This is a genomic window from Martinezella rhizogenes, from assembly GCF_027460065.1.
Classification (GTDB): Bacteria; Pseudomonadota; Alphaproteobacteria; order Rhizobiales; family Rhizobiaceae; genus Agrobacterium; species Agrobacterium rhizogenes_C.
In genome coordinates this window covers 1-51,349 of sequence record NZ_JAPYZZ010000030.1, presented here as the reverse complement: position 1 = coordinate 51,349, position 51,349 = coordinate 1, and the positions used below count along the sequence as shown (strand labels likewise).

General features: G+C 57.2%; 49 protein-coding genes and 5 pseudogenes. 24 read left to right on the top strand and 30 right to left on the bottom strand.

Going from position 1 to position 51,349, the window contains the following annotated elements:
* Both O8B93_RS26715 and O8B93_RS26710 read right to left on the bottom strand, forming a co-directional pair.
* Nucleotides 1-1,052 (bottom strand): TRAP transporter large permease (locus O8B93_RS26715; protein WP_269712919.1); only part of this gene is annotated, 1,052 nt, incomplete at its 3' end.
* 17 nt (nt 1,053-1,069) lie between these two features.
* On the bottom strand, nt 1,070-1,618 hold the full coding sequence (locus tag O8B93_RS26710) for a TRAP transporter small permease subunit (RefSeq protein ID WP_269712918.1): 549 nt from the start codon (nt 1,616-1,618) through the stop codon (nt 1,070-1,072).
* Between the two features lie 645 nt (nt 1,619-2,263).
* Here O8B93_RS26710 and O8B93_RS26705 point away from each other — a divergent pair.
* From O8B93_RS26705 to O8B93_RS26685, 4 genes are all read left to right on the top strand, one after another.
* Nucleotides 2,264-3,952 carry an SEL1-like repeat protein gene (locus O8B93_RS26705; RefSeq protein WP_269712917.1) on the top strand — a complete coding sequence of 563 codons (1,689 nt, stop codon included), beginning with the start codon at nt 2,264-2,266 and terminating at the stop codon, nt 3,950-3,952.
* Nucleotides 3,953-4,115: 163 nt separating this feature from the next.
* Entirely contained in the window at nt 4,116-4,577 is a 462-nt protein-coding gene (locus O8B93_RS26700; RefSeq protein WP_269712924.1) for a hypothetical protein, read from the top strand.
* A gap of 423 nt (nt 4,578-5,000) precedes the next feature.
* Nucleotides 5,001-5,480 (top strand): hypothetical protein, encoded by a 480-nt coding sequence (locus O8B93_RS26690; RefSeq protein WP_269712916.1) that lies wholly within the window; start codon nt 5,001-5,003, stop codon nt 5,478-5,480.
* A 266-nt stretch (nt 5,481-5,746) separates the two neighbouring features.
* A complete protein-coding gene (locus O8B93_RS26685) occupies nt 5,747-5,881 on the top strand; it encodes a hypothetical protein (RefSeq protein ID WP_269712923.1) in 135 nt (44 codons plus the stop codon).
* 23 nt (nt 5,882-5,904) lie between these two features.
* On the opposite strand, the pseudogene O8B93_RS26680 reads toward O8B93_RS26685, so the two are convergent.
* Nucleotides 5,905-6,117: pseudogene (locus O8B93_RS26680) on the bottom strand (SH3 domain-containing protein); the annotation flags it as partial.
* On the opposite strand from O8B93_RS26680, the gene O8B93_RS26675 reads away from it, so the two are divergent.
* The 3 genes from O8B93_RS26675 (at nt 6,050) to O8B93_RS26665 (ending at nt 8,001) form a co-directional block, all read left to right on the top strand.
* Entirely contained in the window at nt 6,050-6,295 is a 246-nt protein-coding gene (locus O8B93_RS26675; protein WP_269712922.1) for a hypothetical protein, read from the top strand. The pseudogene O8B93_RS26680 and the gene O8B93_RS26675 overlap by 68 nt on opposite strands.
* Nucleotides 6,296-6,560: 265 nt before the next feature.
* Nucleotides 6,561-7,448, top strand: coding sequence for an EamA family transporter (locus O8B93_RS26670; RefSeq protein WP_473774535.1), 888 nt, complete (start codon nt 6,561-6,563; stop codon nt 7,446-7,448).
* A 202-nt stretch (nt 7,449-7,650) separates the two neighbouring features.
* The gene (locus O8B93_RS26665) at nt 7,651-8,001 is read left to right on the top strand and encodes a cupin domain-containing protein (RefSeq protein ID WP_269712914.1); all 351 of its coding nucleotides are present in this window, start codon (nt 7,651-7,653) and stop codon (nt 7,999-8,001) included.
* Nucleotides 8,002-8,337: 336 nt separating this feature from the next.
* Here the strand turns inward: O8B93_RS26665 and O8B93_RS26660 are convergent, their stop codons facing one another.
* From O8B93_RS26660 to O8B93_RS26650, 3 genes are all read right to left on the bottom strand, one after another.
* Nucleotides 8,338-10,074, bottom strand: coding sequence for a COG3904 family protein (locus tag O8B93_RS26660; RefSeq protein WP_269712913.1), 1,737 nt, complete (start codon nt 10,072-10,074; stop codon nt 8,338-8,340).
* A gap of 40 nt (nt 10,075-10,114) precedes the next feature.
* The gene (locus O8B93_RS26655; protein ID WP_269712912.1) at nt 10,115-10,315 is read right to left on the bottom strand and encodes a hypothetical protein; all 201 of its coding nucleotides are present in this window, start codon (nt 10,313-10,315) and stop codon (nt 10,115-10,117) included.
* Between the two features lie 253 nt (nt 10,316-10,568).
* Nucleotides 10,569-11,561, bottom strand: a complete 993-nt coding sequence (locus tag O8B93_RS26650) for an SMI1/KNR4 family protein (RefSeq protein ID WP_269712911.1) — start codon at nt 11,559-11,561, stop codon at nt 10,569-10,571.
* A 373-nt stretch (nt 11,562-11,934) separates the two neighbouring features.
* On the opposite strand from O8B93_RS26650, the gene O8B93_RS26645 reads away from it, so the two are divergent.
* Nucleotides 11,935-12,465, top strand: coding sequence for a hypothetical protein (locus tag O8B93_RS26645; protein ID WP_269712910.1), 531 nt, complete (start codon nt 11,935-11,937; stop codon nt 12,463-12,465).
* Nucleotides 12,466-12,948: 483 nt separating this feature from the next.
* Here the strand turns inward: O8B93_RS26645 and O8B93_RS26640 are convergent, their stop codons facing one another.
* Complete coding sequence (locus O8B93_RS26640; protein WP_269712909.1) at nt 12,949-13,182, bottom strand: hypothetical protein; 234 nt, start codon at nt 13,180-13,182, stop codon at nt 12,949-12,951.
* 883 nt (nt 13,183-14,065) lie between these two features.
* Here O8B93_RS26640 and O8B93_RS26635 point away from each other — a divergent pair.
* Entirely contained in the window at nt 14,066-15,088 is a 1,023-nt protein-coding gene (locus O8B93_RS26635) for an NAD-dependent epimerase/dehydratase family protein (RefSeq protein WP_269712908.1), read from the top strand.
* Between the two features lie 172 nt (nt 15,089-15,260).
* Nucleotides 15,261-15,857 (top strand): transglutaminase domain-containing protein, encoded by a 597-nt coding sequence (locus tag O8B93_RS26630; protein ID WP_269712907.1) that lies wholly within the window; start codon nt 15,261-15,263, stop codon nt 15,855-15,857.
* Nucleotides 15,858-15,889: 32 nt separating this feature from the next.
* On the opposite strand, the pseudogene O8B93_RS26625 reads toward O8B93_RS26630, so the two are convergent.
* From O8B93_RS26625 to O8B93_RS26615, 3 pseudogenes are all read right to left on the bottom strand, one after another.
* Nucleotides 15,890-16,306 (bottom strand): annotated as a pseudogene (locus O8B93_RS26625) (integrase core domain-containing protein); the annotation flags it as partial.
* 1 nt (nt 16,307) lies between these two features.
* Nucleotides 16,308-17,341 (bottom strand): annotated as a pseudogene (locus O8B93_RS26620) (IS3 family transposase); the annotation flags it as partial.
* A 76-nt stretch (nt 17,342-17,417) separates the two neighbouring features.
* Nucleotides 17,418-17,591, bottom strand: a pseudogene (locus O8B93_RS26615) (transposase); the annotation flags it as partial.
* A 22-nt stretch (nt 17,592-17,613) separates the two neighbouring features.
* Here O8B93_RS26615 and O8B93_RS26610 point away from each other — a divergent pair.
* The 3 genes from O8B93_RS26610 (at nt 17,614) to O8B93_RS26600 (ending at nt 19,234) form a co-directional block, all read left to right on the top strand.
* Complete coding sequence (locus O8B93_RS26610; RefSeq protein WP_269712906.1) at nt 17,614-18,339, top strand: hypothetical protein; 726 nt, start codon at nt 17,614-17,616, stop codon at nt 18,337-18,339.
* Nucleotides 18,336-18,701, top strand: a complete 366-nt coding sequence (locus tag O8B93_RS26605; RefSeq protein WP_269712905.1) for an immunity 8 family protein — start codon at nt 18,336-18,338, stop codon at nt 18,699-18,701. Before O8B93_RS26610 ends, O8B93_RS26605 begins: the two co-directional genes overlap by 4 nt.
* 185 nt (nt 18,702-18,886) lie before the next feature.
* On the top strand, nt 18,887-19,234 hold the full coding sequence (locus tag O8B93_RS26600; protein ID WP_269712904.1) for a DUF7674 family protein: 348 nt from the start codon (nt 18,887-18,889) through the stop codon (nt 19,232-19,234).
* Nucleotides 19,235-19,494: 260 nt separating this feature from the next.
* Here the strand turns inward: O8B93_RS26600 and O8B93_RS26595 are convergent, their stop codons facing one another.
* From O8B93_RS26595 to O8B93_RS26580, 4 genes are all read right to left on the bottom strand, one after another.
* Nucleotides 19,495-20,244, bottom strand: coding sequence for a GntR family transcriptional regulator (locus O8B93_RS26595; RefSeq protein WP_269712903.1), 750 nt, complete (start codon nt 20,242-20,244; stop codon nt 19,495-19,497).
* A gap of 156 nt (nt 20,245-20,400) precedes the next feature.
* Nucleotides 20,401-21,531, bottom strand: a complete 1,131-nt coding sequence (locus tag O8B93_RS26590) for a sugar phosphate isomerase/epimerase family protein (RefSeq protein WP_269712902.1) — start codon at nt 21,529-21,531, stop codon at nt 20,401-20,403.
* 77 nt (nt 21,532-21,608) lie between these two features.
* Nucleotides 21,609-22,481 carry an amino acid ABC transporter permease gene (locus O8B93_RS26585; RefSeq protein WP_269712901.1) on the bottom strand — a complete coding sequence of 291 codons (873 nt, stop codon included), beginning with the start codon at nt 22,479-22,481 and terminating at the stop codon, nt 21,609-21,611.
* Between the two features lie 2 nt (nt 22,482-22,483).
* On the bottom strand, nt 22,484-23,416 hold the full coding sequence (locus tag O8B93_RS26580) for an ABC transporter substrate-binding protein (RefSeq protein ID WP_269712900.1): 933 nt from the start codon (nt 23,414-23,416) through the stop codon (nt 22,484-22,486).
* A 528-nt stretch (nt 23,417-23,944) separates the two neighbouring features.
* Here O8B93_RS26580 and O8B93_RS26575 point away from each other — a divergent pair.
* The 6 genes from O8B93_RS26575 to O8B93_RS26550 are packed head-to-tail and all read left to right on the top strand — an operon-like array spanning nt 23,945 to nt 30,007.
* Entirely contained in the window at nt 23,945-25,162 is a 1,218-nt protein-coding gene (locus O8B93_RS26575) for an ABC transporter ATP-binding protein (protein ID WP_269712899.1), read from the top strand.
* A gap of 23 nt (nt 25,163-25,185) precedes the next feature.
* Nucleotides 25,186-26,226, top strand: coding sequence for an extracellular solute-binding protein (locus O8B93_RS26570; RefSeq protein WP_269712898.1), 1,041 nt, complete (start codon nt 25,186-25,188; stop codon nt 26,224-26,226).
* Nucleotides 26,227-26,235: 9 nt separating this feature from the next.
* Nucleotides 26,236-27,063 carry an ABC transporter permease gene (locus O8B93_RS26565; RefSeq protein ID WP_269712897.1) on the top strand — a complete coding sequence of 276 codons (828 nt, stop codon included), beginning with the start codon at nt 26,236-26,238 and terminating at the stop codon, nt 27,061-27,063.
* Nucleotides 27,056-27,877 (top strand): ABC transporter permease, encoded by an 822-nt coding sequence (locus tag O8B93_RS26560; RefSeq protein WP_269712896.1) that lies wholly within the window; start codon nt 27,056-27,058, stop codon nt 27,875-27,877. The genes O8B93_RS26565 and O8B93_RS26560 overlap by 8 nt, the downstream gene beginning before the upstream one ends.
* A gap of 32 nt (nt 27,878-27,909) precedes the next feature.
* Nucleotides 27,910-29,334: a M24 family metallopeptidase gene (locus tag O8B93_RS26555; RefSeq protein ID WP_269712895.1), complete on the top strand. Its 1,425-nt coding sequence runs from the start codon at nt 27,910-27,912 to the stop codon at nt 29,332-29,334.
* A 1-nt stretch (nt 29,335) separates the two neighbouring features.
* Nucleotides 29,336-30,007 (top strand): flavin reductase family protein, encoded by a 672-nt coding sequence (locus O8B93_RS26550; RefSeq protein ID WP_269712894.1) that lies wholly within the window; start codon nt 29,336-29,338, stop codon nt 30,005-30,007.
* A gap of 218 nt (nt 30,008-30,225) precedes the next feature.
* Here the strand turns inward: O8B93_RS26550 and O8B93_RS26545 are convergent, their stop codons facing one another.
* From O8B93_RS26545 to O8B93_RS26485, 13 genes are all read right to left on the bottom strand, one after another.
* Nucleotides 30,226-31,407: an acyl-CoA dehydrogenase family protein gene (locus O8B93_RS26545; RefSeq protein ID WP_269712893.1), complete on the bottom strand. Its 1,182-nt coding sequence runs from the start codon at nt 31,405-31,407 to the stop codon at nt 30,226-30,228.
* A gap of 114 nt (nt 31,408-31,521) precedes the next feature.
* Nucleotides 31,522-32,625 (bottom strand): LLM class flavin-dependent oxidoreductase, encoded by a 1,104-nt coding sequence (locus O8B93_RS26540; RefSeq protein WP_269712892.1) that lies wholly within the window; start codon nt 32,623-32,625, stop codon nt 31,522-31,524.
* 108 nt (nt 32,626-32,733) lie between these two features.
* On the bottom strand, nt 32,734-33,867 hold the full coding sequence (locus O8B93_RS26535) for an LLM class flavin-dependent oxidoreductase (RefSeq protein WP_269712891.1): 1,134 nt from the start codon (nt 33,865-33,867) through the stop codon (nt 32,734-32,736).
* A complete protein-coding gene (locus O8B93_RS26530; RefSeq protein WP_269712890.1) occupies nt 33,864-35,582 on the bottom strand; it encodes an ABC transporter ATP-binding protein in 1,719 nt (572 codons plus the stop codon). The genes O8B93_RS26535 and O8B93_RS26530 overlap by 4 nt, the downstream gene beginning before the upstream one ends.
* On the bottom strand, nt 35,561-36,406 hold the full coding sequence (locus tag O8B93_RS26525; RefSeq protein WP_269712889.1) for an ABC transporter permease: 846 nt from the start codon (nt 36,404-36,406) through the stop codon (nt 35,561-35,563). The genes O8B93_RS26530 and O8B93_RS26525 overlap by 22 nt, the downstream gene beginning before the upstream one ends.
* The gene (locus O8B93_RS26520) at nt 36,403-37,413 is read right to left on the bottom strand and encodes an ABC transporter permease (protein ID WP_269712888.1); all 1,011 of its coding nucleotides are present in this window, start codon (nt 37,411-37,413) and stop codon (nt 36,403-36,405) included. The genes O8B93_RS26525 and O8B93_RS26520 overlap by 4 nt, the downstream gene beginning before the upstream one ends.
* 38 nt (nt 37,414-37,451) lie before the next feature.
* Nucleotides 37,452-39,107: an ABC transporter substrate-binding protein gene (locus O8B93_RS26515; RefSeq protein WP_269712887.1), complete on the bottom strand. Its 1,656-nt coding sequence runs from the start codon at nt 39,105-39,107 to the stop codon at nt 37,452-37,454.
* Nucleotides 39,108-39,442: 335 nt separating this feature from the next.
* Complete coding sequence (locus tag O8B93_RS26510) at nt 39,443-41,848, bottom strand: molybdopterin guanine dinucleotide-containing S/N-oxide reductase (protein WP_269712886.1); 2,406 nt, start codon at nt 41,846-41,848, stop codon at nt 39,443-39,445.
* A gap of 37 nt (nt 41,849-41,885) precedes the next feature.
* Nucleotides 41,886-43,262, bottom strand: coding sequence for an FAD-binding oxidoreductase (locus O8B93_RS26505; RefSeq protein ID WP_269712885.1), 1,377 nt, complete (start codon nt 43,260-43,262; stop codon nt 41,886-41,888).
* A 111-nt stretch (nt 43,263-43,373) separates the two neighbouring features.
* On the bottom strand, nt 43,374-43,976 hold the full coding sequence (locus O8B93_RS26500) for a 2-hydroxychromene-2-carboxylate isomerase (RefSeq protein WP_269712884.1): 603 nt from the start codon (nt 43,974-43,976) through the stop codon (nt 43,374-43,376).
* 12 nt (nt 43,977-43,988) lie between these two features.
* A complete protein-coding gene (locus O8B93_RS26495) occupies nt 43,989-44,558 on the bottom strand; it encodes a TetR/AcrR family transcriptional regulator (protein ID WP_269712883.1) in 570 nt (189 codons plus the stop codon).
* 51 nt (nt 44,559-44,609) lie between these two features.
* Nucleotides 44,610-45,638, bottom strand: a complete 1,029-nt coding sequence (locus O8B93_RS26490; protein ID WP_269712882.1) for a ketopantoate reductase family protein — start codon at nt 45,636-45,638, stop codon at nt 44,610-44,612.
* 411 nt (nt 45,639-46,049) lie between these two features.
* The gene (locus tag O8B93_RS26485; RefSeq protein WP_269712881.1) at nt 46,050-46,655 is read right to left on the bottom strand and encodes a J domain-containing protein; all 606 of its coding nucleotides are present in this window, start codon (nt 46,653-46,655) and stop codon (nt 46,050-46,052) included.
* A 337-nt stretch (nt 46,656-46,992) separates the two neighbouring features.
* Between O8B93_RS26485 and O8B93_RS26480 the strand changes: the two genes are divergently transcribed.
* Nucleotides 46,993-48,372 carry an enoyl ACP reductase FabMG family protein gene (locus O8B93_RS26480; protein ID WP_269712880.1) on the top strand — a complete coding sequence of 460 codons (1,380 nt, stop codon included), beginning with the start codon at nt 46,993-46,995 and terminating at the stop codon, nt 48,370-48,372.
* A 74-nt stretch (nt 48,373-48,446) separates the two neighbouring features.
* Here the strand turns inward: O8B93_RS26480 and O8B93_RS26475 are convergent.
* A pseudogene (locus tag O8B93_RS26475) lies at nt 48,447-48,608 on the bottom strand (TetR/AcrR family transcriptional regulator); the annotation flags it as partial.
* Between the two features lie 99 nt (nt 48,609-48,707).
* Between O8B93_RS26475 and O8B93_RS26470 the strand changes: the two are divergent.
* Together O8B93_RS26470 and O8B93_RS26465 are read left to right on the top strand one after the other, a co-directional pair.
* On the top strand, nt 48,708-49,049 hold the full coding sequence (locus O8B93_RS26470; RefSeq protein WP_269712879.1) for an ArsR/SmtB family transcription factor: 342 nt from the start codon (nt 48,708-48,710) through the stop codon (nt 49,047-49,049).
* The gene (locus tag O8B93_RS26465) at nt 49,046-49,969 is read left to right on the top strand and encodes an SRPBCC family protein (protein WP_269712878.1); all 924 of its coding nucleotides are present in this window, start codon (nt 49,046-49,048) and stop codon (nt 49,967-49,969) included. The genes O8B93_RS26470 and O8B93_RS26465 overlap by 4 nt, the downstream gene beginning before the upstream one ends.
* Nucleotides 49,970-50,033: 64 nt before the next feature.
* Here O8B93_RS26465 and O8B93_RS26460 read toward each other — a convergent pair whose 3' ends face one another.
* Nucleotides 50,034-50,396, bottom strand: a complete 363-nt coding sequence (locus O8B93_RS26460) for a hypothetical protein (protein ID WP_269712877.1) — start codon at nt 50,394-50,396, stop codon at nt 50,034-50,036.
* A gap of 193 nt (nt 50,397-50,589) precedes the next feature.
* Here O8B93_RS26460 and O8B93_RS26455 point away from each other — a divergent pair, with 193 nt between their 5' ends.
* Nucleotides 50,590-50,841 (top strand): ribbon-helix-helix domain-containing protein, encoded by a 252-nt coding sequence (locus O8B93_RS26455; RefSeq protein ID WP_269712876.1) that lies wholly within the window; start codon nt 50,590-50,592, stop codon nt 50,839-50,841.
* 2 nt (nt 50,842-50,843) lie between these two features.
* A complete protein-coding gene (locus O8B93_RS26450; protein WP_269712875.1) occupies nt 50,844-51,104 on the top strand; it encodes a type II toxin-antitoxin system RelE/ParE family toxin in 261 nt (86 codons plus the stop codon).
* 21 nt (nt 51,105-51,125) lie between these two features.
* Here the strand turns inward: O8B93_RS26450 and O8B93_RS26445 are convergent.
* Nucleotides 51,126-51,349, bottom strand: a 224-nt coding sequence (locus tag O8B93_RS26445; protein ID WP_269712586.1) for a transposase domain-containing protein, incomplete at its 5' end; no start/stop codon positions are given.

The following is a 51,349-nucleotide window of genomic DNA, read 5'->3' as shown; positions in this document are numbered from 1 at the left end:
AAATAATCGAGGAAGAAGGCCAGGAAGAACACCAGCAGGTTGGCGACGATCAGGAAGCCGATCTCGCCGCCCGGAACCGATGTCATCAGATGCTCGACCCAGACATGGCCATTCACGCCATAGAAGGTCAATGAGAAGACGCGCGCGCCGAGCAGGATGAGCAGTACGAAGGACGACAACTTCGCCGTGGCGTAAAGCGACTGCTGGACGAGGCCGAAATTGAGTTTGCGGTTGGCAAGCGCAAGGGCGAGAGCGCCCACCGCACCCATGGCGCCGCCTTCCGTGGGCGTGGCGATACCAAGGAAGATCGTGCCGAGTACGAGGAATATCAATACCAGCGGCGGCACGAGCGAGGTGATGACCTTCAACAGCAATTTGCTGCCGCGCAGGGTCCGGGCCTCCAATGGCAGGGCAGGCACCTTTGCCGGGCTGATGATCGAGGTCACGATGATGTAGAGCGTATAGGCGCCGACAAGCATGAGACCCGGAACGAGGGCGCCCTTGTACATGTCGCCCACCGAGCGGCCTAGCTGGTCCGCCAGCACGATCAAGACGAGGCTTGGCGGTATGATCTGCGCCAGCGTGCCGGAAGCCGCGATCGTGCCAGCGGCGATTTTGCGGTCGTAACCATACCGCAGCATGATCGGCAGCGAGATGAGACCCATCGAAATGACCGAGGCGGCAACAACGCCCGTGGTGGCCGCCAGAATCGCGCCGACGAAAATCACCGCGAAGGCAATGCCGCCGCGGACCGGTCCAAACAGCTGGCCGATCGTATCGAGGAGGTCTTCCGCCATGCCGCTCTTTTCAAGGATCAGTCCCATGAAGGTGAAGAACGGTATGGCCAGGAGTGTTTCGTTCGACATCTGGCCGAATATGCGATCGGGGATGGCCTGGAACAGGGTCGCCGGCAAGAGGCCGAGTTCGATCCCGATGAAACCGAAGAAAAAGCCGACGAAGGCGAGAGCAAAGGCCACCGGATAGCCCAGCAGCAGCACGATGATGAGCGCCGCGAACATGATCGGGGCGAGATTTTCCGCAAGGAATGCCATTGTTGTTTTTCCTTCGATCAGAGCATCGCCGCTTCGGCATCCGCCGCTGCAACCGGATCAGGAATATCGCCGCGCAGGATGGCGACGCGCTTGATGAGTTCCGAAAGGCCCTGCAGGGCGAGCAGGCTGAAGCCGATCGGTATCAGCGCCCAGACCGGCCACTGGATGAGGCCGCCCGTATTGTTCGAAACTTCACCGGAGGCAAATTTCTGCAGGAACACCGGCCAGGAGAGGTAGACCGTGATGAGGCAGAAAGGCATGAGAAAAAAGATCGTCCCCAGAATGTCGATCCACAATTGCCCTTTGCGCGGCAGGCCTCCGTAAATCAGATCGACCTTCACATGCTCATTGTTAAGGAGTGTATAAGCGGCGGCGATCAGAAACACGGCGGAGAACAAATACCACTGGGATTCAAGCCAGGCGTTTGAGCTCATGGAAAACGCCTTGCGCATGGCGGCATTGATGGCGCTGATGAAAATGGCCGCAAGAAGCAGCCAGGAAATAGCTTTGCCAATGGCTGAATTGGCGGCATCAATGGCGCGCGAAACGGCCAACAGAAACTTCATGATATCCTCCCCGGAAGCGGCCGCGTACTCCTCAATACACATGCTGCGCTATATGTTCGGGCACGATATCAATGGTGGCTTCGCGCTCAAGGGCCGCGGGAGACGGATTTCTCCAGGCATACCGGGAACTGGGTATGCGGGGTAACTTCAGGGGGGATGGCGCGGAATAACGAAATGAAAGAGCGTTTGGGCATGTCATACTCCGTCGTGCTAGCCACCAACCCGGAGGGCAAGCGGTAAAATTCCAGCCAGCTGATCCACTTTGGAGGGTCCAGATCAAACTCTCTAAGCTGGAGCCAGCCTCCTTTTGATTTCCCTCTATGATTCTGCTTGCCTAGCGTTGGTTCACCTTGACGCGCCGTTGCTTCGGCTTGTTGGGAATCTCACGCGTCGCATACTTCACTTTAATGCGGTCCGCTTTTTTGAGTGACAACATATCCAGCAATGCATCTAAGTTCTTAGACGGAACGTCGATGTGTCAATCGGCTCGGAATGTTGACTATGGATGGTTGATCGCGACAATTGCAATTTTTGAATGATCCGGCTGGTTCGGGGCGTGAAAAAACATCGGTTCAACTGGAATAACACAATCTGTGCTAATCATACGACTTCGCCCACAGCCGGAATTGATCCCAAATGCCATCCATGCTGAGAAAGTATCTGACGACGCTTGCAGACCGCTATTTCGAGAAGCGCACGGCCGGTCCGGTCCCGGAGAAACGCTGGCACAGCCTCTATGATGTTCCGCTCGACGATCTGAAACAGCGGGTAATATCCGGCGACGCCGATGCCGCCTTCGTATTGGGTGACATTTATGATCAGGGCTATTGCAATGTCACCCTCGACAGGGTGCAGGCAGTCGAATGGTACAAAAAGGCGGCTGCCCTGGGGCATGGCGACGCGATGAACAATATCGCCAGCATGTACCAGCACGGCGACGGCCCTTTCCCGGCCGATCTCCTCAAGGCACGTGACTATTACGAGCAGGGCGTCAAAGCCGGCTGCGGCACGGCCATGGGCAATCTCGGCCATTTTTACACCGACGGCAGAGCCGGGCTGAAGCAAGATCATCGCCACGCCGTCAAGCTCTTCAGCCAGGGAGCCCACCTCGGCGACAGTGATTCCATGGTCAGCCTCGGCCATCGCTACAGTACCGGCACCGGCATCCGCAAGAGCCCGATCCGGGCGCTTTACTGGTATCGCCGCGCTTTTCAGGCAGGCAATCCCCGTGGTGCCAACAATCTTGGTGTTGCCTATTATTATGGAACGATCGTGAAGGAAGATGCCGAAAAAGGTATTCAGTTGCTCGCCGCCGCGCTTGATGGCGGTTTCGACCGCGCAGCCTACACACTCGGTGTGGCCCACGAGAATGGCAAGGGCACAGAATGTGACCTTGAAGAAGCGCTCTATCTGTTCCGCTGTGCACGGGCCGATGGTGATGAGGATGCGGACGAAGCAATCAAACGGGTGCTCACAAAGATGGGTGAGGAGTTTTCTGCGGCCGACGATCCCGAGCAACGGCTCGAAGACCTGCGGATCATGATCCGCGATCCAGAGAAGCGCTTCAGCGTCGAGGCACTGCTTCTGGAACTCGCCCGTGTCTGCGAGGAACTGGTCGAGGATAAGGACAATCCCGCCGCTGACCAACCCCATGCGCTGGGCAGATCGAGCCTGATCCGCGGCTTCGTGCTGTGGAAGCAGGGTAACCCCGCCTATATCGAGCAGGTTGAAACGGCACTTGCGATCGACGGCAAACACCCCTTTCTGACGCCACCCGAATGCGCCTCTCTCATGACCGCAAGGGCCGTTGCATTTGCGCGTGATCGTAAGTGGCAGGAGGCGGTCGATCTGCATCGTGGCGCGCTGACGATCGTTGAGGCCGACCCGGAAGCGGAGGAGAATGTCGTGCTCGCCGCGATGACCGATCTTGCTTTCTGCCTGCATGAAGCTGCCGAATTCGAAGAGGCACGCAAGTTCAATGCGGAAGCTCTCGAACGAGCCGAGATCGCCTTCGGTGAGGACGATCCGGCTCTGTTGCGTATAATCGGCAATCTCGCCCAAAACGAGTTCGCGCTCGAACATCCAGACCGGTCGGTGGAACTTATGCGCCGACGGCTGGCAATCGCCGAACAGCATGAAATTCTCGACGTGATCGGCGCGACGCTACGCGATCTGGCGATTGCCAGCTTTTCGGCGGGTGACCATGCCGGCGCGGAGGATTTGTTTCGTCGGCAAGTCGCTTTTGCAGAGCGCAACGGCGATGGTGGCGATATCGCCCGTGCTCGCGCAGACCTGGATGGCCTGTTTGAACGATTGGGTAAAATGCCCGGATAGTTCTGAGAAGGGATGTCTCGCTTGAAGGCAGAGCACATCGCCGCCAGCGGGGCATACTTCCCACATTTTCGGCGTTTGCAAACGCTCGTGGGAAGACATGCAACACTGTTGACAGTAGCCTATGGCGCGTGAGCTATTGTCGTCACGACAGAAGGTTTCATAGTTGTCATCAGTTCTCTTCCAGCCTTATCGGGTCGCCCTCCTTTCTCGCTCGCTTTCTAACGTCTGGCGGGGTTATGGTTCTGCTATCTTTCTTGAATTCGGCCCTCTTTCTCCAACCTCGAAGTCGGATGGCTCGCCGGGACAATCGCAAGGGGAATACACCCTGATGATTGAATGGAGTTGGCGTATTGAAGGCCCCCGATCCATTCTCTGCGGAAGCTGGAGCGATGAACAAGAGTGGATTGACGTCTTCGATTCTTTGATAGGTCGCAAGGTAACCGATGTAGCGCTTTATGGGCGTCTGTCAGAGGTTACGCTCGCCTTAGAAGGTGAGCGTTTCATAACGTCCTTCATGACAGCCGAAGGGCAGCCGGCATGGACAATCTTTCAGCGTTCCGGAAATGGCCGAAGTCCTACGTCCATCTCTGTTATTGATGGGCATGTTGAAGAGAGTGCTGAATAATTTAGACCTCCCAACAGACGTCCGAAGGCCCGCGTTCCGACAATCCTTTTGCGAGCCGCGATTGATCGCGCGTGGCTTGGTAGTGCCATCGCGTCGTGGTCGCCCGAGTTGATGGCAGTTGCATTCGTATCGTTGGGGGTGAGAACCCGCACAAAGCCGACAGCGTTGAGATCGAGGCCGTCAACAAAGGCTTCAATAAAGCGGACCGGATTGTCTGTCGCCACATAATCGTCGGCCGCTTCCGGCAGAAGCAGTAGTGGAGAGCATCTGCTCCCGGAAATTGAACGATGGCAAAGCCTGCCATTAACGACTACCTTACCGGATATGCAGGACATCTTCTGTACGACCTGTATGACACTTGAGGCGTCGCAAATGCCCGCAATCCATGCGACGCAAAACTCGAATTTCACGAGGTAAGACGGATTGTCACTGGTCGAAGCCAACCAACAGGTCCTGCGTGAACGAATTCGGCAGGCTGACTATGTCGGGCAGCGGGATTGGGCAAACTGTCGGCCGCTTGTCTCCCCCCGCGAGTATTTTGCCCATGGCGTTACGAACAATGCCATCGGGAACTCTCGCGTCTTGCAGTTCGGCGTTTTGAATTTCGTCACCCTTCTCACTGAGATCGGTCAGCGTGACGACGTCTCAAACCTGGTTGTCGAGATGGACGACGATTTCAGCGAAGGCTGGCCGACGCGGGATTATATTTTCGTCGCAACCTCAAGGGATGCAGAAACGGTCAGCAAATGGTTCGCGGGTATTCCGCCGGATACAATGCTCGAGTGTCAAGGCGGGTTTGTCAGGGCCCGCGCGATCCGTATCGCGGATATCGCAGCGGCACCAAATCACCGGATATGGGTGCTGAATTGGAAGTTGAATCTGGATGATCAGTGTGTGGATTAAGTAGCGCAGAGTTTTCAGGCGGTCCGCTAATCGGAGTGGCCCGACAGATGTATTAGACACAAAGTACTCCACATTCTAGTTAAGGACATCTGCGGCTCACTCAGCGATACGCCTCGATCATCGATTTCGTGACGTCTTGCGCGAAACAGATCGGTGCGTATCCGCCAGGCTTTGAATACGCACTTCGGTTGCCACACCTTCGGCCACTGCGATCTGTGCTGTAAGGGCAGGCGCATGTGCCGGGATAGCTGGTCACGGATTCAGCAATGATCCGCTGGACGATGATGGTCGGCGATATTGTTGGCGCGGATTTGATCGTTGGTTCCGACGGTTTTGCGATCTGCTCTCGCTTGGGTTCGTCATCCCGCAAGAACCTGCTTGCAACCCATCCCTCTTTTTGAGTCAGAATGTCTTTGATCCGGGACCATTGTCCTTCCGTTTGTAAGAGGTCGATTTTCTTCCCCCTATCCAGCCTATCAATGATTTGAGCCTTCGGCCCTGGAGCGGCACGCAGTGCGACACCGTTTCCACTGACAAACTTGGTTCGCCTTGTCTGCGTAGAATGTGGCTTGGTTGTTTCGCTCGGCGGGGTAACGGTGTTGTTTGCCGGAGAAATGGTGGATTGCCCGCTGGTCACCGTTGATGGCTTTGGTTTCGAGGCGTGGGTCACTCCTGAGGAACTCGGCGATGGTGCGGTTACGCCATATCCCGAAGGTGTTTCTCCAAGTTTCGAAATGCCGAACAGAATAAGTCCACAGAGTAACCAGTATCGTTTTTTCATGAAGAAGCCCCCACGGCATATTGCCGAGGGCTAAAATGCTCTTCAAGTGGTGTCGGCCATTTTTCTCAACTTAACCGTTAAGCTGCGTAAGCATGTGGCGCTGCCGCGGATTGTCTTCTCCACCTTGCGTGAACAGGCGGTAGGACGAGAGCTGATAGTGGGGATCACTCGACGGCCAGAATATACTACATTGGCATTGTCGAGAGAACGGTGGCGTCTTGGTCAGCCACGCAGAGCTGCGTGACATAAGCCAATTTTTCCATATAAAGCCCCCACATAGATCGCGGGGGCTATCAACAGTGAATTCCATATCAGCGACGAACTTCGGCCGGGCAACGATCATTCTGGCTGTGCTTCTCCAGGCTGTCGGCAAGGTGATGTTCGGTACATGGCTTGTGGCGTTCCCGTCGCCGCTTTTTGTTCTGATAAGTTTTGCCCTGACGGCGGCGTTTTTCCTGCTGTTGTCGCGCCAGGGGGCCGGCGAAAAAGCCTGGGGACCACTCCTGTTGCTGAATGCCAGCACAGCGCTCACGTTCCTGAGCTTTTTCTATGCCCTGAAACTGATCGAGCCAGCTATCGTCGGAGCCGTCGAAATCGGCATCGGCCCAATCCTCGCTGTCCTGATCTCTCTAATCCTCACCGGAGAGCGGCCTTCGGCGGTGCGTATCGCGGTATGCGCCGGAATTCTCCTCGGGTGCGTCATCCTGGGAGTTGCCGCCTTGCAAGGCAGTGGTTTCACGTCCTTCGGCCGGAACGCGTGGTTTGGTCTGGGTGCAAGTGTTGCGGCCGGCATCGGAGCGGTGCTGATTACTCTGGCATCCAAGGCGTTGCTCAATCGCGGCTGGAAGTTCGGCGCTGTTCTGGCGCACCGTTTCTACCTTATCCTGCCGATCTCACTCATGATGACGTTGGGGGCGGATGTTGCAGTTGTGGAATGGTCTGGCGTTCTGGTCGCGACGCTGCTTGTGGTGTCGGTTGTCGGCGTACTTGCGCCTCTATATCTGCTGCAAGTCGGTATCGCCCGTTGTGACGCCTATACGGTGATGGTGACGATGGCTGCCCTGCCTGTTCTCACCTTCATTATTGAAGGCTTCTCGCCGCTCTACTCGTGGTCCATTTTGACGGCCGCAGGCCTGGTGATCGTCACGGCGTTCCTGCTGCTCGATGTCGTTGCAAAACGCTCGTAAAACTCCGAAAACACTGTGGCCGTCACGATGTCCTTTTGCCCCTGCGGCGGGTATTCCGTGATTGGTTTCCTGAAGGTCGAGGTGGGGTGGGTTACGGACAGGCGGCCTTAGCAAGTGGCCGTTTCAAACCGACACTATCGAAGTGGCTGCCAGTCGGCTATGCTTTAAGTTGCAACCGTACCGACCTGATTAGGAGATGGCGATGGCAGGAGCACGCGTGATGAACCGCACAGAATGGGCGGAGTGCGAAAATGTCTGGCATGGCGAGTTTGAGGGAAAGGCATTTGGCACAAACGCGTCTGTGATGTTCTTTAGCTCCGACGAAATCGGCAAGGGTCCCAAGCTTCATCAGCATCCTTACGACGAGATTTTTATCGTTCGAAGTGGCAAGGCAAAATTCACAGTCGGCGACCAGGAATTTTGCGTAACTGCAGGGCAGATCGTTTTCGGTCCTGCGAACGTGCCGCACAAATATCAGAACACTGGGACGGCCCCTCTGGAAATGATCGATATCCATGTTTCGGCAGTCTTCACTCAAATTGATCTCGAGTAAGCAGTAGCCGTTGACTTGAGGCACGTCCGCTTTTGGCGAAAGCGTATAGCCTTCCTAAAAGTCAGATATGGGGTGGTGATCCCTCCCGGAGCAATTTGAGGAATGTCCGCAATTGGCGCATTCATGCCGTCAATGTTGAGGGGGTAGCTTTAGGGATGGCCAGCGCGCTTGATCAATGTGTAAGGAAAACGCTCCTCACACGTCAGCAGCGCGATCGAAAATGACCGCCTTGTTATACGAACATCTGCAGCCGGGTGACGAGCGCCAAAAGCCGCAGCTTGGCTGAATCAGCACCGTGGTACAGAAAAGCTCTAATTGATGTAGATCGTATCAAACTCAGCGGAGGTTTTCGGCAACGGTCCTATAACATGCTTCATCGTTGCCGACGTTAGTTGTAGCAACCGGCTTCCATGTGTCTCGATCAAAATCGAAGAACTCAACGACGCACGTTTTGGTGTCGTAGTTCAGCCATTGGGCCGCGACCAGCCGGCTGTCGCTGCGAAAGTCCAAGCTCAGATACATGTGCTCTTCCCCACCACGAGGGAACGAACCCGGGCGGCCCGTTTGGTTGTTGGCGACGATAACGAATGAGCACCCCGTGCCGCACCCGACCTGGATAAGGGTATAACGGCTGGCGAAATTTGGCCCTTGACGCATACCGTCGCGAATACGAGTCCTGAAACTGTTGAATTCGCGATCACGCCCCCTGAAGTCTGGCATGACGGTCTTTCCTGAGAAACGACCTTGGGCTGGGTAGTCGGAAAGGTCCGGCCGCTTGAACGTCGCGCTCGGAGCAACCCCTACCGCATTTTCCTGTTTATAGGATGTAGCCTCACACGTATGCCATCGCATTTGATAGCCGTATTCCCCCTCACGACCATAACACCATCCTACGGCCTCTAGCTTGTTGCCGATGGCTTCTCTTCGTTCACAGGCCGCATTTGTTTCCGGCGAGTCACCGCTGCCGCCGCGGCAGGCATCATTCTGTTCCGTCCACTGGGATATCAGACTTACAGGTTGAGAGACACCCTTGTCGGTCTGGATAACTTTCCCGGTTTCGGAGAGGATCACACCAGTCCTCTGGTCCCAAACCAGAGAGAACTCGGCGGAGCCAGATGAAATCCGGTTCCCGACGTCGCGTTTCGTGTACCAATCAACGATTCCGTCAACCTTGCAGGTTTCCGCGCAGGTTATCTTCATCGAACCTGCCTTCACGCTGTACGCACGGACTGGCCACCTATTCGCGAAGTTCCGTTTTTCACCAATCACGGTGGCTTTCGGCGTTGCTTTCCCATAGAAATCGACGGTCTCGGCGTATGCCTTGTCCATAAAGGCGAGCGCTTCTGCGTTCCTACGAGACCAGGCGTCATGGTACGCTGTGACGAAGACTGATGCTTTTTCCTCGGTTGTCGGCGCAGGGGCTTTGGTGGTTGGCGGGGTTGCAGGCACGGCTGTCGGGGCGACCTTGGACGCTGCAACGGATTCAGTTAGATCAGCTAGACTTCCCCACGTCACTTTAAAGCTGTGCATCTCACTAGCTGTGAGATACCGCATGTCGTCACTGGGAACCGACAGGCTCAGTTGAAGCAGCTTGGGATCCACATCCATTTCGACGAGATACGTCATAATCTGGGCGGTTAGCGCCTGAACGGCGGCGACTGCGACGTGCCCTTCGATACTGGATTCTGGGGAGAAAGAAGACTGGTGCACTCCGATCGCGCCAGGTTCTGCCTGTCGGTTTACACCTCCCACGAAAGCGAGTGCGCAGGCAGAAGCGCATTCGGCAGAACGAAGCTGAAGCGTCGATAGTCCGAGCGACCGGATCATCCTCCCATACGCCATCGCTGTTGCAACGTTGCCGCCGTTGCTGTTGAAGGTGACCAGTTTGGCACCGCTTGCCGCGACTTCACGTGAAAGTTGGTCGGGATTGTCCGATGTGGTGAACTCACCCTTGAGCAGGAGAACAGGCGAAGAGCCGTCGATTGGAACCCGCTCAAAGGTGATATCGGCATATGCGGCTCCGACCCAAGCCAAAGACATCGTGGTCACTACCAATAGAATACGCTGAAACACGACCTCTGCCCCCGTTCGCCCTCAGGTGCATGCTATCGTGTCAATCACCACGCGCAATATGGAAAGCTGCCATACTGGGTTCGATGACTGCCTCCAGTAATTCAGCCGAGCCGAAATGCCGGTGAAGCACGTTCGGATAGACGAGCAGGCCATCCTCGCAACGATTGATGTTCATCATCTCAATGATGAAGGCCTTGCGGAATACGATGCCGAAATAGATGTGGTCTGGCTCTGCTCCCATGTTCGGTCGATTGGGCAGCCATTCTTGTCGACAAGCCAAGCGTGCTGCATCGGGATCGGAATTTCGCCGTTGTCCGCAAAACGGATCATCGGCCTGCTGCGAAAGAAGTCGTCCTGCTCGAAGTGGGTGATGCTTTGATCGCTAGTTGGCCCCGCTTATCAGTGCCATATGGCACTATCGCGTCGCGGTCATTTAGCCTCCAGGGGGCTTTACAGAGTATTTCCCGACACACACAAATCTCGAAGGTATATCCTTACCCGCCTTCTGCAAGTACGCGTAAACCACGCATTCTCAGGCCATGTTCGATCGTAATCGCGTGACGTCTGAGCCCTGCAAAGAAGGTTGCGAAGTCAGGAGCTTCATAAGAAAATAGGTTCTTGCCAGAGCGCTCACCTTTTACGTCATCGAACAGCACAATTTTGGGGGCTGTACGGCCCCCGCGATAGTCGAGGCAGAGCCAAATGTCCGAGCCATGACTACTGATTGGTATGAGACGGTCTATGCCGGGAATATAGCTGCGCCAAGCGTCATCCACTTCGCCGAAATCTATCGTGTCGGAGAAACTGCCGAGAGTTTGCAGGCTTTGAAGGGGCGTGATGTCCATGCCCGGAAGCGCCGAGAACCAGATGTCATAGGCATCATTGATATTCGCATGCAACGAACCACCAAATTCATAGGGTGGTGTTTTCTCGGTGCTGGACAGGTAGAAGTCGGTATGCCCTCCATTTTGGAGAGTGTAGACATCGCGCAGGCCCCGTGGAAATTCGATCCCAAGTCGTTCTTCTGTCAATTGGATGGTCTGTCGCGCTACAGTGGCATCCCATGACTGATCCTTGTTCGAGTAGTCCCGTGCGGAAAAGAATGTCGCGGTCACCGGGCCGTCGCGCTCAATGACGATCCGCTCATCTGCCTGGGTGTCGCCAACCGCATCCCTCAATGCGACAAAGCGGTCTGTTAGAACGTCCTCGACCGCTCCGAGCCGCGCTCTGAGCTGATCGAACATCTCGGGTGGCAGAAAGGCACCGGGCTTGGCACCGAGCCATTCCCGGTTCAGTTGATCTCGCAACGGACCAATTTGGGATGTCGAGCTTGCGGCATTCGCTTTAGTCTCGATGTCATCCAAAAAAGCTCTGATGTGAGCCTCGAAGCTCTCCGCTGTCCACTCTGCCGCCATGGCTTCTTCCTTCCAAATCGTGGCAAGAGACGCCTCTGCAAAGTACGTAAGCGCAGCGCGCCTGGTAATCATGCCTGCCTCTCCAATTTACATCCTGGCATCCGATACACTGTCGGCTGCGGGATCGAAAATACCTCGGTAAGACCGCTGATTAAGTAGTCCCGGTGTCGTACCGGTGGCGCAGTTCCTTTTGTTGGCGATCGGAAAGCTTCGGCTTCTCGCCACGTAATTTTCCCTCGGCACGCGCGACACCCATTTCCTCACGTGTGCACATTCGTACGGAATTGTGTAGCAAATGCCACAAGATTTCCGAGGTCGGAAACACTGCCTTTAGTTTGCGCTCGGGTTATAATCGCGCCCACTGGCGGTACAGTTGAAATCAAGGAGTACCCTCCAGCCAAGTGGAGTGAAGCTCAAAAATAGCCAGAGGAAACGGACAAATATCGTGACCGAACTGTTTGCAGGAAATGTCGAGGTCCAATACGGACAGGCCTATATCGAACTGGATGGCTCATTTGACGGAGCGATGGACGATTGTTTTGTCGGCCAGCGCAATGGCCTGTGCGGGGCACAAAAGCCAGCAATATTGTTTCTGATGACCGGCCTGCACACCGGCGTCGTCGGCATCACGATAAACTTGTTCGATGCAGACCCCGGCATCGATGAAAGTTGGGAAGAGATTGTGGAAGTCTCATTTCAAGCACCCAAAGGGGGAATTACGTTGCTGGAATGGGCAGCCGATCATGGCGTGGGCATGGCCATGCCAGCCGGGTCCTATCGAGCGCGTTACCAAGGCCGGGCGATGCAGGCGGCCAACGAACTGAACACCAATATCAATGACATTCCGTTAGATAGCTATCAATTGGACTTGTGGCCCGCCCCGTCGGCCGCTGATCATATCGTAAAGCAAACCTCTAGCGTCGCAGCCTACTGGCACGACTGGGCCAGTAGGCTGCCCTTGAAGCAGAAATTCTAGGACTGCCCAAACTCTTTGGAGAGACCATTCCACAAAGTTTTGGGATAGCCTCAGCGAAACCTGCGTCAGATATGGCCTAAGACGGTGGCGATCTGCAAGGTCCGCTTTCAGCGCCATCGTTTGCTGCCTCGAAGAACTGACAAGGGGCCGAAACACGTCCATAATCGATACGTGGACCCATGTCTCCTACTGGCGCGAAGCTGTCCCGGCGACCTCAATCCGAGCGATCTTTGCGCTTGATATTCAGGGGGTGATAAGCCCCGAGACGGTTTCGCCGTGGCGCAAAAGATAGATTGTCGGCATACGAAGGCATCCTCAGGAGATAGCTTCAGCCTTCATCGATATCTTGTGGCACTTGCTCCATAATGCCGCAATTATCAAGCGTTCGAAGTTCGGATTGATAGGTTTCCGCAAGCCTGCGTAACGATTTTGCGTGGCGTGGAAGCGGCCACCCCGTGCTATTGAAGGGGTGGCCGGAGGAAGTTAGCGCAGGATGCGCCTATTGGTAAGACGCGCTCTATGGGTTTGGAAAATGTTACCGTCAAAAAGACCGAAGGATTTCCAACTGTCTTCCGTGATCTCACCATACAGAATGCGCACGATGACAGTGCCGTTACCAAGGTCCTCAATGACGGAAACTGTGAATGTTCCGCCGATCTCGGAATTCACGTCAAATACATCTTCGCCGACAACCGGCGTGGTCGCGATAGCTCGCATAAGTGCTCCAATGCTCGATGAAAGTTCGGGCTTGGCGCACAAGCGAAAGGATGAACTCGCGCTTATGCGCTTAGCGTTCGAACTGCCTGAGCAAAAGTATTTGAGTCATGATATCCCCTGTGTAGGAATTCTGGTCGATGGTTCAGCGTCCTTTTCCGTGCCACAAGCGGCAGACGCCGTCAATCATGGGGAGAGACTCCAACATTAAAGCTGTTGGATAGCTGAACAGGTGCATTGGCATTGTGAGAGCCCTTCTTTTGAAAAGCTTGCCGCAAAATACTCGAAAGCCACGACAGTCTCCGTCACATAAGTTCCTTAAATCCAGCCGGCGTCTGGATGAGCGCCCAGTATCGGATTCCGGGACCTTGGACGATCACAGGCGGATTCTCTATGGCAAGCGCCAAATAAAAGGCCGTAGTGCCGCTTGGGTTGGGATGCTCAAGGGTGAACGATTGAAGTCGCGCGCCGAGATCGGGAATGGAGGCGATGTAGCTAGTGTGTGTTTAAGCATGGAATGTTGACCCCTCCACGGCACGCGGAGTCTTGCTGTTGCGGTGATCACGCTGTGTCGGCACTAGGCGTGCTGGAAGGTAAAGTTTACGGGAGCCGAATCGTCGCCGCACGCGAGGTATACACCGAAGGCGGCGAAACCGGGGGCGCATCGTCGAAATGGAAATGGTCGCATTGCTGCCGTCATCGGACGTCGATGGCCTGTCGGCTCACACAGCACCACGTATCCTCGTCAACGGCTGGGGGCGACCGTGCGCCGGCGGTAGGCGATAGGTCCTGGGGGTGCTGATCGACCGCATACATCTTTAGACCTTTCGTTGCGAAGCCGGCCTTGTTACCTTCGTCCGAACCGACCCAGTTCTCGGAGACCGACGTGGCAAGGAAGGCATTCATTATCGGCGGAACCGGTCAGATTGGCCGTGCGGTTGGTCTGAAGCTGTTGAAGCAAGGCTGGGGCGTCACCTTCGCAAGTCGGAGTGGTAACATTCCCGATGAGGCGCTCGGCTTCAGTGCGGAAGCAATCGTTCTCGACCGCGATCAACCCGGCGCGTTAACAGATGCTATCGGTGAAGGTGTGGATGCGGTCATCGACACTGTGGCATACGACGAAACGCACGCGGACCAACTTCTGGCTATCGCAGGCGCGGTCGGGCAATTCTTGGTGATCTCATCATCTAGCGTCTATCGCGATGCGTTGGGCAGGACCCTAGACGAAGCACGAGAGAACGGCTTCCCTGATTTGCCGGAGGGGATGACGGAGGAACAGCCAACCGTCGAGCCCGGCCCGCAGAATTACTCGACCAAAAAGATCGCGCTCGAAAGACGAGTGCTCCAAGCGCAGTGCCCTGTCACCATCCTGCGCCCGGCGGCAATCCACGGCACTCATTCCACCCATCCCCGTGAGTGGTGGTTTGTGAAACGCATGATGGACGGTCGCAAAGCCATACCGCTTTGCTTTAACGGACAAAGCCGTTTTCATACGACCGCTGCACAGAACATCGCCGAGGTCACTAGCCATGCGCTGGCCCATGGCAGAAACCTGATCCTTAATATAGCCGATCCGGTCGCCCCGACGGCGCTTGAGATCGGAACTCACATTGCCGAAGCTATGGGGTGGACTGGGACCTTTGTGCCGCTCGACGTTGGCGATCCACGGCTTGGCCTACCCGCTGGCTGGACGCCTTGGTCTGTACCCGCTCCATTCACCCTGAGTACGGATGCTGCGCGACAGATCGGGTATTTACCTGCCACAGACTATGCAGGTTCAGTAGCAAACACATGCGAGTGGCTTCGAAGCGAGGCCGGCGAAGATTGGCGAGAGCGTTTTCCTGTCCTCGCGCGCTACAGTGTTCCTTTGTTCGATTACGACACGGAGGATGCGTTCTTGCGTAAATAATGGATAACGGGGCTACCTCGACTGCTTTCGTTTGACCCAGGTGCGATAATTAATGCTCTAGCACGCGGCAGGGTGCGGTTGTGGCAGGACTCATATGCGCATGTCTGAAACCTGATGGAAGCCAGACCTGCCATGTTCTATCGAACAACTCACACGCTTTGGAGACGCGCAAATGTTTGATGCACTTCCGCCAGGTTCAAATACGCCCCTTACATCGGATGGTGAGTTGAGCCGCTTCGCCAGACTATGCGGCCTGGAGACGTTTGGGGAGGCTGTTGAATATGTTCAGCGCCTTCCGTACGGTCGCACCAGCAAGCCGGACTTTCGAATTGTGCTGACTGAGGGCAGAGGCACGTGCAGTAGCAAACATGCTCTCCTTGCGGCACTTGCGCGAGAGAACGGGTTGGTCATCGAACTGGTTCTGGGTGTTTATGAAATGACGGAAGAAAACACCCCGGGCGTCGGAAACGAACTGGCCCAGAACGGGCTCTCCGCTATACCCGAAGCACATTGCTTTCTGCGCACTGATCGCGGTGTTATTGATGTGACCATGCCGGAGGGATCACGAAACAGCGATAAGCGACATTTCTTACATGAAGAAGTGGTCACACCAGAGGACGTGGGTATCTACAAGGCCATTGTGCATCGGCGCGTACTTGCAGATTGGCTAAATAGCGTAGATCGCAAGGGACTTGGACTCGACGTAGCGTGGCAAATTCGAGAAGCGTGCATCGCTGCGCTTAGTCGTGAAGTGGCCAAACCCGACTAGTGGAGTGCCCCCCGTTTCGCCGGACATGTCGGCTAGATTGATTTAGCCCTGATGAACTGCCGAGGGGAAGCCATCTTGAGCGCGGAATGAGGATGGATTTCGTTGTAGTCTTCGATCCATCCGTCGATGAGCCGGAGCGCCGTTTCGGCGTCTGGCAAAGATGATATGCGCACGTAATCTCGCTTCAGGGTTTTGACGAAAGCCTCTGACATTCCGTTCGACTGCGGACTGGCCACCGGCGTGAAGCAGGGCGTCAGGTTGAGCGCCTGGGCGAACAGCTTCGTATCCCTCGCGGTGTAAGCCGACCCATTGTCCGACAGATGTTCGATTGGATGTGGGGCTCTGGTTCCGTTGAAGCGTTTCTCGACCGCCTCCAGCATCATATCGCGCACGTCCGAGCCGGAGATGCCCGCATTGGCAACTGCCGTCCAGGCAATGATCTCGCGGTCTTCCGTTCGACTGCGGACTGGCCACCGGCGTGAAGCAGGGCGTCAGGTTGAGCGCCTGGGCGAACAGCTTCGTATCCCTCGCGGTGTAAGCCGACCCATTGTCCGACAGATGTTCGATTGGATGTGGGGCTCTGGTTCCGTTGAAGCGTTTCTCGACCGCCTCCAGCATCATATCGCGCACGTCCGAGCCGGAGATGCCCGCATTGGCAACTGCCGTCCAGGCAATGATCTCGCGGTCGAAGGCGTCGATGATAAAGGCGAGACGAATGACCTCACCATTCCAGCAAGTGAACTCCAGACCGTCGGAGCACCAGCGCAGGTTTGAGCGCATGACCATGACCTTGCCGTCATGGATGCGGCCCTTGCGAACGGCCGTATGCTTCTCCAGCAGCATTGCGTGGTTGCCCATGATGCGATGAACCCGTTTGGCGTTGACGACAGGCTTATCGGCGGCTCGCCTTTCGCGATTGAGGAGCGCGGCGATCCGCCGATAGCCGTACGTCGGCCTTTGATCCACCAGCCTGCGAATGGCGGGCAGAAGCTCTGCATCCTCGACCTTGTGGTATGGCCCACGCGGCTTTGTTTTGCCTTTCAGCCGCTCGATGAGGTTGGAACGGGAGACGCCCAGCGTGTCTGCGACGGCCTTCATCGCGAACCGTCCTTCGGCAACAAGATCGGCCGCGATATCCGTTTTTTTGAGTCGGCTTTGGAAAGGGCTTCGCGGAGGATTTCGACCTCCATCGTCTTGCGACCGAGCATGCGCTCCAGCTCCCGGACACGATCCTCCAGCTTCTTCACTTCGGAATTGCCGACAACCGGCTCGTCAGAATCCACGGCTGCAGCACCTCCCTCGCTCAAGAGCCTGCGCCACCGGTAAAGCAAATTGGGCGCGACGCCATGACGGCGAGCGGTCGAAGATACCGTCTCGCCGGGTTCGAAACTCTGCTCAATGATTGTCAGCTTTTGCTCGGTTGTCCACCGCCTGCGGCGAACATCACCCATCAGCAATTCAACGTGTCGATACTCGTTAGACATAAGCCTGTCCTCAAGCCTGTGCTTGAGCCTTTCTGCTTATGCCGACTGTCCGGTCGAAATGGGGAGCACTTCAANGCCTGCGCCACCGGTAAAGCAAATTGGGCGCGACGCCATGACGGCGAGCGGTCGAAGATACCGTCTCGCCGGGTTCGAAACTCTGCTCAATGATTGTCAGCTTTTGCTCGGTTGTCCACCGCCTGCGGCGAACATCACCCATCAGCAATTCAACGTGTCGATACTCGTTAGACATAAGCCTGTCCTCAAGCCTGTGCTTGAGCCTTTCTGCTTATGCCGACTGTCCGGTCGAAATGGGGAGCACTTCAATCTACGAGCTCTGCTACGACTCGGTTGGAGAAATTTCACTCGTCAAGGTTTTGAAAGACGTCGTCAATTCAACACCGTCCAACGCGGGTGGGATCTACGGGGAACTTGGTGCAGCAGATGTTACAGGTTTCCTTGAGACAAGCTTCAGCGACGTCCGCCGGAAAGTCTTCTACAGCAACAATCCGGGAGCAATCGAAACTGCGGATGAAGTTCTCCTCCTGACGCCAAGCCCCGCCTTTTTAGCGTCCGGTGTCAAACTTACCGGAAAAGTCATCACAAGTGGAGCTTTGCGTCTCTATGAAACAACTGCTGGGAAATGGTTGTCGAAAGAGGCGGTTGAGTATTCGATAAGTAAAGGGTCAGATTGGTCGCTGCTTGGCGGTGCCTTGCGGGAAGCTGCGAACTCCGCATCAGCCGCGCTGCAAGGAAAGGGAAAAATAAACTTCGGTATGGGCTCATTCAACGAAAAACAAACAATGGCTATGGGTGAAGCTTGGGTGGGTCCTGGATACCGAATTACTTCAAATGGCTATTATGAAAGTGCGGACAGGTTGCGCCAGTTCCGGCCTCCGAGTTACAAGGATAAGCTAGGAAAAATTCAGGCAAATTTTGAGCAAAGACTCCCCGGCCAGTTGAAATGGGGATCTAACGGTCATGTGGATGTCGTACCATGAGAGCTGAGATAAAATCATATTCAATGGTTGGCGGAGAGCTGGCAAACTACTGGCCCGATGATCCAACTGACTTCTGTGTTGGCATGGACGTGACAGTGGGGGTTATTGGTGGAGCAGGAGGAGATATTTTCAGCTTTGAAGTTTGTTCTCCAAAATGGTTTCACAAGAACCGTGTCGATAAACCGACATTTGCCAGGCATGTACTATTTGTAAATGAATATGATGAGGCCGCGATCAAACTAGCAGTGCAGCAATTGGTTAATAGTGTATTCGGAGAAACATGGGGCGAGATAGCCACTACTTTAGCTCGTTACATGTTTTGGGAGTTTGAGGACTATGACGCTTCTTCTCCTTCGGCCTGAGGATTGGTGTGAATCTGGCCGACTGGAGCGTTCACGGGTCAAAAAGACGGCTCTAAAGCATGGTCTTCCGGCTCGGGTAAGGGCCTAGAAAATTGGCTTCGCAACACACCTCATGCCCTTGCTGTTGACGGTGAGGTCGCGATGGACATCCTTAGCAACCTCACAAAAGCACTAAAAGGGCTATGATGAGTAGAATTAGCATAAATTTTACGACCGATTTAGCAGAACGGTTTGAGGCGTTAAAGGTTGTATTCTCCGAGCATTTGCATGACAACTCCGGCGAGATTTTGCCTCATATACTTGTCTCAGACTATCTGAGGCGCGCTCAACAGTGCAAGAATGAACAATGGGTCGCCCGTTTTTTTGCCACCCTGGAAACAAATTTCTCTGGAGATTACGATGATGAACTGAGTGAACTTTTGTCTGTTTCAGTACTGGAGCATATTGATCCTCTCAATGCGTCTGATCGCGAATTGATTCAATTTCTTGGAATGCGAATGCGCGAAGAACACAGGCGGATTTTTGGGAGATAGACATCGAATGAATTGAATAGCCCCCCGAGATTTGTAGACGCCTTCTTTCCTAATTTTAAGGCGAGAAGAGAGCTGGCTCGGGAAATCTGCACAGCTAGGAGAAGTGGAATTTCTGCGTGACTTCGGCTTAGATGAGTGGCGGCGGGCTGAACTCCATCGACTTCTCCTATGAGAAGGAGGACAAGCAGGGCGAAACCCGCACGACGACGGTTCGAATCCATCAACTGCAAAAAGCGGAAGCGAAATTTGGCTTGGGATTTCTACGAAAAATTCTCCAGTACTGCCAAAAAAGTATGCCGGTCACCCTGTCCTTCAGTCAGCCGCACACGTCCTTCGATGTCGGCGAGATGGTGGTCCATCAATTGCTGCGCCTTGGTAATATCCTTCGCTTTCAAGGCCGACACGATCATGCGATGATGGTCGGCGCCGCAATCATCCTGCTTTTCTTCTTCGTAAAGCGCCATCACGAGGGAGAGGCGGGCGACGATTTTTGACAGCATTTCGGTCAGGACGCCGTTGCCGCCAAGCTCGGCCAGCACGATGTGGAATTTCCCTGAGAGGACAGTTTTCGATTTCTCATCGCCGTGATGATGGATGTGCTCTTCCTCGTCAGTCAGCTTTTCAAGCCTGTTCAGCTCCTCGGTGGTCGCGCGCGCCATGACGAGATCGAGGATCGCGTGTTCGATCTTGCGGCGGGCTTCGAACAGCGCTTTTGCTTCCTCTATGCCCGGCTCGGCGACGAAGGTTCCGCGGTTACGCTTGCGCTCCAGCAGGTGGTCGCTCTCAAGGACGCCAAGGGCACCGCGAACGACGGTGCGGCTGACGCCAAAATGATCGGCGATCGCATCTTCGAGGATTTTTGTTCCCGGTTTCAGGGCGCCTTCGCCGATGGCGTTCGCAAGCGTGGTGCGGATACGTTCCGAAACATCGTCATTGTTGTTTTCCGCCGCCTCTGCCGTGCTGTTTGTCTTCGGCGCTGCTTTGATGCTTTGACGACGCGTCCGTTTCATGTCCTGCTCCAAATGCACGCAAGTTTTTTTGCCGCTCGATCTAATCATATCCATGGAAATATTGTTGCGTATATCGGTCTACGCACAAAATCCAGCCGGTCCGAAGTTTTTTAGACGACGATGACGGCGCACGCCACCGCCATCCCGTTGACCAGCTTAAGCTGCCTGACGTTTGGCGGCAGGCGGGCTTAGCTCGATGCCGTTATCGGCGCAGATCGTCTCGATATGTTTTGCCGAATTGCGGATAAAGGTAATCGCGGCGTCATAGCCATAGGCCTGCTTCTCGTAGGTTGGGTATCCGTAATGGTTGGCTTCATAGGTTTCCCAATCCGGAATCTCCCCTGAGGAAACGCGCTTTTCGAAGACCCTGACCATCGAAAGATAGGCTTCGAGTTCTTCCGCATGGAGATCAGGATGGCCGGCGCGCCAGATCGGATCGTCGATCTCGATGCGCTGACGCGGATTTGCCTTGCGTGGCTTGTCATCGACGGAAGCGGCGACTTCAAGCGAGAGGTTGAGGTCCGGGTTTGCCTTGGCGAGGATGGGAACGATCGTCCCGAAATCCACGATGCCGCGGCCCACGGGGCGGGTCTGGAAATCGAGGCCGCCGGTCGCATGCGCCACATAAGCATCCTTGATATGGGTCTGGCGAACGTAAGGAGCGACGCGTTTGGCCGCATAGACCGGATGTTCACCGCGTTGCAGGCCGTTGGCCGTATCGAAGACGACGCCCAGGCAGTCCTCACCGACCCTGTCAATCAACCGCAAAATCTCGAAGGAGGTGATCTCGTCATGGGTTTCCATGTTGAGATGCACGCCATTGGCACGGGCAACGGCGGCGAGTTTCAGGAGCACCTTTTCCATTGCAAGAAGCTGTTCGTCCCAGGTGACGTCTGTGCGGAAACGGTCATTGGCGAGGCGGCCGCGATATTCTGATTTGAAGTTGCCGGGCGAGACCCAAAGTTCGCGGCAGCCGATAGCTGCGCTCGCCTCGATCATGCGGGTAAAACCAAGTATCACGTCGCCATCGCCAATTGCCCGGAACTCCGGGGCTTCGGCGCTGCAATAGGGGTTGATCTTCCCGATGCCCGCCTCAAGATAGAGGCCCAGCTCGTCCGCCCTGGCGCGAATATCGGCGAGTTCGCCTCTGTCCAGCGTCTCGCTCATATCGAGAACCGTGCTGAAGAAAATGCCGGCAAGGCCAAGTTCCTTCACATGGTCGAGGCTCTTTAGCGGGCCGCGTTTTTTTGCTTCCGGCAGTTTCTGTCCGTCGATACCCAATCTCATGATCTGCTCCTAGGTGTTTCCTGATCGGATGCGCTGCAATGGCGATCCTGTGTGGTTGAAGATGAAGTGGCGACGCCTCAGGTGCGTCGCGTGCTGTCCTTCCGTGGGCCTGCGTCGCGGCCTTTGAGGGCAAGCTGCCGTTCAAGTAAATGCTGGGCGACCGAGGCGATGGTGGTAATGATCAGATACCAAAGCGAGGCGACGCAGAGCATTTCGATGACGAGGAAGTTGCGGGCATAGATCGCCTGCGCCTGGGTGAGCAGGTCCTGCATTCCGATGACGGAGACGATGGCGCTTGCCTTCAGCATGCCGATCGCTTGGTTGCCTGTTGGCGGAACGATCAGCCTCGTTGCCTGCGGCAGCACCACGGTTCTCAATGTCTGGAGCGGTCGAAGACCCAGTGAAGACGCCGCCTCCCGCTGGCCGCGATCGACGGCGGTGAGGCCGCTGCGGATGATTTCGCTCATATTGGCTGCCTCATGCAGGCCAAGCGCCAGAAAGCCTGCGATAGCCGGTGTGACGAGGTCGTTGACCGAGATGGACCATGTCCCGATCCCGACCTCGGGGATGAAAAGGGCGATGTTGAACCAGAAGAAAATCTGAACGATCAATGGCACGCCGCGAAACCACCAGACGAAGGCAATCGCCATCGCCTTCAGAACGATGTTCTGACTGGTTGCCATGATGGCAACAATACAGCCGAAGGCGATGCCGAAGACCATGGCGCCTGCCGTCAGCTCCAAGGTCAAAACCACGCCATCGAGGATGACGGGATCGACCATGTAGCGGGGAATTTCTCCCCACTGGACGCTCTGGTTTCTGGCGATGAGTGTTATGAGGAGAGCCAGCGCCAGTATCGCGCTGGCGCCGGTCGAGATTTGCCCCCAGCGAATTGGTTTGCCGATGGGAGGTGCGATGGCCATGCTGAAGGGTTGAGCAAACACAGCCATGTTCAATTCACCGGCATCGAGGCGGCATCATTGAACTTGACGGTTTTGACGGCGAGGGGACCGAGGCCCCATTTTTCCATGATTGCCGGATATGCACCGCTATTGACCATATGCTGCAACGAAGCGACGACCGTGTCGCGTAGTTGTGGATTGTCCTTGGCGATCAGCATTCCGAGATAACCGACGGCAAGACGCACGTCCGGGAGCGCCTGAAGCCCGACACCCTTGCCAGTCTGGTTTTCTGTCGTATAGACGCTTGTCGCATAACCATTGACGGTCGCATCGGCGCGGCCGGTACGAACGGCCTGTAGCACGTCAGGCATTTTCGGGATCGACATGACGTTCATCGGTGTCGCGCATTTGGCCGATGCGGTCTCCACCAGCCGCGCCTGGAAGGTGCCGACGGGTACGGCAACCTTCTTGCCGCACAGATCTTCCATGTTTTTGATGCCGAGCGGATTGCCCTTGATCGTCATGATCGTTGTTGCATCATACATGTAGTCGATCACATCGACCTGCTTTTCCAGTTCGATATCGTCGTTGATGCCGGAAATGGTCATGTCGAAACGCTTCGACAGAACGGCCGGCACGATGGCAGCGCCTGCGCCGACATTGGTCATCTGCACATCGACGCCTAGGATAACGCCAAGTGCCGCCACGATATCGGCATCAATGCCGACGAGCTTGCCAGCTTCGTCCTGAAAACTGATCGGTGGCGTCAAGTCCGTTGCGACCTTGATCGCCTTTTTGTCTTTGATCGAGGCGGGCAGGCTGTCGGCGAGTGTCTGGTTGAAGGCCACGCCCGGAAGCTTGGCCACGTCTGGATCCGGCACCATTTTCATGGCGGTGCCTTCAGCCGCCTGGGTCGTCGATGCGAGCAATGTGAACAGGATTCCGGCAAGGCCGGCCTTGAGAGTTTCATTGAAGCTATACATGTCGTTCCCCTTTTTCACGTCTCTGTCGGTGTGAATTTTCTGGAAATGACGATGCAATCAGCGTGCCAAATTTTATGTCATCACTTCATGTTATTGTTTTAAAAGAAATATTTTTCTGATTTTTACAATGCGGCGAAATTCGCATGAATATTCGTATACTCATGCGAATATAATCTGATTAAAAAATGAACGCGACCATTTTATCGCCGGACATCGTGCGTCTCTTGATGCGAAGTATCTGATAATATGTCGTATTTAAAACTGATAAACACGATCAGGTGCGCGGGACATATAAGAAGGAGAACAAATTTGCAGCTTTATCGAGGGGCTGGCTGCAATTTTGTGCCCAACGAATGAGCGATCTTGAATAAATCTGCACCGTTATGGATTGCGACGATTTTCAATAATGATTTTATTATCTTTGTACGAAATAATATAAATCAAAAATATGGTATAAATATCAATTATATAATCTATTAATCTGCATTTCATTCGCCGAATTGGCATGCGGCTTGCAACTCCTTCGCCATGACCCAGAGCGAACTCCAAATAGCTGAACGATCACATCTCCGTCTGGTGGCAGCGAGCGCGAAGCGCCCGCCAGCCATGGTGCAACTCAAAGGGATATCTATGCCGCAGGTTTCGAATGCAGCAGAAGGAAAAGAGCTTAGCGTTCGTTGCCTGACCCATAGCTATGGCGGGCAGAACGCGATCAGTGATATTTCCTTTGACGTCAAAGCGGGCGAGATCGTTGCTCTTCTGGGTCCAAGCGGCTGCGGCAAATCGACAGTCCTGCGGGCGATTGCAGGGCTGATCCAACCAAAAAGCGGCCTTATTCAGCTCGGTGGCCAGAATCTCGCCAATGTCTCGGCCCGCGCCCGCGGTATCGGCATGGTGTTCCAGAACTATGCGCTGTTTCCGCATTTGACGGTGGCGGAAAACATCGCCTATCCGCTCGCCTGCCAGAAAGTATCCCGCGCGGAGCGGCGCGGGCGGGTGGAGGAAATGCTCTCGCTCGTGCAGCTGACTGGATATGGCAACCGGCTGCCGCGGGAGCTTTCCGGTGGACAGCAGCAGCGTGTCGCGGTTGCGCGCGCGATTGCCGGGCGGCCATCGCTTCTGCTTCTCGATGAACCTTTCGGCGCGCTCGATCGGGCATTGCGTTTCGACCTGCAGGTCGAGCTTCTCCACCTGCAGAAGACGCTCGGCATCACCACGCTGATCGTCACGCATGACCAGGAGGAGGCGCAGAGCCTTGCCGGCCGGCTCGTGCTGATGAACCAGGGCAATGTCGAGCAGATCGATACGCCGATGGCCGTCTATGATCGGCCGAAGACGCTGTTCGTCAACACCTTCATCGGGCAGGCGAATGTGCTTCACGGCACGGTCGATCGACTGGATGCCGAGGCAACGGTTATTGCGCTCGCCAATGGCAACAGCCTGATTTTGCCGCGTCGCCTGAATTTCACCGTCGGTTCCAGGGTCAGCATTACCTTCCGCCCCGAAGACCTTCGTTTGTCCGCTATGCCAGGCGCATCGGCGATGTCGGCCCGGTTGACCGTATCCGTGCCGCTCGGGCCCACGCTCGTCCACGATCTCGTTCTTGACGACGGCACGAGCCTGCGCGCCTCGGAGGTTCGTGGACCTTCGACTTTCATTCCCGAGCCGGGCGCAAAGCTTTTTGCCGAGATCGACACTGCGAGGTGTCACGCCTTTCCGGGCGAACCGGAAGCATTCCGTGAATAAACAACAACAACAGAGGTGAACAGATGCAGGACTTCAACATTACACGACGCCGTTTCGGACTGCTTGCCGCCGGCGCGGCTGCCGCAGCCACCATTCCTTTCTCTGTCCGCGCCGCCGGTGGCACCGCCGTCGCGGCGACCTTTCCGGGCAACTGGGAAGACGGGTATCGCACCGTGCTGACGCCGCTCGTCAAGGAGGCTGGTTTCGATCTGACCGTCGCCCCCGCCATGGCACAGGACCAACTCGCCAAGGTCATGGCCAGCCCCGGTAACCCGCCCTATGACACCCTTCTGATGTCGCCCGGTCAGATGGCCGTTGCCGTCGAGAACGACCTGATCCAGAAGATCGACCCGTCGAAGCTGAAAAACTGGGGGATGCTTGATCCAGCGTTCCAGGGTGAGTACGGGCCGACAGTCACGGTTGAAGTCAATGGCATCGCCTATAATCCCGATCTCGTCCCTGCACCGAAAGGCTATCGCGATCTCTTCGAAAACCCGGCCTACAAGGGCCTGGTGTCATGGACGGGTTTTGCCTCCAACACCGGCGTGATGGCCTATACCGAGATCGCCAAGATCTTCGGTTCCGGCCCGACCGACATGGATGCCGTGTTCAAGCTGTTCAAGGACAATCCCGACCATATCAAGGGCGTCGTTGCCAGCACTAACCACCAGATGACGCTGTTCCAGCAGGGCGAGATCGCCGTCTTCATGTGCTCCACCGGTAATGTGGCCAAGCTCAAGGCTCTGGGCCTGAAGGCCGAGTTCGTCCAGCCGGAAACCGGCTCGCCGGCAGCTCCCGTCAACATCCACCTGACCAAGGGCGCGAAGAATGTCGATGCGGCCTATGCCTATATGGATGCGGCGATCTCCAAGGCCGCGCAGGACAGGCTGAAGATGCCGCCGCAGGAAATGTTTCCGACCAACGGGCAAGTGGAACTGACGCCCGGTATCGAGGCCTATGTGAAGCGCGAACAACTCGCTTCTCTTGTCTATCCGGACTGGGCCGCGATCAACAGGAACCGTGCGGAATGGATCCGCCAGTTCGACGCCATCGTTGCCGGCTGAGGAAAGACAATGAAGGCGAGCGGCTTCCCATACGTTATCCCGATGCTTGTGCTCTCGGTGGCGTTCTTTGCAACGCCGCTCGCCGTTCTCGTCGGGTTCAGCTTCATCGGCCCCGATGGCCTGTCCCTGCACAATTACGCACGATTTCTCGGCAATGCTTTCAATTATCGCGTATTGCTCAACACCGCCGTGCTCGGATTGCAGACAATTGTCAGCACGACTTTGCTCGGTGTGCCCATCGCCCTGCTTTATTGGCATAGCGGCAGGACCGCACGCCAGATTATCATCTTCCTGACATTGATCCCCATGCTGACCAGCAATGTGGTGCGGACTTTCGCCTGGATCGTCATACTCGGGCGGCAGGGGCCGATCAGTGAAATCTTTGTGGCGCTTGGCCTTGCGGAGCGTCCCTTCACGCTGATGTCGACTGAACTCGGGCTGGTGATGGCCATGTGCCAGATCGACTTGCCGCTGATCATCCTTCCGTTGATCGCCATCCTGTCGCGCATACCAGTCACCTATACCGAAGCCGCGCAGGTCTCAGGCGCAGGCCCGTGGCGTGTCCTCGTCACGGTTCTGTTGCCGATGATGCTGCCCGGCCTGCTGGCTGGGTGGATCCTCGTCTTTGCCAGCACCAGCGCGTCCTTCGTCACTCAGGCCGTTATCGGTGGTGCCCGCAACGTCTATGTCCCGCAACTGATCTATCGGGAGGTCGGCACGCTGTTCGATTGGCCGATGGCGTCCGCAATCGCCGTCGTGCTGCTGATGTCCACCGGCATTCTGCTTGTCACGATCACCATGATTTCCCGCCACCGGAGGCTCGTCGGCCATGCGTAGCAATCGTGAAAGCCGGATCCCCGGTCTCCTCTACAAGGCATTCGTCTTCGGCTTCGGCAGCTTGAGCCTGATCTATCTGGTTGCGCCGATCATGATTGCCATCACCATGTCGTTTACATCGGGCCAGACGCTTAAATATCCGCCCGAGGGCTTTTCACTGCGCTGGTACGAGGCGCTGCTCGACCCGGCCCGCTCTGCCACGGAGCATATTGCGGCAGGCAACTCGCTGAAGATCGCGGGCCTTGCCGTGCTGGGTTCGCTGTTGTTCGCCGTGCCGGCTACCATCGGCATGGCGCGGATGCAGCGCCGCGCGGTCAACACGATCGAGCCCTTGCTTCTCGCCCCGCTGGTCCTCCCGAGCCTCGTTTATGGTCTTGCGGCACTTATCGTCGCCAATTTTGTCGGTTTCCAGCCATCGCTCTGGCTTACCGTCATTGGCCATGTCGTGGTGTTCGGGCCGCTGATGTATCGCGCCGCTTCGGTCGTCGCGCAGGGGATCAACCCGTCGCTGGCAGAGGCTTCGACGGTGATGGGAGCGACATGGTTCACAACGCTCAGACGCGTGATCCTGCCATTGCTGACGCCGGGCATCCTGGCCGGTGCATTTCTCGTTTTCATCCAGTCGCTCGATAATGTTTCGGTCTCGCTCTTCCTCGCCGATGCGCAGACGACGGTTCTGCCACTGCGCATGTTCGCTCTCATCGAAGAGTCTCTCGATGTGCGCGTTGCGGCCATGTCAGGGCTGTTGATCGGGCTGACCCTCGTCGTCATGCTGGTCGCAAGACGCGTGCTGGCGCCAACGCGGCAGGCCTGACCCAATCATTCAAAATTCCGGAGGGAATACCAATGAATATACATACCAACAAAACAGGCTCTTACTGCATCGGATCGCTGCTTGCCGATTTTCAGCCGGATTTCGACTTTTCCGCGCCGCTGCCTCTGCCGGTCGAGGAATTCGAGGATCGCCTGCGCCGCATTCGCCGTCAGGCGGTTGAAGCCGGGCATGATGTGCTGATCGTCCATACTGGCGGTGTCGGCTGGTTCCACACATCGAACCACTATCTGCGTTATATCTGTGACTGGATGCGCGAGGGCGTGCTGATCATCCCGACGGATGTCGACAAGCCGATGGTGCTGCTGTCCTTCTTCACCCAGTCCGTGCTTCTGCCGCCGGGCGGTGAGCCCGTGCTGGTGGAGGACATCTGGCAGATCGGCCCGATTGGCCGCGAATATGCCGACCGGCCGGGCGACAGCATCGTCAAAACGGCGGAAAAATGTGCCGAGCTGCTGGCCGGGATGGGGCTTGCAAAGGCGCAGATTGGCCGCATCGGCGACCGCACGTCGCTGACCTTCTGGGCGGCTCTCGATGAGCTGATGCCGAAGGCGAAGTTCATCGCCGACAACGCCATCCTCGATCGTATGCAGAAGGTGCGATCGCCGCGCGAGATAGGGATGTTCCGGGCCGCCGCGCAATTGGTCAGCATTGCAACGCAGGCAGCCTATCATGTGACGAAACCCGGCGTGACCGACCACGAGATCTATGCCGCCTTTACCCAGGCGCAGCTTTCATTCGGCGGCGAGACCGGCGACGGATATCAGATCGGCATCAATGCGTTCGGCACGCATTGCGGCAAGCCCTACGGTCATGTTGTGCGTCCGGGAGACCTGATCAATCTCTATGTGTCAAACGTCACCTATCGCGGCTACACCGCCCAGACCGCCCGCATGATCGCCGTCGGCGACATCACCAGGCGGCAGGAAGATGTGCTGACCGCCTGCACCGACGGTGTAAAACGCGCCGAAAAGCTTATCCGTCCCGGCGCCCTGATGCGGGACGTCAACAATGCGGCCTTCGAGCCGATGATCGAGCGCGGTCTGCTGACGTCACCCGAAGCCCGCACCATGCCCTATAACTGGGCGCCGATGGATGATGGCAGCGCCCGCCTTATCCCGCGCCAATATGTGAAAGATATCGACTGGGAAGCGCAGGGGCGAACCCTGATGCATGTTTATCCGGCAACGCACGGCCCGCATAATCCGAACCTCGGTCATTCCGTTGGCATGGCGGGTGGCCAGAACAGCTTCAACATCTCGTCACATAATTACGACCGGATGGAGGAGGGCATGGTCTTCGTGCTGCATACGCAATGGCTGGAGCCGCTCGTTGCCGGCTGCAATGTCGGTGACATGTATGTCGTCACCCGGGACGGCTTTGAAAACCTGAGCCGCCACACACCCCTTGAAACCCACCGCATCGCCGCCGAGGTTTGATATGACCACCACCACAGCCCATACCCATTTCGATTTCGCAAAGCTCAATGAGCGCGAGCGCTACAAGATTTTGATTGGCACCGTCATCCCCCGTCCCATTGCGTTGGTGACGACCGTCGACAAGGACGGCCAGCCGAATGCCGGACCGTTCAGCTTTTTCAACGTGCTGACCCACGACCCGGCCATCGTCGCCATCGGCGTCGAGAATTATGCCGACATGCGCTTCAAGGACACGGCCCGCAATATTCGCGAAACCGGCGAATTCACCGTGCACATCTGCGACAATGCGCTGGTGGAGCAGATGGAAGTCTGCGCCATCAAATTCGGCCCGGCCGTGAATGAAATGGAAGAAGCCGGCCTCTCAACCGTGTCTGGCACGATGGTGCGCAGCCCGCGCATTCTCGCCGCCCCGGCCGCGCTGGAATGCCGCCGCCACACCACGCTGCAGGTTGGTCCTGCCCGTGAGATCATCCTCGGGGAAGTTGTCGGGGTGTTTGTGCGAAGTGATGCCATCAACGCCGCAAACCTGCATATCGACCAGCAGATGATGGACGCAGTCGGCCGCATGGGCGGACACACCTACGCCCGCACGCGCGACCAGTTCGACATCAAGACACTGACCCCGCAGGAATGGGAAAGTCGCAAGAACGGTGCAAAATGTGCGGCGGAATGAAATCGCGCGCTGCTATGGTGCAAAGCGACGGAATGTCGATGCTTACCCACTCAAGTTTTTGCAGTGAAGCCAGCGTGCGGAGACAAAAACAATCAATCATCGAGTCACCGAGATGCGCCTCAGATTAACGCATAGATGAATATCTGATGTATCCCGGATATCGAAAACACCTTCTTCGCCACCCCAGATGCTGTGGAGGAAGGCGGCACCACCGTGCCTCAGGCCGTCTTCAGGATTGACATGCCAGCTGGATGTATTGATCGCTCATTTTCGCCCGTTTTCCAGCGCTCGAATGCGGCGCGTCCGAGAATGGCGACGGACGTATCCTCCTGGGGAGCATGGACGAGAACCGACTGTATATCCCGGAAATGCCGCTCGAGGCCGAGATCGGCATTGAGGCCGGGATTGCCGATGCCGCGGACAGCCAGTTGCACGGCGTCGCGGATTTGCCGGCCGGCGAGAAGCCGGGCCCTTATCAGGTGTTCGGCTTCACCGATATGGCCTGCGAGCGCGCCGAAGATGATCTGCCGGGCGCCCGAGACCAGAAGGTCGATCTCACCCGAAAGCGCGACAAAACGTTCTGTCCGCGCAATGGGGTGGCCCAGATTGGCGGGCACGCGTTCATGGGCGAAGCGAATGAATGCTTCCTGAGCCGCTTCGGCCGCGCCCAGATAGATTGCCGTGAGCGCGAGCGTCATTGCTGCATGGCCGCGATTGTCCTGCTGTGCAACCGAGGGATCAACGAGTTCCAGCACATTTTCTGCCGGGATTTCAACCTCGGTATATTCGACATCGTGCGAACCGGTTGCCCGCATTCCAAGGCTTTTCCAGTTCTCTATGATTTTGATGCCGGGCAGGTCGTTGGGCACGACAAATGTACCGACCCGAGCCTGAACCTCGTCGGTATGCGCCCAGACGAGGAAGTGCGTGAGGCCATGCGCACCCGTCACGAAACGCTTGCGACCGGTGATCGACCACCCATTTGCCGTCCGGTGCGCACGTGTGGCCGGTAATCCGCCGCGGGCCGGAGAGCCGAGCTCAGGTTCCACGCGGGCCGCATTCAGCAGCAGCGGCTGATGTTTGGCCTTGGCAAGAAGCTCCCTGTAAAAACCCTCGGGCCAGTGGTCCTTGGTTGCCTGTCCCAGATGCGTGAAGATCGTCATCGCGCTGATGAGTGCGACGGAGGGATCACCGCGTCCAAGCGCCGCCAGAATATGGGCCGCGGCGCTCAAGGTTCCCCCCGGGCCTCCGTAACGCGTGGCCACGGTGCTCTCAAGAAGCCCCGCCTGATGAACGGCGCGAATACCGGTCCAGGGAAACTGGCCGGTCTGATCCGCATCCGGTGCGGCTTCGGAAAGGACGCGCACGGCAGCGTCAAGTGCGGTGGGATCATAGGACATGCGGATAACGGCTTTCTGAAGGTCGGGAGGCGGGATCACCCATGGCGGGTGTGGATGATCCCGGTCCTGGTAGAAGAGGTGCATAGGTCCGGCGGCGTGGCCGTACTGCGGCGATCAGGCGGCTGCCTTTTTCTTTGCCTCTTCGCGTTCGCGAATGCCCTCGCGGACGAGGGGCAGGATGTATCGTCCATAATCGACGGCATCATTATAATTGTCGTATCCGCGGATCGAAATCAGATCGGCTCCGAGATCAATATAGTCGAGAATGGAATCGGCGATCGTGCGCGGTGATCCGACCAAAGCGGTTGTCGCACCGCTTGCATTGGTCGCAGTCACCGTCGGATACCACAGCGCCCGGTCGTGAACATCGCCGCGTTTGGCGATATCGAGCAGCCGTTGGGACCCGATATTGGCAGGTGGTGTTGCGTTGACTGGTGCGCGGGAAAGACCCTTCTGACGGTTTGCGTTCAGACGGTCGAGAACCCTGTGTGCTTTTTCCCAGGCCAGTTCATCTGTTTCAGCCACGATTGGCCGGAAGGTAACCCAGATGCGCGGGCGATCGGTTCGGCCTGCTTTTGCGGCTTCTGCATAGATACGGTCGATCTGCTGCTTGGTTTCAGCCAGGGGTTCGCCCCAGAGGCCGAAAATGTCGCATAGTGAGCCGCCAATACGATAGGCGGCATCCGATGAACCGCCGAGCGAAATCGGGATCAGACCGTTGGTGGGGCGTACGGCGCTGCGGAATTGCTTGAACTGGTAATATTTCCCGTCGAAATCGAAGGGCTCGGTCGATGTCCAGGCAAGGCGGAGAATACGGATATATTCTTCCTGACGTTCGTAACGCTCTTCCTTGTTGAGGAAATCCCCTTCACGCGCCTGCTCCTCATCGCTTCCGCCCGCGATGAAGTGGACAACGACGCGACCGCCGCTCAACTGGTCAAGCGTTGCAAGAGATTTGGCGGCAACCGTCGGATAAACGGTGTTGGGCCGGAGCGCGACGATGATCTTGATGTTCTTCGTATGGGCGAGAACCGTCGCGCCCAAAGTGAAGGGATCGAACGAGGAGGAGGAGTAGGGAATGAGCGTGTAGTTGAACCCGTAGTCGTCCAGTGCGCGCGCATAACGTTCCAGAAAGAGCGGATCGACCGGAGCATCCGGGATGGGGTCTAGATCATTGGACGCGTTGGGAAAGCTGACGCTGATGAATTCCGCAGCCATGGGAGCTCCTTGGTGTTTCTGAGTGTCGGGTAAAAGCTAAAGCCGGTGTGGCAAATGAGGAAGACAGGTCTTTCTATTTCTATGGAATATGTAGAAAATATTGCCTGACTATGCTGATGGCCTAGAACCCTCGATTGCCGTCTGTTCCGGCTCGTCGTGATGGGAAGCGGGTCTCCACCCCAGAGACGGAGCGACCGTCGTCGCAAGATCGGTAAGCAATCTTATGTTTTCGGACAGCCCGAAAGCGGGAGGCAGAAACAGAACGAGGTCATCGGCGGCTGCCAGTCCCGGATCGCTCAGCACCGTCTCGATCACCTCGTCGGGTGTGCCCTGGAAGACCGGAGAAATCAGTGCTCCGACGGGCGGGCCGGCGGGAGCCAGTGCTCCCTTTGGGCGCGAGGCGGCAATCCCGGCGGTGCGACGCTCAAGATCGTAAGCCGCGTATTTCTCCCGTAGCTCCGGGGTGGTGCCGACCAGAACCGAAGCTGCAACGGCGACCGGCGGCGGCGGCGTCTTCCAGATGCGCAGCCAATTGGTGCGATAGGCATCGATGATCCGCGCCTGATATTGACCGAAAGTCTCGCCTTCGGCCTGATCGTGAAGGACGGTGCCGGAAATCAGGCCGATACCAAGTTCGGCGGCCTGGATCGCTGAATCGATGCTGGCGGAACCTTGTCGGATACGGCGCCGCAAGGTTGGACTATGCGGGGTAACCCGCAACTCGGCTCCCGGAGGTGCACCTACGTCCTGCTCCGTGACAGTGTGCAGAACATCGCCGGCAATGGCCGCGAGGAAGCGCGACTGGCGACGTTTTGCCTCCGTCCGGGCATCGGTGTCGACGGTACCGAACACGGCATCGAATGCGCCATTGGCCCCGGTCGAAATAGCAAGTTCAAGCCGGCCGTCGATCAAAAGGTCGGTCGTTCCCGCCGCCTCAGCCAGGAGGATCGGATCCTGATACCGCATCGGGATGACGGCGGAGCCGAGCGTGATGTGCCGCGTATGCTGACCGACTGCCGCAAAGAAGGGTAACGGAGAGGAAAGATAGTTGTCGAAGTGGCGCTGATAGGCCCAGCCTGACTGATAACCCAGCCTTTCCGCCTGCCTGAACAACTCTATGCCCTGTCGCAGCCCCTTTGCCGGACCGTCATCGTCGTTGAACGACACCCGCGTATTGAAGCCAAGCCGCTGCTTCGGTCGAAACAGCAGGGGAAGGTCGCCGGAAGGTGCTGCAATATTCATGCGTGCTGTTCCTTCCGCAGAGCGCGCTGGGCCGCGGGAATGCGACCCGTCCCGGCAATGCCCGACGGGACGGAGTTCAGCAGCGACGCGGTATATTCATGTTTCGGGTTGCGGAAGATTTCGGTGACGGCGCCATGTTCGACAATACGTCCCCGCTGCATCACTGAAACGCTATGCGCGAGTTGGCGGACGAGAGCGAGATCGTGCGAAACGAAGACATAGGTCAGGCCAAGCTTCGCCTGCAGCGACAGCAGCACCTCGACGATATCTGCCTGAACGCTGACATCCAGAGCGGATGTGGGTTCGTCCAGCACGATGACATCAGGCTGGAGCACCAGCGAACGGGCGATTGCCACCCGCTGACGCTGCCCGCCTGACAGGGCCGATGGCTTGCGCTCCAGCAGGTGCTCGCTCAGGCCGACATTCGCGAGAGCTTCCTCTACCCGTTCGGAGCGCTCTTTCGGCGTCCCGATCCTGAACCGGTCGAGTGGTTCACGCACAAGCTGCCCCACCTTCCACGTCGGGTCGAGTGACGTGAAAGGGTTCTGATAAACCAGTTGAAGATGCCGCCAGACGGACCGCAGTGACGCCTGGCTTTTGCTCGTGACGGTCTCGTCGGCAACCGTGATCGTGCCGCTTTCCGGCTCTTCGAGCCCCAGCAGCAGGCGGATCGTCGTTGTCTTGCCGGAGCCGGATTCGCCGACGAGGGCATGGGTCGTGCCTGCCGGAACCGTAAATGAAATATTGTCCACCGCCGTCAGTGTTTTGCCGTCCACGGTGAAACGTTTGGTAACACCCTCTACCGCGATCTTCGGCGACGTATCACCCTTCAGGAGACCGAACCCCGGATCGCGAAACTTTGCATAGCGGTCAGGGTTGAGCGCTGGCACGTCCCCATGGAGCTTTTTCGCATAGGAAGAGGAGGGGGAGGAAAAAACGGCAGACGTTTTGCCTGCTTCCTGCACGACACCGTTCTTCAGCACGACGAGCTTATCTGCCCGTTCTGCCGCTATCGCGAGATCATGGGTAATGAGAAGCAGGCTGATGTTCAGCTCATCCCGAAGGCGGGAGAGGAGATCGAGGATGCGCTTCTGGATCGTGACGTCGAGCGCCGAGGTCGGCTCGTCCGCCACCAGCAGGGCAGGGCGCGGTAATATTGCCAGCGCGATCAGCACGCGCTGCAGCATGCCCCCGGATAGCTGGTGCGGATAGGAATCGTAAACCCGCTGCGGATTGTCGAGACCCACCTTGGCGAATGTGTCGAGGATAAGTGTCTTGCGGATCGAAGGATTGACCTCTTCCGTCAGCGCTGCGGCCTCCAGTGCCTGCGAGCCGATTGTCCTCACAGGGTTGAGAGAGTTGCCCGGATCCTGCGGCACGAAGCCGATTTCACGGCCGCGAAACGGCCTGAAACGCCGTTCCGGCAATGCGAGAATGTTCTGCCTGTCGAAAACGACCTCACCCGTGGCGTTCGCACCGTTGGGAAGAAGCCGCAGCACGGCTTTCGCGATTGTCGATTTTCCAGAACCGGATTCCCCGATGAGGGCAAGGCTTTCGCCGCGCCCGATTTCGAAGCCGACATTATGGACGACCTCCTGCCGTCCGTAGGAAACGGCAAGATTTTCGACCTTGAGGAGGGGTCTCGCGTGCTCGGGAGCCGCTGCGACGATCTCGGGAAAGACTGGCGCTGTTTTCAGTGCGATTTGCGAAGCCATCGGCTGATCCTGTTGACAGAGAGGACGGTCACGATCGTAACGAACGCGGGCGCATAAACGAGCCAGGGCCATTTGAGGTAGTCCTTGCCGATCGAAATCAGCAGGCCCCAGTCGGAAGAAGGCGGAGGATCGCCATAGCCAAGGAAGGCGAGGCTGGCGATTACGAGGATGGACTCGCCGAATTGCAGCACGGCAAGCGGCAGCATCGAACGCGATGCATTTGGAAGGACGTGTCTCAGAACGATGTAGCGGCGTGAACCGCCCAGCAGAAAAGACGCTTCCACGAAGGTCGCCTGACGGGTCTTGATGACCTCGGAGCGCGCCACGCGGGCGAAAAACGCAATGGCTGATATGCCTGTCGCGATCGCCGCATTGATCGTTTCGAAGCCGATGGCCGTGACGATGATGACCGCGAGCAGGAACTTCGGAATGGACAGCAGTACGTCGACGAAACGCGCAAAGACGATATCCACCCAGCCGCCGAAAAACCCGGCAAGCAGACCGATCACACCGCCGATGACGACGCCGATGACGACAGCGACCAAAGCGCTCGATACCGACGAGGCTGTGCCATAAACCACCCGCGTATAGAGATCGCGTCCCAGATGATCCGTGCCGAACCAGTGCGCAAGACTTGGCGCCAGAAGCTTGTCGGCAGGGACGCCGTTGATCGGGCTCTGGCTGGTGAACAGTTGCGGGGCAATGGACCAGGCGACGACGATTGCGATGACGAGGAGGGAAATGGCAACCGTTGCCGTTATGTTGAGAGCTCTCAGTCTCTCGAAAGGATTGTTGCCGGAAACCGGGCTGGTGATGAGGCTCATGGTTTGCTCCCCGTTTCAAGGCCGAGCGATGTGTCATCGATGGTCGTCAGGCGGCGCTTTCGGCCGACGACAATTTTCACCCGCGGATCGAGCAGCGGATAAAGAAGATCGGCGATGAGGTTGACGACGACGAACACCACGGCGCCCAGCGAGACGATGGCCTGCAGGACGGGCAAGTCCTGCGTGCTGACGGAGCGCTGTACGAGACTGCCGATACCGGTGCGACCGAACACCGTTTCCGTGATCAGCGAATTGCCCAGAAGTTCGCCTACGGTCAGGGCGATGACGGTCACGACCGGTAGCGATGCGGGCTTGAGCAGATGTGTCGTGAAAAGCCGCTTCGGTCCGATGCCACGGCTGCGGGCAACCGCTGCGTAGTCCTGCTCCGCTTCATGATCGAGATTGGCGATCAGGACTTCCGCGATCTGTGCGGAAAACGGTATGCCGATGGTGATCGCCGCAAACAGCGTCGCCCAGAAACTGTCGGGTTCGATGACCCGGAACAGCCTGAGCTGAAAACCGAAGAGGTGGATCAGAAACAGGCCGATGACAAAATTGGGTGTCGACAGGAATAGCGACGGGAAGGCCCGCAGCAGGCCCTGTCCATATCGTTTCGGCACCACCTGTGTGCCATAGGCAACGGCGAAGGCGAGGATCAACGCGACCGCGAGCCCGGCCGAGGCCAAAACCAGCGTCGATGGCAACACTTCGGCGATCAGGGTCGCGACGGGTCGATTGGAGCGCATGGAAATGCCGAGATCGCCCGTCAAAAATGCCGTGAGGGAGTGCCAGAGCTGCACGATGATCGGCCTGTCCAGCCCCTGCGCAGCGATGATCTCGGCGATTTCCTGTTCGGTGAAACCGTTCTGCGGGTTGCGCAGAACGCTGGTGATCGGGTCGCCAGGCAGGACGCTGACGACCACGAAGGTGAAGACATAGGCCAGAAGGATGACGACGATCGCCTGGCCGAGCCGCTTTGCGGCGTAGGTTAGGTAGGCATTGCTCATGCCGTCACCTCCTTGACGTTACAGGGTGGGTGCTGGCTTCATTCGGCAATGAAGGCCGTGTAATAGCTGGCGTAAGCGACCCCGTTATAGACCTCGCCTTTCAGCTTCGGCGATTGCACGTAGATGCGCTGGACGATTTGTGTGCGTGGTATGAAATAGCCCTGTTCCAGCACGTATTTTTGCAGGCCGTCCAGAAGAGGCTTGCGGTCCTCGACGGAACCCGCGCCGGCGATTTTGTCGCGCAGATCGTTCAATTTGGCGTCGCGATCATCCAGCGCAAACCAGTTTTCGCCGTTATTGGCGTTGGTCAGGATGCTGGCGACTGTGCCGGCATCGATAAAGCTGCGCGTCACCTCATAAGCGGGAACTGCGGCTCCACCGAACTTGACCTTTTCGCCGAATGTCACGACGTCATAGGCGCGGATATTCACTTTCCATCCCAGCTTGCCGAGTTGCTGGGCAATCAGTTCATCAACCGATTTTGACGTTGCGAGGTAGGGGTTGGAATGAATGGTCAGCTCCAGCGGCTTGCCATCCTTCACACGGATGCCATTCGCGCTTTTAACCCATCCGGCGTCGTCGAGAAGTTTTTCGGATTTATCCGGTTGATAGGCGAGAAGATCGCTGTGATCCGTTGCACCCGGAACGTTGCTCTGGATGAAGGAGGTCGGAAGCTTCCAGTCGGGCGTATAGACCGTGTCGATTATTTCCTGGCGATTGATGCCGGACTGAAGCGCCTGACGCACCTTCACGTCGTCATAAGGCGGCAGCTTGGTGTTGACGGCCCAGCCGTTGACGAAGCCGAGATAGCGCGGGGTTGCAACGGTAAAGCCTTCGTCTTTCAGCGATTTTAGTTCCTGGGGCGAGGCGTTGTAAGCCACATCCGCCTGGCCGGACTGAACGGAGGCAACGCGCAGTGACGGCTCTGTCACAAGCTTGTAGGTGATAGTGTCGAGATAGGCAGGGCCGGTGTGGCCGACAGCCGCCGGCCCCCAATTGTAATCCTTGCGCTTGACGAGGGTTACATGGTCGCCTTCCTTCCATGATTCAACGACATAGGGGCCGCTGCCAGAGGTCTTGCCAAGGTCTGCCTGCTCGCTGGCCGGCTGGGCAAGGGTCTTGGGCGAAATCAGGATCGATCCGTGATATCCAAGTGTCGGGATGAAACCGAGCGTCGGTTTCTTGAAGTAGACCTTCACGGTCGTGGCATCGACCGCTTCTGCCCGATCATAGGTCTTGGGGAAAAGGCCGATGGGATTGATGCCTTCGTTCTTGCGACCCGCATACCAGATGTCCAGATTGGCGACGACGGCCTTTGCGTCGAGCGCCTCGCCATCGGAGAATGTCACGCCGCTTTTCAGGTGGAGGGTGAACTCAGTCGCGGTATCGTTCTGCTCCCACTTCTCGGCAATCCATGGACTGACCTTACCTTCCGCATCGACATAGAGCAGCTTATCCGTAACGTGGCCCCAGATGTGACCCTGGAAGCTTGAAATGGCGCTGTTGTTGGGGATCCACGTATCGCCCAGTGAATCGATCAGAAAAGTGATGTCACCGCCGTCGCGCGGCGTCTCTGCAGCGATTGCCGTCAAAGGTCCTGCGGTCGACAAAAGCAGCGAGGCGGAGATTGCCAGGGAGGCTGTGAAAAGCAGCCGGCGACGCGACAGGGAGAATGAGAAAGAACGTTTTGTCATGATATGATCCTGAGAAATTCAAAGTTTTTTCGTTGTAATTTCGGCATCTCCTGCGGTCGCACATGCTGTTGCCGTTATTGCTACAACGCATATCAAACCGTTGCCGCGCCGGCCTTTCAGCCGAGCGGGGGAATGCTTGAGTTCATGGGGTGAGCGGGTTGGCCGCGAGGGTTAGCGAGCGGCTCCTGGCAGCTCGCCTGGCTGAGGAGCGCGCCCGCTTCTACATATTTCAGTCATGTCGCGGCCCCTTCGTTGCGGTGTTTATCTTGCCCATAAACTAGCAGCCGGGCGTGAGGGAGAAAGACTGGTTATTCTTTTTCTATCGATTTAGTGAATTATTTTATCGCCATTTGGTCGACAGTTTGGATTGGTGTTTCAGACGCATGTAAATTGCCGTCTCGCACCGGCAATAGATGATGTCGCGGTGCCGAAGATACTGTGTCACGCGGCACAAAGGTCATGGCTTCGAAAACCCTGACCGGCGGCAAATCGCCGGTGAAAAGCTCAATCTCCACCTTGGCGATCTGGCCGGTCGAACCTTGCGCCAGTTTCGAAGTGCCGATGTCGCGGGTGAGGATGTTGGGGTTGCCATGGACGCAGACGGCATTGTCCGCAGCGGGATCTTGTGGCTCGAACCATGCGCCGGTGGCAAGCTGCATCACGCCCGGCATGACGTCTTCACTGAGAATGGCACCAGCCAGACAGCTGCCACGCCCGTTAAAAAGCCTGACGACGTCGCCGTCAGATATTCCCCGGACAGCCGCATCGGCGGGATGGATACGAACAGGCTCCCGTTCCCTGATCTTGGTCGAACGGCTGAAATCGCCATAGTCGAGCTGGCTGTGCAGACGCTGATAGGGCTGATTGCAGACGAGATGAAGGGGATGGAGGCGTGCGTCATCCGATGTTTCCGCTCGTGGCGGATACCAGCGCGGATGACCTTTGCAGTCATCGTAACCGAAGCTCTCGACAGTTTCGGAAAAAATCTCAATCTTTCCTGAAGGCGTTGGCAGCGAGTTAGTCTCGGGGGCCAGTAGGAAGCTGCGCGCCGGGCCACCTTCGTCGGGTTTAACCGGAAGAAGCAGCTCCCCCCGTTCCCAGAAGGTTTCAAAATCAGGCGCATCATGCCCGCCATCCGCGAGCGCGTTGCGGGTGGTCTCATACAGGAAGGTGAGCCATTCCCTGCTGCTGCGGTTTTCAGTAAAGGCGTCGAACTTGCCGAGTTCCCGTGCAATGTCGGCGAATATCTCATAATCGTTGCGCGCTTCGCCGACGGGGGCGAGCAGGCGCTTCATGGCGATCATCAGGGGATCGCGATCGGCAGCGCCGATGTCGTCACGCTCAAGTGTGGTCGTGGCGGGTAGCACGATATCGGCATGTCGCGCGGTCGAGGTCCAGGCCGATTCGTGGACGATGATCGTTTCGGGGCGCCGGAAAGCGGCCCGCAACCGGTTGATATCCTGATGGTGGTGAAACGGATTGCCGCCCGCCCAATAGACGAGCCGGATATCGGGATAGCGAAGCGTGTGGCCGTTATAGTGAAACTCGTCGCCGGGATTGAGCAGCATGTCGGCGATGCGCGCACAGGGGATATAGTCCAGCACGGGATTTTTGAATTGCTGCAGCGTCGGCAAGGGGACGGCGAGAAGGTTTTTGCCGATATTGCCCAGTGCGCCGAGGGAATAGGAAAATCCGCCGCCATCCAATCCGATCTGGCCAAGCATCGCGGCAAGGACAATGCCCATCCACACCGGTTGTTCGCCATAATCGGCCCGCTGGAGCGAATGGCTGACCGTGATCAGGGTCCTCGAACTGGACATCTTCCGCGCCAGCTCGCGGATCGTTTCCGGCGCGATGTTGCAGATTGCAGACGCCCATTCGGGGCTTTTATGCTGGCCGTCCTCCTTGCCGAGAAGATAGGTCTCGAACCGCTCATAGCCAACCGTGTAACGGTCCAGAAACGCCCGGTCGTGCAGTCCTTCGGTGACGAGGACATGGGCAAGCCCCAGCATCATCGCCACGTCCGTGCCGGGAGTTATGGAAAGCCACTCTGCATTCAGATCACCCGGAAAATCGTCCGCCAACGGGCTGATGAATGTGAAGTCCGCACCGCGAGCTCTGGCGCCGGCCAGTTTTTGCCGGACGGTGTGGGTGCTGATCCCTCCACCGTGGACATCGGCATTCTTGATCGCCATCCCACCGAAGCAGAGCACCAGTTCACTGTTGCGTTCAATAGCGTCCCAGGTCACGCTCTTGCGATCGAAGCTGTCATATGGTCCAAGCACATGGGGTATGATGACCATGGCCGCGCCGGAACTATAAGTGTTGACGGACCGGACATATCCGCCAAGGACATTCAGAAAACGGTGTATTTGGCTCTGTGCGTGATGAAACCGGCCGGCACTCGACCAGCCATAGGAGCCGCCGAACACGGCGCTTGGGCCATGAACGTCATAGACCCGTCCAAGCTCATCCGCGACCAGCTTCGTCGCTTCGGCCCAACTGACCTCGACGTAATCGTCGGCGCCGCGTCGCTGCGCATGGCCCGTTTCGCGCTCAAGCCAGCCCCGCCGGATGGCAGGCCGCCGGACACGAGCCGGGCTGTGGGCAACGGCGGGAAGATTGCCCAGAAGCGGTGACGGGTGTGGGTCACCGGGGTGGGGCTCTATCTCCAGTCGCCCGTCTGCAAACCGTCCGGAGAATGCTCCCCAGTGGGAACTGTGAGTTTTGAAGGAATTCATCGCATGGCCTCACGATCAGGACTGCAGAATGGCAATTCTATTTCGGCAGGATTTTTCCCGGGTTCATGATACCGGCGGGATCGACCGCATGTTTGATGAGCGCCATCAGATCAACCGCGTCACCATGTTCTTCACGCAGATAAGCGATCTTCCCGGTGCCCACGCCATGTTCGCCAGTCGAAGTGCCGCCGACAGAGAGGGCATATTGCACCATCTTCTTGTTGATGGCCGCCACCTCGCCGAGTTCTTCCGCATTGCCGGGATCGACGGCGAAGACGACGTGATAATTGCCGTCACCGACGTGGCCGAGGATAGCGGCCGGGACGCTGCAATCCTTAAGAAGTTCACGGGTCTTCAATATGCAGTTGCTGAGCTGCGAGACCGGAACACAGACATCCGATGACCAGCCTTTGGCGTTTGGTCTCTGCGATACGACGGCATAAAACGCATTATGCCTCGCTTTCCAGAGACGATTGCGTTCTTCGGGCGCATTGGCCCACTCGAAATCCTTGCCGCCATGGTCCTCGACGATGGCGGATACCATGTCGACCTGCTCCTGAACGCCGGCGGGCGAGCCATGAAACTCGAAAGCCAATGTGTCCTCGATCTTCAGGGTAAGCCCGGAATAGGCGTTGACGGCCCTGATCAGGCCACGGTCCATCAGCTCCATGCGGGCGACAGGGATGCCAAGCTGCACGACCTGAATGGCCGCTGCCACCGCCTGTTCGACGCTCTCGAAAGAGCAGAGTGCTGCCGAGATGGTTTCCGGTATTCCGTAGAGGCGAAGCGTTATTTCGGTGATTATCCCGAGTGTTCCTTCCGAACCCACAAATAACCGTGTCAGGTCATAGCCGGCGGAAGATTTTCTGGCGCGACCGCCGGTCCTGATGATCTGGCCGGTCGGCAGTACTACGGTCAGCCCGAGGACGTTTTCCCGCATCGTTCCATAGCGGACGGCATTGGTGCCGGAAGCGCGGGTTGCGGCCATGCCGCCAATCGAGGCGTTTGCGCCGGGATCGATGGGAAAGAACAATCCCATGTCTCGCAGATATGTGTTCAGCTGCTCCCGCGTCACGCCAGCCTCAACCGTGCAATCCAGATCGTCACTGCTGATACGGGCAATCTTTGACATGCGTGAAAGGTCGATCGAGACCCCGCCATTAACGGCCGTCAAATGCCCCTCGAGCGAAGTGCCGGCGCCGAAAGCGATGACGGCCACGCCTTCTGCCGCGCATAGCCGCACGATTTCGGATACTTCTGCCGTGGTTTCAGCGAAAGCGACCGCGTCGGGAAGCGTGGCTGCATGATGCGCTTCGCCGCGCCCATGCTGCTCGCGCAGGGCAAGTGACGTCGATAGACGCTCACCGAGCAGGTCCTGCAGGGATTGAATAAGAGGCGCGGGCAGATCGGGCATAAGGAGATTCCATGGGAGCCTTGCGGGAGAAAGCCGCGAGAGGCTTTATGAACATAGGACGAAACGCCTTGGCAGGACCGCGAAACCGTCTCCCGCCGTCCGGCGGCGATATCAGGCGGCGAGCTTCTCACCGCTGAGGTGACGCTCGAGGAACGGAAGACTATCCTGCCCCCAATAGAGTTCATTCTGATATTGGTAGGTCGGCACGCCGAACACACCGGCTGTCCTGGCGGCTTCGAAACTGGCCTTTTGCCGGGCCGCAACCGCATCGCTTTGGCCACGTTCATCGAGCGCCGCCGCATCAAAGCCCGCGGCTGTCGCAATCGCCCGCCGGACATCCGCATTGCCGATGTCTTCACCGCGAACCCAGAAAGCCTCCTGAAGCGAAAGTGCAAGCTTAAGCCAGTCCTGACCCGCCTCGATCACTGCCGCAACCATCAGGCCTGCCGGTGAGGGATCGGAGAGAGCTGCGCGATTGTCGAAATTGAGCACTTTTCCGCGCAATTCCGCCCAGCGCTTCAGATCCCTGATCCAGTAGGCACGTCTGGCCTCGGGCCGGTTTCGCGAATAAATGCCGCCATTTTCCTCGATCAGCGGAATGACATGTGGGTGGATCGTGGCACCCTGTTCTTTCGCCAGGGCAGCAAAGGGTTCGAGACCGATGAAGGCCCAGGGAGAGCCGATGTTGAAAAAATAATCGATCGTCTTTGTCATTGTCTGCTGCTTTCAGTTGGATTGATTGGTGGAGGCGGCCATGTCGAAGACGGAGAGAGCACAGTCACGCGCAACCAGGACAGCTTCAGGATTCCGCCCGACGGCGACGGTTGCCAATGCCCCTTCGTAAAGAAGCGAAAGATGGGCGACGGCAATCTGCGCAGTGCTGCCGGCTCTTGCGAGGACAGCGGCAAATACGTCCCTGACCTTCGCCTTATGGGTACGTGCAACGGATACGACACGCTCGGACTCGCCATGTTCCGCAACCGCAAGAGCGAAAGCGCAGCCGCGAAAATCCGGGCTGTCGGCTTTTTCGTGGAGTTGATCGAAGATCAGCCGGATCTGCTCCTTCGGAGCCATGTCCGCATCCAGCACTTTCTGAAACGAATGGATTACCCGCTCGTGCCGTGCCTCCAGATAGGCCGCAACGAGGTGATCCTTGGACGGGAAATGCCGGTAGAGCGTGGCTTTCGCAACATTCGCTTCTTCGATGATCCGATCTATGCCGACAGCCCGGATACCTTCACGATAGAAGAGCGTACCGGCGGCGGCAAGGATATGGTCTGATATGGCTTCTCTCATTTTATCGTTTCACGTTGTCGTTTGATAAATCGCGCTGCTACGCGCTGCCGGTCATGAAGGGGTGGCGGGATTGGGATGCGCTGTCCGGTCCAGGGCGGCGATGAGAGAGGTGATCGCATCGAGCGGCAGCGGTTTTGAAAACCCGCCCTGATGCGCCAGTTTCCCGGCAAGCGTTTGAACGGCTTCGTTATAAGGCGTCGGAACATTGTGAAGCCGGCCCAGCAAAACGATTTCGCCGTTGAGGAAATCCACCTCGCTCGAAGCTCCGCGTTTAAAGCTCTGCCATGTTGATTGCTGGCCCGGGTGAATGCCGCTGTTCGGTGCAACGCGCCAGTTGGAAATGTCCACGGTTCGCTCGGAGGGCGAGGCGAGGGTGTAACCTGCTGCTTCCAGCACATGGCGGGCCTCATCCACCAGAGCCGCGCTGATCCTGTCGTTCAGATCGGCTGGACCCTCGAAAAGTTCCAGGGCATTGCGAACATTGTGTAGCAGTTTTGCCGCTTTCCAGCGGCGGATATTGTCGCTCGCCTCGGCCAGGTATCCGGCCCTGTTCAGGTCTGCCGCGATCTGCGTGGTCACGTCGTCCCGTCCGGACGGAAAGCGCCCGAGTGTCACGATGCCCAATTGCGGCTCGCCGCCGACCACCACCTTGCCGGTTTCCGTGAACCGCGCCGGTGTCAGAATGCTTGCACCATAGACCCTCGCAAATGTCCTCAGGGCATTCGCCTCGGTCGCCAGTCCATTTTGAAAAGTCACGATAGGAAGGTTTGCCGCTGCCGGCGTGGTCGTGTTCGAGACGCTTTGCCAGGACCAGAAAGCAAGCCCGCTGACGGCATCCTGAGCTTTCACCGTCAGCAGGAGGATATCGTCCAACGTCAATTCCGGAAGATCCGCAAGGTCGAAAACCTTGAGATCGATCTGCCGCGTCTCCAGGGGGCGCTGGAAGGTGAGGCCATGCTGCCTGATATGGCTGATCTGGGCGCCCCGTCCGAAAAGCGCATAGTCAATTCCTGAAAGCGCGAACTGTGCCGCAAGGCTTGCGCCCACCGCACCGGCGCCGATGATAACGTAACGTGGCATCTATCGTTTCTCGTCTTTTTTCCGCCCCGGATATTCTGGAGGGCGTTGGCTGTTCATTGGTTCGGCAGTTCGCGCAGGCGGCAATTGCGGATGGTGGGTAGACGCGGTTCGAATTATTCTGGCACAGATCGTAAAGCCTGTGCGCCGTGCAAAGGAAGACCGGTCATTCTATATCTACTAATTTTGTAGAAAATCAGTTCTCGCAATCAGCGATTTCAGGCGATTCTTGTCGTAAACTCGCGAAGTCGGCATGACTTGACATGACCATGGTCGTGTAACGCCGTTTGGGGAGACGCTGCGCGCCGCACCGCTCCGGATGGAGCCCCTACAATTTTCATAGACCGCTGATACCGAGTCTTGAAGTTCGGAAATCCCGTCAAGGCATGTATCGCAAGCCCTATTGAACAGGTTTTAGCAAAAACCGTTCAGTTTAAGGATTCTATACGCCTCGATCGAAGCGCGAAGTGCATCCTCGGAATTGCGATCTCCGTCGTTGGCGTCGGGATGGTGCATTTTGAGCCTCTCCTTATAGCGGCTCCTGATTTCTCCGGATGTCGCCTGGGAAGAAAGGCCAAGTGTTTCGAAAGCTTTGGCTTCAAGCACCTTCAGCTTTCTCTGTTGGACGCCGACCCCTGGCTGTCCCGGCCTGTCGCCTCTGCGGGCATTCAGCGTCTTTGCCGAGCCCGAACGAACTGAAGACGGTAGCGGCGTTTCAGTCGCCTCGGTCACCCGGGTTCCCCAGGTCGGGCGAGCACCGGTCGCCGCCTCCTTCTGGTAACGGGCGACGTTGGGGTTGGACGGTGCCGCGGTAAAGCTGTAGCCCTTGTTATAGTCGGTCACATGCTCAAGACAGAATAAGAGGTAAAGACCTTCAGCACCCGCTCCCACGGGCGCGCGGTGAGCGCCGGTCTTTTCGCACCCGTCCCATTGGCATTTTGGACCTTTGGATTCGCTGGCCGAAGGTGAGCTTTTGCGAGCGGACCGAAGGCCTACGAATATTTTCGAATCATGCGTCATCGTAACTGTATGAACGTAGAGGTCCGCTAGGGCAACTCCGGCGGCAACGCGATTGAGCCATTTGGCTGGAGCCCGGCGGATCAACCGCTCGGCAGTATCAACAGCCTAGCCAGCATCCGTGGGACGAGCGTTGCCGGGAAGCTCGTTTCGGTATCGACGGGCCGGTCTCCTGCGGCCTCGGTATTTCCCTGCGTTGCAGGACCAATATTGAGCGACTTCACGTTTTGAAATGAACGGTCACCGAAAATGAGTTCCCATTTTGTGCCATCGCGGTCATGTATTCGGGAAAGTTCGTATGAGCCATGCTCGACGACACACGAATTAAAGAGCTGACACTATGGAAAATCCGGTTGCACTGAATCGTCTCTCCGAAAACACGGTCTTCCGTAAAGGCGATGTTTTCGTACTCTTCGGCGAACTGTTCGGTCGCGGATACGCCACCGGCTTGCTGGACGAAGCCAGACGGGCCGGAATGGAGATTGTGGGGATCACCGTCGGGCGGCGCGACGAGAACAACGCATTGCGGCCGCTTAACGCCGAGGAACTGGCTTCGGCGGAGGCCCAGCTGGGCGGCAGGATTATCAACATACCTCTTATGGCGGGTTTTGATCTCGACGCGCCGGCAGGCGGCCCCACTCCCACCGATCTCCTGGCGAAGATGACGCTTGAGAGCTGGGAACACGACAAGCTCGACTGGGACTATGTCGGGCAATGCCGCGACATCGCCGCGGCGCGTTTTACGGAGTCGCTTTCAAAGGTCATGACCGTTCTGGACGGAATGATCGCCCATGGCCGCAATGTTTTCTTCGCCCACACCATGGCCGGGGGCATTCCGAAGGCGAAGGTATTTCTGGTCGTCGCCAATCGAATCTACAAGGGGACCGGAACCCGCCACATGTCGTCGCAGACCTTGCTCGACAGTGACATGGGAAAGCTCATTCTGCAGAATTTTGAGGATGTCTCCGCAAACACCTTCCGCCATCTCCTTGATTTCAGCGCGGCGATCCGCGAACGCGTGGAAACTTCGGGCGGACAAGTGCGTTACACGGCCTATGGTTACCACGGATCGGCGGTCCTCATTGACGGAAGCTATCGTTGGCAGACCTACACCAACTACACCCAGGGTTACGCGAAGATGCGGCTCGAAGGCATTGCAGAGCAAGCCTGGGCGACAGGGATCAAGGCAACTGTCTATAATTGCCCCGAAATCCGGACCAATTCGTCCGATGTGTTCACGGGTATCGAGCTGCCCCTGATACCACTGCTGCTTGCGTTGAAGAAAGAAAACGGTGGCCAGTGGGCAGATGAACAGTGGCAGGCCTGCCAGCAGCTTCTGGCCGACGGTTTAACCATGAACGATGTTTTCCGGAAGATCACCGACATGCAGGCCAGCGAGGTCATGCGTCCGTTCTATGATTTTTCGGCATGGCCCATGGCAAACAGCCAGGCACAGGCCGATCTGACCATTGGCACGTCAAACGAGATCACCCAGATGCATCGGGATGGCAAGGTGATGATCAGCGACCTCCTGAGCGGTCTCGTTGTGAAGGCCACCGGGCAGCTGATTTTCGGCGAAACGTCCGAACCTTCCGGTCCCGTCCTGTGGCTCAACCACGATATCGTGGCTCGGCGACTTAACGCTTCCCACCCGCATTCGAAGTCTCCCGCGTCGCTCGTCGCGCAGGGAATGGAACCCTCACAAGTTGAGATAGCATGAAGGCTTCCAAGCTTGGCTTGGAAGCTGGGTGTTTTGGGCATGAAGCGACGAACTGACGACGGGAAACGCCCTCATCATATCCTGCAAGTACTCCCAGGCTTTCCGCCCGCGTCGTCGTTATCACCGTGCGCGGCGATGAACCTGGCGACTGCCGACCGGCAATAGGATTCGATTTCGTTGTCGTCCTCCGCTCTCGCCTGATCGAAGCGTGCGATAATCAGGAGATCGGATCCTTTGCGTCGGCTTTTATTCCCGCGATCATTCCACCGATAAAAACTTAGTTGATATGCTAAGTTTTCCTTGTGTCTTCACGATGAAGCATGATAGTTAGCAATATGACTAAGCATCATCATGAGCTTTCACTGATCTTCCAGGCTCTGGCCGATCCAACGCGGCGGGCGATTCTGGCGCGCCTCGGCGGCGGGCCGGCACCGGTCATGGAGCTGTCCGCTCCCACGGGGCTGCGTCTGCCCACGGTCATGCGGCATCTTTCCGTGCTGGAGGAGGCGGGGTTGATCATCACGTCCAAGGATGGACGGGTGCGCACCTGCGCCATCGTGCCCGAAGCGCTGGAGCCGGTAAGGACATGGCTCGATGAGCAGCGGGCCGTGTGGGAGAGCCGGCTTGACCGGCTGGAGGCATTTGCAATGCAGGCCATGAAGGAGGATTCCGAATGACAACGAAACCGGATCAGAAAAGCGCACACGCTAAACCGCGTCAGCCACAAGACCGTTTTGCGACGCTGAGCTTCGAACGGGAAATTGCCGTTCCGCTATCGGCTCTCTGGCAGGTCTGGCTGTCACCCGCCGCCCGGGCGGTGTGGGCTTCTCCTTCACCCTCGGTCGCCGTGGAGTTCCTGGAGGCGGACAGCAGGCTGGGCGGCCGCGAAGTTTCGCTCTGCAACGTCGCCGGCCAGCCGGATATTCGCTGTGAATGCGGCTGGCTGGAGCTGCAGCCAACCCGCCGCAGCGTGAATTACGAGGTGGTCTCATCCGACGGTGTCACGCAGTCGGCAGCGCTGGTCACTGCCGATTTTCAGTCTGCGGAAGAGCGGAGCCGCTTGACCGTAACGGTGCAGCTTTCCTCTCTGGCCAAGGATATGCGCGATGGCTATCAAGAAGGTTTCGGCGCGGGCCTCAACAATCTGGCCAGCGTGGCCGGGCGGACCATGGTGCTGGAACGAGTGATAAAGGTGCCGCGCAACATCGTCTGGAAAGCCTGGATGAACGAGAAGACGCTGCCGCAATGGTGGGGCCCTGAAGGCTTTTCCTGCCGCACGAAGAGAATTGACCTGCGGACCGGCGGCGAATGGGTCTTTGACATGATCGGCCCTGACGGCACAGTCTTCCCGAACCATCATCGTTATGTCGAGGTCCGCCCCGAAGAGAGGCTCGCCTATACGCTGCTGTGGGGCGAAAACGGTCCGAAACATGCCGATGCCTGGGCCTCCTTCGAAGATCAGGATGGCGCGACGAAAGTTGTGCTGGGCATGGTGTTCAGCACGGAAGCCGAGTTCCAGCAAGCGAAAGGCTTCGGTGCCGTGGAGCTTGGTCAGCAAACGCTGGGTAAACTGGAGCGCTTCGCCAAGGCGCTATAGATGCGCCGGGCCGTCAGCTCCATGCGCGGATGTCTCGATACTGGCCTCCCGTCCAGACCGGCAATTATTCTTCAAATCCGCTTTGCGCGTGCGAGATCATCTTGCAGGTCCCGCTGTCCTTCTCGCCAACCATGCGCTTGTCACGAATGACGGAACCCTTGGCGATGTCGATCTCCCATGCCACGGAGCCTTCATTCAGGCTCGCTTTGCCGCCGGAAAAGGTGCCTTTCTCCATTCTCTGACTTCCAGAAGCCGGGACATAAACTCCAAATGTCCCGGCGGCGTCGTCGAGGGCGAAATTGAACACCTGTGAGGTTCCTTTTGGATTCGCAAATTCACAGCTGAGGTATGTCGGCGCGGCGAAGGCGACAGAGCCTGAAAAAAGCAAGGCAGCACCGGCAAATCCGGTTCCTGTAATGACGTTCAATTCCTGATCCTCATTTGTGCTTTCGCGCTGGACTAGAAATATTTCAATCGCTCGGCGAAGTAAACGATATAGCGATTTGACCCCTGTGGCCCCGTACGGTCGACTAAGAGGCACGCGTTGCCGACACTCTGTGATGAATATTGACAATATATGCTACGCTTTCCATAATCGAAGAGACCGAAAGGAAAACGCCATGGCGTCAGGAAGCATTCACGTCAAACTCAGCGGTGCGCTGCAAGACCATATCCAGCAGCAAATTGGTGATGACGGTCTTTATGAGAATGCGAGCGAATATATTCGAGCGCTTATTCGGCGTGACCTGCAAACCCGCGACGAGGCATGGGAGGCCTTGCAAAAGGAACTGGCTCCCGCAATGCGCGCGGATGACAGCGAGTTTAGAGCCGTCTCTGCTGATGATGTAATCGGCCGAAATAAGCGTCGCTAGTTATGGCAGCTTATCGCTTTTATGCGCCTGCCGATGCCGCACAGGATAAAATCTGGCGCGACACTGTGGATACTTGGGGTGAAGCGCAGGCTGAGACCTATATACGTGGCCTCCACGCGCATTTGCAGCGCCTCTGCGACAATGACCTGCTTTGGCGGCGTCTTCCCCAAAAACTTGCCGTCCCCGGCGACCTCAAGAGTGAGGCTTATTTCAGCCGGTATCAGCATCATTATCTGTTTTTCCGAAAGCTTGATAACGGGTAAGCCTCCGGTGAAGGCCGCAGGTCAGGCCGCTTGAGCGTTGACGGTCGGCGGCGTCCAATTCCACGGAAGCAACTGCTCCAGCCTGGTAATCGGCGTGTCAGCGATGCGGGCAAGAACGTCGGCCAGCCACACCTGCGGATCGATGCCGTTGAGCTTTGCCGTCATGATCAATGTGGCCATAAAGGCTGCTCGATCTGCACCGCGGTCTGATCCGGCGAAGAGCCACGATTTTCTGCCGAGTGCGA

What these genes read in the sequence shown, in the direction of transcription:
- O8B93_RS26565 (WP_269712897.1), top strand. Translation starts at nt 26,236, where the DNA reads ATGAAGGCGAGCGGCTTCCCATACGTTATCCCGATGCTTGTGCTCTCG.
- O8B93_RS26705 (WP_269712917.1), top strand. Translation starts at nt 2,264, where the DNA reads ATGCTGAGAAAGTATCTGACGACGCTTGCAGACCGCTATTTCGAGAAG.
- O8B93_RS26570 (WP_269712898.1), top strand. Translation starts at nt 25,186, where the DNA reads ATGCAGGACTTCAACATTACACGACGCCGTTTCGGACTGCTTGCCGCC.
- O8B93_RS26550 (WP_269712894.1), top strand. Translation starts at nt 29,336, where the DNA reads ATGACCACCACCACAGCCCATACCCATTTCGATTTCGCAAAGCTCAAT.
- O8B93_RS26555 (WP_269712895.1), top strand. Translation starts at nt 27,910, where the DNA reads ATGAATATACATACCAACAAAACAGGCTCTTACTGCATCGGATCGCTG.
- O8B93_RS26650 (WP_269712911.1), bottom strand. Translation starts at nt 11,561, where the DNA reads ATGATTACCAGGCGCGCTGCGCTTACGTACTTTGCAGAGGCGTCTCTT.
- O8B93_RS26505 (WP_269712885.1), bottom strand. Translation starts at nt 43,262, where the DNA reads ATGCCCGATCTGCCCGCGCCTCTTATTCAATCCCTGCAGGACCTGCTC.
- O8B93_RS26510 (WP_269712886.1), bottom strand. Translation starts at nt 41,848, where the DNA reads ATGAATTCCTTCAAAACTCACAGTTCCCACTGGGGAGCATTCTCCGGA.
- O8B93_RS26530 (WP_269712890.1), bottom strand. Translation starts at nt 35,582, where the DNA reads ATGGCTTCGCAAATCGCACTGAAAACAGCGCCAGTCTTTCCCGAGATC.
- O8B93_RS26590 (WP_269712902.1), bottom strand. Translation starts at nt 21,531, where the DNA reads ATGAGATTGGGTATCGACGGACAGAAACTGCCGGAAGCAAAAAAACGC.
- O8B93_RS26710 (WP_269712918.1), bottom strand. Translation starts at nt 1,618, where the DNA reads ATGAAGTTTCTGTTGGCCGTTTCGCGCGCCATTGATGCCGCCAATTCA.
- O8B93_RS26600 (WP_269712904.1), top strand. Translation starts at nt 18,887, where the DNA reads ATGAGTAGAATTAGCATAAATTTTACGACCGATTTAGCAGAACGGTTT.
- O8B93_RS26560 (WP_269712896.1), top strand. Translation starts at nt 27,056, where the DNA reads ATGCGTAGCAATCGTGAAAGCCGGATCCCCGGTCTCCTCTACAAGGCA.
- O8B93_RS26465 (WP_269712878.1), top strand. Translation starts at nt 49,046, where the DNA reads ATGACAACGAAACCGGATCAGAAAAGCGCACACGCTAAACCGCGTCAG.
- O8B93_RS26630 (WP_269712907.1), top strand. Translation starts at nt 15,261, where the DNA reads ATGTTTGATGCACTTCCGCCAGGTTCAAATACGCCCCTTACATCGGAT.
- O8B93_RS26605 (WP_269712905.1), top strand. Translation starts at nt 18,336, where the DNA reads ATGAGAGCTGAGATAAAATCATATTCAATGGTTGGCGGAGAGCTGGCA.
- O8B93_RS26485 (WP_269712881.1), bottom strand. Translation starts at nt 46,655, where the DNA reads ATGACGCATGATTCGAAAATATTCGTAGGCCTTCGGTCCGCTCGCAAA.
- O8B93_RS26665 (WP_269712914.1), top strand. Translation starts at nt 7,651, where the DNA reads ATGGCAGGAGCACGCGTGATGAACCGCACAGAATGGGCGGAGTGCGAA.
- O8B93_RS26525 (WP_269712889.1), bottom strand. Translation starts at nt 36,406, where the DNA reads ATGAGCCTCATCACCAGCCCGGTTTCCGGCAACAATCCTTTCGAGAGA.
- O8B93_RS26500 (WP_269712884.1), bottom strand. Translation starts at nt 43,976, where the DNA reads ATGACAAAGACGATCGATTATTTTTTCAACATCGGCTCTCCCTGGGCC.
- O8B93_RS26515 (WP_269712887.1), bottom strand. Translation starts at nt 39,107, where the DNA reads ATGACAAAACGTTCTTTCTCATTCTCCCTGTCGCGTCGCCGGCTGCTT.
- O8B93_RS26470 (WP_269712879.1), top strand. Translation starts at nt 48,708, where the DNA reads ATGACTAAGCATCATCATGAGCTTTCACTGATCTTCCAGGCTCTGGCC.
- O8B93_RS26495 (WP_269712883.1), bottom strand. Translation starts at nt 44,558, where the DNA reads ATGAGAGAAGCCATATCAGACCATATCCTTGCCGCCGCCGGTACGCTC.
- O8B93_RS26595 (WP_269712903.1), bottom strand. Translation starts at nt 20,244, where the DNA reads ATGAAACGGACGCGTCGTCAAAGCATCAAAGCAGCGCCGAAGACAAAC.
- O8B93_RS26575 (WP_269712899.1), top strand. Translation starts at nt 23,945, where the DNA reads ATGACCCAGAGCGAACTCCAAATAGCTGAACGATCACATCTCCGTCTG.
- O8B93_RS26655 (WP_269712912.1), bottom strand. Translation starts at nt 10,315, where the DNA reads ATGGGAGCAGAGCCAGACCACATCTATTTCGGCATCGTATTCCGCAAG.
- O8B93_RS26480 (WP_269712880.1), top strand. Translation starts at nt 46,993, where the DNA reads ATGGAAAATCCGGTTGCACTGAATCGTCTCTCCGAAAACACGGTCTTC.
- O8B93_RS26545 (WP_269712893.1), bottom strand. Translation starts at nt 31,407, where the DNA reads ATGTCCTATGATCCCACCGCACTTGACGCTGCCGTGCGCGTCCTTTCC.
- O8B93_RS26520 (WP_269712888.1), bottom strand. Translation starts at nt 37,413, where the DNA reads ATGAGCAATGCCTACCTAACCTACGCCGCAAAGCGGCTCGGCCAGGCG.
- O8B93_RS26450 (WP_269712875.1), top strand. Translation starts at nt 50,844, where the DNA reads ATGGCAGCTTATCGCTTTTATGCGCCTGCCGATGCCGCACAGGATAAA.
- O8B93_RS26490 (WP_269712882.1), bottom strand. Translation starts at nt 45,638, where the DNA reads ATGCCACGTTACGTTATCATCGGCGCCGGTGCGGTGGGCGCAAGCCTT.
- O8B93_RS26540 (WP_269712892.1), bottom strand. Translation starts at nt 32,625, where the DNA reads ATGGCTGCGGAATTCATCAGCGTCAGCTTTCCCAACGCGTCCAATGAT.
- O8B93_RS26685 (WP_269712923.1), top strand. Translation starts at nt 5,747, where the DNA reads ATGATCCGCTGGACGATGATGGTCGGCGATATTGTTGGCGCGGATTTG.
- O8B93_RS26585 (WP_269712901.1), bottom strand. Translation starts at nt 22,481, where the DNA reads ATGGCTGTGTTTGCTCAACCCTTCAGCATGGCCATCGCACCTCCCATC.
- O8B93_RS26535 (WP_269712891.1), bottom strand. Translation starts at nt 33,867, where the DNA reads ATGAATATTGCAGCACCTTCCGGCGACCTTCCCCTGCTGTTTCGACCG.
- O8B93_RS26640 (WP_269712909.1), bottom strand. Translation starts at nt 13,182, where the DNA reads ATGCGAGCTATCGCGACCACGCCGGTTGTCGGCGAAGATGTATTTGAC.
- O8B93_RS26580 (WP_269712900.1), bottom strand. Translation starts at nt 23,416, where the DNA reads ATGTATAGCTTCAATGAAACTCTCAAGGCCGGCCTTGCCGGAATCCTG.
- O8B93_RS26455 (WP_269712876.1), top strand. Translation starts at nt 50,590, where the DNA reads ATGGCGTCAGGAAGCATTCACGTCAAACTCAGCGGTGCGCTGCAAGAC.